Below are 43,864 nucleotides of genomic sequence, written 5' to 3'. Positions count from 1 at the left end.
CCGTGGAGCCGCACTCGCCGTGGAGCCGCACTCGCCGTGGAGCCGCACTCGCCGTGGAGCCGCACTCGCCGTGGAGCCGCACTCGCCGTGGAGCCGCACTCGCCGTGGAGCCGCTCGCACCTGCCACGAAGCGGCTTGCGCCGCGGAACCGCCCGCATGTCCCGCGCGTCTGTCGGGTCAGGCGCGCCGGGGCATCACCCGAACGGGTTCGCGGCGGCGCCCCGAATACTCCCTGGAAGTGAGCCGATCGGCCGTCCCGTAACCCGGACGGCGCCGGCCGCGTTGTCCGCCGGAGTGGTTAATCTGCTCATAGACACGACGAGCTGGGAGTACTGACATGGGTGCGCTCGCCTGGTTGATCATTCCGGTAGTCGCCGTCCTGGCCGCGGCCCTCTGGGCGGGCTGGGCCCAGCGGGCCCCGAGAGCCACGGGGGACCCTGCCTCGCTCGCCGAGCACCGGCGCTTCATGGCCGCCATGGAGCGCACCACAGCGGGGGCCGCGGCCCCCGGTGAGCGTTCCGGCCGGTAGCCCGCCGGGCGTCGCGTCACCCGCGTCCCGTACTGTCGAGGCATGCCACGCCGCTCCGCGACGATGCTCGCTGCCACCCTGCTGCTCATAGCACTGCTCTGCGTCTCGGTGCTGATGAAGGTGCCGTACACGGAGATGAGCCCGGGGCCGACGTACAACACGCTCGGCAACCAGGGCGGCAAGCCGGTGATCAGCGTCGCCGGCCACGACTCCTACCCGACCACCGGGCACCTCAACATGACGACCGTCCAGGTCACCGGGGCCAAGTACGAGCCCAGCCTGGTCAACGCGGTGGTCGGCTGGCTGCGCGACGACGTGCTGGTGGTGCCGCACGACAACGTCTACCCGAAGGGTCAGACGGACGCGGACGCGAAGCAGCAGAACGCCGAGGAGTTCGCCTCCTCCGAGGACAGTGCCCGCACCGCGGCGCTCAAGCAGCTGGGCATCCCGGTCGGCAGCGAGCTGATCGTCAAGTCGGTCACCGCCGGAGCACCGGCCGAAGGCAAGCTGCACGCGGGCGACCAGATCGTCGCCGTCGACGGGACGCCGGTCGGCTCGGTCGAGCAGGTGGTCGCCGTCGTCACCAAGCACAAGCCGGGCGAGTCGGTGGTCTTCACCGTCGTGCCGCGGGTCAAGGACGCCGCCGGCAACGGCGCCGCCCCGGGGAACCGGACGGACGTGACCGTCCCGACCGTCCGGGCCAGGGACCTCGACCCGAAGGCGCCGGCCGAGCGGGCCGAGCTCGCGGTGGTCGGCATCGGCACCGGGATCCGGCACACCTACCCGTTCCAGATCGACATCGGCCTGCAGGACGTCGGCGGCCCGAGCGCCGGCCTGATGTTCTCGCTCGGCATCATCGACAAGCTGACCCCGGGCGGCGACCTCACCGGCGGCCGGTTCGTCGCGGGCACCGGCACCATCGACGACGACGGCAAGGTCGGCCCGATCGGCGGGATATCGATGAAGCTGATCGCCGCCCGGGACGCCGGGGCCCAGTACTTCTTCACCCCGTCCTCGAACTGCGCCGAGGCGACCAAGAACGTCCCGTCCGGGCTGACCCTGATCAAGACGGACACGCTGGACGGCGCGCTGAAGTCGCTGGAGCAGGTCCGCTCCGGGCAGACCTCCGCGCTGCCGTCCTGCGCCAAGTAGCGCTCGGGGGAAGGCCCCCGGCGACCGTCCTACGAGAAGGTCGCCAGCAGCGCGTCGGTCAGGCCGGGCACCAGGTCCGGGCCGGTCAGCACCTCGCGGGCGACGTCCTTGGAACGCAGCCGCAGGGCGATCTCCTTCTTGCCGTCGCGCAGGACGGCGGCGGTGATCCGCACCTCCTCGCGCTTGGGGTGGTTGGCCACCCAGTCGGCGAGCTGGGCGTCGCTGGCACCCCGCGGGCGGGACTGCTCGGCGCCCGGGGGCAGCATCAGGCGCTCGACGACCAGGGCACAGCCGGCCACGGCGTCGGGCCAGGCGATGGTGCCGAGGAACTTGTCGAGCTCCATGCCGGCCGGCAGCTCGTCCTGCTCGACCGGGGTCAGGCCGGGCTCGTCGCTGTCGGCGAGGCCGAGCTGCTTGGCGATCCGGGGGTCGGCCTTGCGCAGGGCGGCGCTGTCCACCAGGGCGAACAGCCGGGCCGGGAGGTCCCAGCCGAGGGTGGAGGCGTACTCGTCGATCTCCAGCGCGGCCCGGGTGAGCGGGGAGGCGGCCGGGAGCTTGGAGACGTCGTCGGGGGAGTTGTTGAGATCAGACGCGTCGGACATGCCTCAATCCTCACACGCCGGGCGGGACGCGCTCGCCCGGGCGGTCCGGCGGGGGCCGGGTGGTGCGGACCGGCCCCGGGACACGGCGGGCGGAGACGGCCGGGGGCGGGGCGCCGTCGTAACCGTCTGCTAACGGTGGGAACTCGGCCAAAGCCTGGTTAAGTTGCTCTGACGACCGATCGATATCCAGACGACACAGCTGAGGTGCCACCGTGGTATTCCAGATGCCGGAACGCTCAGGGCCGGGTTTCCGGCGAAGGGTGGGCCCGCCCTCCCGGCGGGCGCGGGTCGCCCTGCTGACCCTGGGCGTACTCGCGGTGCTGTTCCTGCTGTTCGTCATGTTCGCGGGGTTCTGGACGGACTGGCTGTGGTTCAGGTCGGTCCACTACTCCTCGGTCTTCACCACCCAGCTGTGGACGAAGATCGGGCTGTTCGCGGTGTTCGGCCTGCTGATGGCGGCGATCGTCGGCTTCAACATCTGGCTGGCGCACCGGCTTCGGCCGCCGCTGTCGGCGATGTCGGTGGAGCAGCAGAGCCTGGACCGCTACCGGACGGGCCTGGCGCCGTTCAAGCGCTGGGCGCTGATCGGCATCTCGCTGGTGATCGGCCTGGTGGCGGGTGCCGCGGCGTCCGGCCAGTGGCGGACCTGGCTGATGTGGACCAACGCGACGTCCTTCGGGGAGAAGGACGCCCAGTTCGGCATGGACGTCTCCTTCTACGCCTTCGACCTGCCCTTCTACGAGTTCGTGCTGGGCTTCGCGTTCAGCGCGGTGATCGTCTCGCTGCTGACCTCGGCGCTGGTGCACTACCTGTACGGCGGGCTGCGGCTGCAGGGCCCGGGCCGGCGGGCGAGCGCGGGCGCGCAGGGGCACCTGGCGGTGCTGCTGGGCGTGTTCGTGCTGCTGAAGGCCGTCGCCTACTGGCTGGACCGGTACGCGCTGGCGGTCAAGACCGGCGCGTACAAGGGCGTCTCGGGCTGGACGGGCCTGCGCTACGTGGACGCCAACGCGTTCCTGCCGGCCAAGACCATCCTGTTCTTCGTCGCGATCATCTGCGCGGTGCTGTTCTTCCTGACCCCGATCCGCCGCACCTGGGCGCCGGCCCTGATCGGGCTGGGGCTGATGGTCCTGTCGGCGGTGCTGATCGGCGGCCTGTACCCGGCGATCGTGCAGCAGTTCCAGGTCAAGCCGAACGAGCAGGCCAAGGAGACGCCGTACATCCAGAAGAACATCGACGCGACGCGGCAGGCGTACGGGATCGCGGCCGCGCAGACCACGCCGTACAGCCCGCAGGGGTCGACCAACGGTGACGCGCTCAAGCCGGATGCGCAGACCATCGCGGACGTGCGGCTGCTGGACCCGAACATCGTGTCGCAGACGTTCCAGTCGCTGGAGCAGCAGCGCAACTACTACGCCTTCCCGAGCACGCTGGACGTGGACCGGTACGGCAGCGGCGCGGACAAGCAGGACACCGTGATCGGCCTGCGCGAGCTGGACCTCAACGGCGTGCAGCGCAACTGGATCAACGACCACTTCAAGTACACCCACGGCTACGGCGCGGCGGTCGCCAAGGGCAACCAGGTCGACGACAAGGGCGGGCCGGTGTTCACCGAGTCCGGTCTGCCGGCCACCGGCGCGCTCGGCGACTACCAGCAGCGGATCTACTACGGCGAGAAGACGACGACGTACTCGATCGTCGGCGGCGCGAACAAGGAGATCGACTACACCGACACCAAGACCGGCCAGAACGTGGAGTACACGTACGGCGGCGACAGCGGTGTCTCGCTGGACAACCCGGTCACCCGGGCCGCGTACGCGGTGCGCTTCGCCGAGCCGCAGATCCTGTACGCGGGGGCGATCACCGACGGCGCCAAGGTGATCTACAACCGCACGCCGAAGGAGCGGGTGGAGAAGGTCGCGCCGTGGCTGTCGATCGACGCCGACCCGTACCCGGTGGTGCAGAACGGCCACGTGGTGTGGGTGGTGGACGGCTACACCACCTCGGACGGCTTCCCGTTCTCCTCGAAGACGACGCTGGGCGCCGCGACCAAGGACTCGCTGACCAACCAGCGCGGTGAGCTGCTGACCGTCGCCAACCAGGTCAACTACATCCGCAACTCGGTCAAGGCCACGGTGGACGCCTACACCGGCGAGGTGAAGCTCTACCAGTGGGACGAGAAGGACCCGGTCCTGAAGACCTGGATGAAGGCCTTCCCCGGCACCGTCGAGCCCAAGGCGGACATCCCGCAGTCGCTGCTGCCGCACCTGCGCTACCCGCAGGACATGTTCAAGGTGCAGCGCGACCTGCTCGGCCAGTACCACGTGACCGACTCCAACTCCTTCTTCAACGGCAGCGACATCTGGCAGGTCCCGGTGGACCCGACCAGTGACACCAAGCAGGTCCAGCCGCCGTACTACGTGACGGTGCGCACGCCGGACGCCGCCAACGCGAGCTTCTCGCTGACCAGTACCTTCGTGCCCAACGGCCGTCCCAACCTGGCGGCGTTCATGGCCGTCAACGCCGACCCGGGCGACGACTACGGGAAGATCCGCGTCCTGAAGATGACCGGCGAGTCCGGCGCCCCCGGCCCGGGACTGGTGCAGTCGAAGTTCAACTCCCGTCAGGAGGTGGCCTCGCAGATCTACGCCCTGAAGACCGGCGGTGACACCGAGCTCGAGTACGGCAACCTGCTGACCCTGCCGGTCGGCGGCGGCCTGCTCAACGTCGAGCCGGTGTACGTGCGCGGACGCGGCGCCAAGTACCCGACGCTGCAGAAGGTCCTGGCGGTGTACGGGGACGACAACGTGGCGTTCGAGAACACCCTGGAGGCCGCGCTGACGAAGCTGTTCGCCGGGCAGGCCCCGCCGGCCACGCCGGTCGCGCCGTCCAGCCCGGGCGGCGGGACGACCCCGACATCGCCGACGACGCCGACCTCCCCGACGTCCCCGGCGACGCCCACGCCCACCGCGCCGGCCACGCCGGCCCCGGGCGGGACGATCTCGCCGGAGCTGCAGAAGGCGCTGTCCGACGCGGCGAAGGCGTACAACGACAGTCAGACCGCGTTCAAGAACGGCGACTGGGTGGCCTACGGCAACGCCCAGAAGGCGCTCGGCGACGCCCTGAAGGCGGCCGAGGCGGCCCGCGGCGGCCCGGCGCCCACCCCGACCGGTACCCCCGCCCCGGGAGCCACCGGCGGGGGATCACCGAGTCCCCAGCCGTAAGGCCGCGGCAGAGCCCTCAGCGGTGGCCCGCTGAGCTGCGGTAACCGTTTTCCGTTCCACCCCGCGCCCGTGCTATGGTTCAACTACCGACGCGGGGTGGAGCAGCTCGGTAGCTCGCTGGGCTCATAACCCAGAGGTCGCAGGTTCAAATCCTGTCCCCGCTACAAAGGCCAGAGGCCCGGAGGATCCTTCCTCCGGGCCTCTGGTGTTTCCCGGGGTGTTTTCGCGCAGAAGCGGTGGGAACCGCTCCGGTACTATCGACCGTCGCCAAGGAAGACGGCAGTGGGGTTTGTGAGGTCGAAGTGTCGGGAAATCGACAAAGCGTCGAAGCAATTCCGTCGGCTTCGGGTCGGCCCCACCGGAATTCGGGCGGGGCAGGTGTACGCGGGTAGCGGGTGATGCGACGATGGGACACATGGGGGACGGTGCACGGCTGCTGATCGGCCGTCGGGTCCGGCGCCTCCCCTGGGAGTCCCCCCGGCCGCACGCCGGGGCACGATGCCGCGACACTCTGGGGGAGCGGGAGTCGGCATGAGGCTGATCGGCAAGTCAGGCGCCAAGTCAGCGGCGGCAGCCGAGGCGGACACCGATGCCTGGGCGGAGAGCGCAGAGGCCCCCGACAGCCGTCCCGGAGCCCTGCCGGCCCAGCGCACCAGCGGACTGTCCGAACGCCCCACCCCCGGCTACGGCCCCGACAGCCTGGTCCACGTGCCCACCCGTCACTTCGCCGCCGCCGTCGGCGCGTACGGGGAACGGACCGACGAGGAGCCGGCCGCCGGCGCCGCCCTCGACCCGGCGGGCCTGGACCCCACCAGCTTCGAAACCGCGCTCGCCGCCCGCGAGTCCGCCGCGCTGGAAGCCCGGCACCGGCAGGCCGCCGACGGCGGGGACCCGGAGGCCGCCGGCCGGCTGGGCACCCTGCTGCTGCGCCGCGGCGACCTGGAGGACGCCGAACCGTACCTGCGCGCCGCCGCGGCGGCCGGGGTGCGCGCCGCCGCCAACAACCTCGGCGTGCTGCTGCACCAGCAGGGCCACCGGGCCGAGGCCGGCCAGTGGTGGCGCCAGGCCGCCGTCGCGGGCAGCGCCCCGGCCGCGCACGCGCTCGGCCTGCAACTGCGCGACCAGGGCGAGGAGGAGGCCGCCGAGTACTGGCTGCACTTCGCCGCCGACCACGGCCACCCGCTCGGTGCCTACGCCCTGGGCGACCTGATGGAACACCGGCGGGACGTCCGGGCCGAGCGCTGGTTCAAGGTCTCCGCCGACGCCGGGCACCGGGAGGGCGCCTACCGGCTGGGCCGGATGCGCGAGGCCGCCGGGGACAAGGAGACCGCCGAGGCCTGGTACCGCACCGCCGCCGCCCGCAGCCACGCCCGCGCCGCGCTGCGCCTGGGCGTGCTGCTGGAGGAGCGCGCCCGTGCCGACCGGTCCCCGGCGGAGGAGGCGGCCCGCTGGTACCGGCAGGCCGCGCAGAACGGGGAGCCGCGCGCGGCCTGCGCGCTGGGCTTCCTGCTGCGCGACTCCGGGGACATCGAGGCCGCCGCCGAGTGGTGGCGGGAGGCCGCCGAGGCCGGGGACGGCAACGCGGCCAACGCGCTGGGAGCGCTGTACGCGAGCCGCGGCGAGGCCAAGGAGGCCGAGCGCTGGTACCGGGTCTCGCTGGACGCGGGCGACCAGAACGGCGCCTTCAACCTCGGCCTGCTCTGCGCCGGCACCGGTCGCGAGCAGCAGGCCGAGCAGTGGTACCGCCGGGCCGCGTACGCCGGGCACCGGGAGGCCTGCAACGCGCTGGCCGTGCTGCTGCTGCAGCGCGGCGACGAGTCCGGGGCCCAGCCGTGGTTCTCCAAGGCCGCCGAGGCCGGCAGCGTCGACGGCGCCTTCAACCTCGGTGTGCTGCACGCCGGGCGCGGCGAGCAGCGGCAGGCCCAGGAGTGGTACGCGCGGGCCGCCGCCGAGGGGCACGGCGAGGCGGCGCTGCAGCTCGCCGTCGTCCAGGAGCAGCGCGGCAACCTGGCCGGGGCGCTGGACCGCTACCGGCAGGCGGCGGCGGGCGGCTCGGCCGAGGGCGCGTTCCGGCTGGCCTCGCTGCTGGACCGGCGCGGGGACGCGGACGCCGAGGCCGAGCACTGGTACGCGCTGGCGGCCGACGCCGGGCACCGGCGGGCGCAGGTGCGGATGGGCGTGCGGGCGGCCGAGCGCGGGGCGCTGGAGATCGCCGAGAGCTGGTACCGGCGGGCCGCCGAGGCCGGCAGCCGCAGCGCCGCGTTCAACCTGGGGCTGCTGCTGGCCCGCCAGGACAGAGAGGCCGAGGCGATGCTCTGGTACACCCGGGCCGCCGACGCCGGGCACGGGCGGGCGGCGCTGCGCCTCGCGCTGCTGGCGCTGCGCCGGGGCGAGCCGGTGCAGGCGGAGAACTGGTGCCGGCGGGCGATCGACTACGGCCCGGCCGAGGTGGCGGAGCGGGCCGGGCGCCTGCTGGGCGCGCTGCACGCCGAGCTGAGCGCGTAGCGGGCCGCCCGTTCGGGGACTGCCCGACCAGGGGCTGGGCGTTCGGGGGCCGGACGTTCGGGCTGGGCGCGTAAGGGCGCGCCCAACTGTCGCTCTACGGGCGGCAGTCGGGGCACAGGCCGCGGTAGGTGACTTCGGCGGCGGTGACGGTGAAGCCGAAGCGCTCGGCGGCGGGCAGCGCGGCGAGCGGGTCGCCGTGCGGGTGGACGTCGCGGATCGCGCCGCAGCCGGAACAGACCAGGTGCTGGTGGGCGCGGTGCGCGTTGGGGTCGTAGCGCCGGGCGCGGCCGTCGGTGGCGACTTCCAGGACCTCGCCGAGGGCGACCAGTTCACCGAGCGTGTTGTAGACGGTGGCGCGGCTGATCTCGGGCAGTCGGGCCGTCGCGCGGGCGTGCACCTCGTCGGCGGTGAGGTGGACGTGCTCGCCGTCGAGGACCTCGGCCACGACCCGGCGCTGCGAGGTCAGCCGCCAGCCGCGTTCGCGCAGTCTCTCCAGCAGGTCGTTCATGGCCACCAGAGTAAGTCAGAGTCCGGGATTGATTCCAGTATTGACTTGGACAAAGTCCAAGTTAGGATCGTGTCATCACGACCGACCCCGTGGAGGCACCCGTTATGACCACGCAGGACGAGCTGCGCCCGACCCTCACCACGGAGGCGGGTGCCCCCGTCGCCGACAACCAGAACACCGAGACCGCGGGCATCGGCGGCCCGGCCCTGATCCAGGACCAGCTGCTGTTCGAGAAGCTCGCGCACTTCAACCGTGAGCGGATCCCGGAGCGCGTCGTGCACGCCCGCGGCGCCGGGGCCTACGGCACCTTCACGGTCACCGCCGACGTGACGCCCTGGACCCGGGCGGCCTTCCTCTCCGGGATCGGCAAGCAGACCGAGGTCTTCCTGCGCTTCTCCACCGTGGCCGGCAACCTCGGCGCGGCCGACGCGGTGCGCGACCCGCGCGGCTTCGCGCTGAAGTTCTACACCGAGGAGGGCAACTACGACCTCGTCGGCAACAACACCCCGGTGTTCTTCATCAAGGACGCCATCAAGTTCCCCGACTTCATCCACACCCAGAAGCGCGACCCGTACAGCGGCTCGCAGGAGGCCGACAACGTCTGGGACTTCTGGGGCCTGTCGCCCGAGGCCACCCACCAGGTCACCTGGCTGTTCGGCGACCGCGGCATCCCGGCCTCCTACCGGCACCTGAACGGCTACGGCTCGCACACCTTCCAGTGGCAGAACGAGGCCGGCGAGCACTTCTGGGTCAAGTACCACTTCAAGACCGACCAGGGCATCCGCAACCTCACCCAGGCCGAGGCCAACGCACTCGCCGGCGAGGACCCCGACAGCCACCAGCGCGACCTGCGCGAGTCCATCGAGCGCGGCGACTTCCCCAGCTGGACGGTGCAGGTCCAGATCATGCCGGCGGCCGACGCGGCGGCCTACCGCTTCAACCCCTTCGACCTGACCAAGGTCTGGCCGCACGCCGACTACCCGCCGATCGAGATCGGCCGGCTGGAGCTCAACCGCAACCCCGACAACGTCTTCGCCGAGGTCGAGCAGTCGGTCTTCTCCCCGGCGCACTTCGTGCCCGGCATCGGCCCGTCCCCGGACAAGATGCTCCAGGGCCGCCTGTTCGCGTACGCCGACGCCCACCGCTACCGGGTCGGCATCAACGCCGACCACCTGCCGGTGAACCGTCCGCACGCCACCGAGGCCCGCACCAACAGCCGCGACGGCCACCTGTACGACGGACGCCACGGGCGGCAGAAGAACTACGAGCCGAACAGCTTCGGCGGCCCGGTCCAGACCGGCCGCCCGCTGTGGGCCGCCACCGCCGTCGACGGCCTCACCGGCACCCACGTGGCGCCCTCGCACGCCGAGGACGACGACTTCGTGCAGGCGGGCAACCTGTACCGGCTGTACTCGGAGGACGAGAAGCAGCGGCTGATCGCCAACCTGGCCGGCTTCATCGCCAAGGTCTCGGCCGACCGCGAGGACATCGTGGAGCGGGCGATCGACAACTTCCGCCAGGCCGACGCCGACTACGGGCAGCGGCTGGAGACGGCGGTCCGGGAGCTGCGCAAGCAGTAGCAGCAGCCGGGCCGAGAAAGCGGCAGGCCCTGTGACCAGCTCCCACTGGTCACAGGGCCTGCAACCATGTCAGGGCGGTTCAGGCGTTCGGACGTTCAGACGCTCAGGCGGCGCAGCGCTTCCTCGTGCAGCACGCCGTTGGAGGCGACGGCGTCGGCGCCGCCGGGGCCGGGGATGCCGTCCAGGCCGGTGAAGCGGCCGCCGGCCTCCTCCACGATGACGCAGTTGGCCGCCATGTCCCACAGCGACAGCTCGGGCTCGGCGGCGATGTCCACGGCGCCCTCGGCGACCATCATGTAGGACCAGAAGTCGCCGTAGGCGCGGGTGCGCCAGCAGGCGCGGGTGAGATCCAGGAACGGGTCGAGGCGGCCGCGCTCCTCCCAGCCGGTGAGCGAGGAGTAGGAGAAGGACGCGTCCTCGATCCGGGAGACGCCGGAGACGTGGATCCGGGAGGCCTTGGTCAGGCTGCGGCCGGCGAAGGCGCCGAGGTCCTTGGCCGCCCACCAGCGGCGCTGCAGCGCGGGGGCGGAGACGATGCCGACCACCGGGCGCTCGACGCCGTCCGGGCCGTCCTCCAGCAGGGCGATCAGGGTGGCCCAGACCGGGACGCCGCGGATGTAGTTCTTGGTGCCGTCGATCGGGTCGATCACCCAGCGGCGCGGGCCGGAACCCTGCAGGCCGAACTCCTCGCCCAGGATCGCGTCACGCGGGCGGGCGCGCTGCAGCACGCTACGCACGAGCTCCTCGGCGGCCTTGTCGGCGTCGCTCACCGGGGTGAGGTCGGGCTTGGTCTCGACCTTCAGGTCGAGGGCGCGGAAGCGCTCCAGGGTGACCGAGTCGGCCGAGTCGGCGAGGACGTGGGCGAGTCGGAGATCGTCGTGGTAGTCGGCCATGTCCGAAACCCTAGCGAGCCCGCCCCGATCGGCACAGCGGGGCTCGCGGAGCGGGACGGGGCCGTCCGGGGGCGCGCTGTGTCGGCGAGTGGGCGAGCAACCGCCCCGAGCCGAAGGGGCGCGCCGGTGCCGAAAGGGAGAAGCGACAAGCGAGGCACGAGCGACGGAGCGCCGACCGTCGGCACCGGGTCCGAGCGCCCCCGGAGGCGAGTGGGCGTGTATCAAGGCGAGTATTCAGTGCACGGTGCCGCTGAGCTGGAGGCCGATGACACCGGTGATCACCAGGGAGATCGAGACCAGTTTGAGCACCGAGGTGGCCTCGTTCAGGAAGACCATGCCGTAGATGGCGGTGCCGGCCGCGCCGATGCCCGTCCACACCGCGTAGGCGGGGCCGATCGGCAGGCTCTTCAGGGAGAGGGTGAGCAGGCCGAAGCTGCCGAGGGCGAACACGCAGAAGCTGACGGTGGGCCAGAGCTTGGTGAAGCCCTCGCTGAGCTTGAGGTTGATCGCGAAGCCGGTCTCGAGCAGGCCGGCCAGGACCACCAGGGCCCATGCCATCGCGTGCCCTCCCAGTCGATCGACGGGTCGGACCGTGCCCGGCCCGACTTTCCTATGATCGCCAGGCGGGCGCGGTCCGACACCTCGAACGGGCCACGGATCCCGGGAGTGAGCGAAGGCTCAGTCGTCCTCGCGGGTCTCCTTGCTGGCCAGCAGACGGCGCAGCGAGTAGAGCCGGGCGGCCTCGGCGTGGCCGTCGGCGACCCAGGCGTCCAGCGCGCAGTCCGGCTCGTCGTGGCTGCACGCGCGCGGGCACTCGGCCGTGCCGGGCTCCAGGTCGGGGAAGGCGAGGATGACCCGGGACGGGTCGATGTGCGAGAGGCCGAAGGAGCGGAAGCCCGGGGTGTCGATCACCCAGCCCGGGTTCAGCGCCTTCTTGGAACCCGGCTTGGCACCGGGCGGCGGCGGCAGCCGCAGCGCGAGAGCGGAGACGGTGGTGTGCCGGCCGCGGCCGGTGACCGCGTTGACGTGGCCGGTCTGCCGCTGGCGGTCCGGGACGAGGGCGTTGACCAGGGTGGTCTTGCCGACGCCGGAGTGGCCGATGAACACCGTGGAACGCCCGCGCAGGTACGCGCGGACCGCCTCGGCGCCGGTGGTCTCCAGCTCGTCGCGGCGGGTGACCACGTACTGGATGCCGAGCGATGCGTAGGAGTCCAGCAGTGTCGAGGCCGGGGCCAGGTCGGACTTGGTGAGCACCAGCAGCGGCTCCATGCCCGCGTCGTAGGCGGCCACCAGGCAGCGGTCGATCAGCCGGGGGCGCGGCTCAGGGTCGGCCAGCGCGGTGACGATCGCCAGCTGCTGGGCGTTGGCGACGACGATCCGCTCGTACGGGTCGTCGTCGTCCGCGGTGCGCCGCAGCACCGAACTGCGCTCCTCGACCCGGACGATCCGGGCGAGCGTGTCGGCGTCCCCGGAGAGGTCGCCGACGATGTTGACGACGTCGCCGACGACGACGCCCTTACGGCCCAGCTCACGGGCCTTCATGGCGACGACCTCGCGCTCCTGCTTGGTGCCCGGGTCGACCAGACAGGTGACCCGGCCGCGGTCGACCGTCAGCACCATCGCCTCGGCGGCGTCGTCGTGCTTGGGCCGGATGCGGGTCCGCGGCCGGGAGCCCCGGCGGGCGGGGCGGTTGCGGATGTCGTCTTCGTCGGCGTCCTTGCCGTAGCGGCGCATGGCTCAAGTCTCCGCTCAGGCGCCCGCCGCCGCTTCGCCGAGCAACTCGGCCCACATCCCGGGGAAGTCGGGCAGCGTCTTGGCGGTGGTGGCGACGTTCTCGACCTCGACACCGGGCACGGCCAGGCCGAGCACGGCGGCGGCGGTGGCCAGCCGGTGGTCCTCGTAGGTGTGGAAGATGCCGCCGTGCAGCGGGCGCGGGCGGATCCGCAGGCCGTCCTCGGTCTCGGTGACGTCGCCGCCGAGGTCGTTGATCTCCTTGGCGAGCGCGGCGAGCCGGTCGGTCTCGTGCAGCCGCAGGTGGGCGATGCCGTACAGGTGAGACTCGGAGTCGGCGAGCGCGGCGACCGCGGCGATCACCGGGGTGAGCTCGCCGACGTCGTGCAGGTCGGCCTCGATGCCGTGGATCCGGCCGGTGCCGGTGAACTGCAGGCCCTCGTCGGTGAACTCGCAGGCGCCACCCATCCGGGTGTAGATCTCGCGCAGCTGGTCGCCGGGCTGGGAGGTGTGCTTGGGCCAGTCCCGCACGGTGACGCGGCCGCCGGTGACCAGGGCGGCGGCGAAGAACGGCGCGGCGTTGGACAGGTCCGGCTCCACCACCAGGTCGCGGCCGATCAGGGCGCCGGGGGTGACCCGCCAGACATCCTTCTCGCCGCCGTCCTCCGGGGCGTCGACCTGGGCCCCGGCCAGGCGCAGCATCTCCACGGTCATCCGGATGTGCGGCAGCGACGGCACCGGGCCGCCGACGTGCCGGACCTCGATGCCGTGGTTGTAGCGGGCGCCCGAGAGCAGCAGGGCGGAGACGAACTGGGACGAGGAGGAGGCGTCCAGCTCGACCGGGCCGCCGTCCAGGGAACCGGTGCCGTGGACGGTGAGCGGGAACGCGCCCCGGCCGCCGTCGTCGATCCGGGCACCGAGCGCGCGCAGGGCGTTGATCACGCCGTGCTGGGGGCGCTCGTAGCAGCGCGGGTCGCCGTCGAAGTGCACCGGGCCGTCGGCGAGGACGGCGAGCGGGGGCAGGAAGCGCATGACCGTGCCGGCGTTGCCGACGTCGACCGAGGCGGGGCCGAGCAGCGCGGGCGCGGGGATGACCCGCCAGGCCTCGCCGCCGCCGGTGCCGCCCGCGTCGTTGTTGACCGTCTCCTCGATGGTGACCCCGAGGGCGCGCAGGCCGTCGGCCATCAGCTGGGAGTCGCGGCTGCGCAGCGGACGGCGCACCCAGCCGGGCTTCTCGGCGAGAGCCGCCAGCACCAGGGCCCGGTTGGTGACCGACTTGGAGCCGGGGATGGTGACGGTGGCGTCGACGGGGCTGGTGGCGACGGGGGCGGGCCACAGGGTCTCGGTCATGTGGCAAGTCTAGGGGCCGCCCGAGCGCCCTCTAATGCAGCGGCTGGAGCAGCCAGCTCGCGCCGAGGGCGAGGCAGGCGAGGGCGGTGAGCAGGAAGACGGTGACCCAGGCGAGGGCCGGGACGTGGGTGAGCCGGGCGAGCTGGTCGGCGTCGGAGTCGCGGGCCCAGCCGACGCGGCGCTGGTGCTGGAGCTCCAGGACGGGACGGACGGCGCCGAAGAGCAGGAACCAGCAGCCGAGGTAGGCGAAGCCGGCCTGGACCTCGGCGCTGCCGAACCAGGAGACCAGGAAGAAGGCGCCGCCGGCGACCAGGACGGTGAAGAGGCCGAAGGCGTTGCGGATGCGCAGGAGCAGGGCGAGCAGCAGGGCGATCGCCAGCCAGAGCAGCAGGGTGATCCGGTCGGCGGCGAGCAGGGCGGCGCAGCCGAGCCCGAGCAGGGCGGGGGCGGTGTAGCCGGCGGCGGCGGTGAGGATCATCCCCGGGCCGGTGGGGCGGCCGTAGGAGAGGGTCAGGCCGGAGGTGTCGGAGTGCAGCCGGATGCCGGCGAGCTTGCGGCGGGTGGCGAGCGCGATCAGGCCGTGGCCGCCCTCGTGGGCGATGGTGACGGCGTTGCGGGTGACGTGCCAGAGCGGGCGGGCGAGGACGGCGAGCAGGGCGGCGGCGCCGGTGGCCAGGACCAGCCAGCCGGGCGGGGCGGGCTGGCTGCCGGTGACGTGGTCCCACAGGGCGCTCAGGGTCTGGTCGTCGGTGCTCATGTGATCTTCCCCGCCTCCGTTCGCTGCGTTGGGCCGTTCGGGGCAGCCTCCCATGCGGGGACGGGCGGGCGGGAGCGGGCGGTTCTGGTCCGGGGATGAAGAGGTGGTGAGAACCGGCGGCATGGCAAGCTGGCCCGCATGTGCGGTCGGTTCGCAGCCAGCAGCAAGCCCGAGGCCATCGTCGAGCTGTTCGACGTCGAGCAGTGGGACCCCGAGGAGACCCTGGACCCGAACTGGAACGTCGCGCCGACCGACAGCGCGTTCGTGGTCCTGGAGCGGACGGGCCGGGAGCGGCCGCGGGCGGTGCGGCAGCTGCGGGTGCTGCGCTGGGGGCTGGTGCCGCAGTGGTCGAGCACCGCGGAGACGGCGGTGAAGATGATCAACGCCCGGTCGGACACGGTGCACGAGAAGTCCTCCTACCGGCAGGCCTTCGCCGCGCGCCGGTGCATCCTGCCGGTGGACGGCTACTACGAGTGGCAGACGGTGCCGGGCGAGCGGGGCAAGGCGCGCAAGAAGCCGTACTTCGTCTCCCGGGCGGACGGCACCCCGCTGGCGCTCGCCGGGCTGTACGAGTTCTGGCGCGACCGGGCCGTACCGCCCGGGCACCCGGAGGCCTGGCTGGTGACGTTCACGATCGTCACCACGGACGCCGAGGAGACGCTCGCGCCGATCCACGAGCGGATGCCGCTGTTCCTCGACCCGCAGGACTGGGACGAGTGGCTGGATCCGCGGCTGACCGACCCGGACGGGCTGCGCCGGCTGCTGATACCCCCGCCGCCCGGCGCGCTGCTGGCCACCCCGGTGTCGCCGGCGGTCGGCAGCATCCGCAACAACGGCCCGGAGCTCAAGGAGCCGTGGACCGAGGTCGAGTACGAGACCACCCTGTTCTGAGCTGTTCCTGGCAGTCCTACAACCTGTCCTGCAACCTGTCCTGAACCTGTGCTGAAGCGCGTTGGGAGCAAGCGGAGATGACCACCGAACCCGTCCCCACCGAACCCGTCCCCACCGAGGCCGGGGAGGCCCGGATCACCTACCACCGGGCGGCCGCGCCGAAGGCCGTCCTGGCGCTGGGCCACGGCGCGGGCGGCGGGATCGGGGCCCGGGACCTGGTGGCGCTGGCCGGGAAGCTGCCGGAGCGCGGGATCACCGTGGCGCTGGTCGAGCAGCCCTGGCGGGTGGCGGGCAAGAAGCTGGGCCCGGCGCCGAAGACGCTGGACCTCGGCTGGCGGCCGGTCGCCGAGCGGCTGGCCGGGCAGGGGCTGCCGCTGGTGGTGGGCGGGCGCAGCGCCGGGGCGCGGGTGGCCTGCCGGACGGGGGTGGCCACCGGGGCGGTGGGGGTGGTGGCGCTGGCGTTCCCGCTGCACCCGCCGGGCAGGCCGGAGAAGAGCCGGGCGGAGGAACTGCTGGAGTCGGGGCTGCCGACGCTGGTGGTGCAGAGCGTGGCGGATCCGTTCGGCGGGCCGGAGGAGTTCCCGGAGCTGTCGGCCGGGCACGAGCTGGTGGCGGTGCCGTACGGCAGCCACGGCTTCGAGGTGCCCAAGCGGGCGCCGGTGGGGCAGGACGAGGTGCTGGACCTGATCTGCGCGGCGGTGGGGGACTGGGTGCTGGCCCTGGTGGCCCGCGGGTGAGGGCGTGGCCGCGGCGACCGCTGTGAGCAGGGAGTTTCCGGTCGCTCACCCTTGGAATGAGGTCCGCGGGTGAGGCGGGAATGCGGGCGGGGCCGGTGTGGTTGACACCGTCGTCAGCACGATCACCGGTGAGAGGCAGGGCAGATGGGTTCGATCGCGTGCCCCGAACGGCCTGAGGAGCGCGAGGCCACCACGGCGTTCGTCCCCTCCTGGTCGGAGTGGATTGACGCGGGCGAGAAGCCCGTCAGCCCGATATCCTCCATTTCTGGGCGGCCCGCTGTGGGCCGTGGCCGTCATGCCGAGGAGGTGGGTCCGGTCGTCGGGACCGAGCACGAGGCCGAGCCGGGCGGTGGCCCGGAGGAGGTCCGGCCTGCGGGCGAGGCGCTCACCGGTGAAGAGCTGGCCGAGGCGATCGGTGAGGACACCTACCGGGTGTCGGCGGAGGAGAGCGAGCAGGCCCGGCGGGAGCGCTTCGAGCGCGACGCCCTGGGCTACCTGGATCCGATGTACTCGGCGGCGCTGCGCATGACGCGCAACCCGGCCGACGCGGAGGACCTGCTCCAGGAGGCGTTCGCCAAGGCGTACGCGTCCTTCCACCAGTTCCGCGAGGGCACGAACCTCAAGGCCTGGCTGTACCGCATCCTCACCAACACGTTCATCAACTCGTACCGCAAGAAGCAGCGGGAGCCCCAGCGCACCGCGGCGGAGGAGATCGAGGACTGGCAGCTGGCCAGGGCCGAGTCGCACATGTCGACCGGTCTGCGCTCGGCGGAGACCCAGGCGCTCGACCACCTCCCCGACAGCGATGTGAAGGACGCGCTCCAGGCCATCCCGGAGGAATTCCGGATCGCCGTCTATCTCGCGGACGTAGAAGGCTTTGCGTACAAGGAGATCGCGGACATCATGGGTACTCCCATCGGTACGGTGATGTCCCGACTGCACCGCGGCCGCCGTCAGCTGCGCGGCATGCTGGAGGATTACGCCCGTGAGCGCGGGCTGGTCCCGGCCGGCAGCGGGGCAGGGCAGGAAGCGAAGGGCTCGGGCTCATGAGCTGCGGCGATCCGCACGACACCGAGTGTGGCGAGGTCCTCGACCACCTCTATGAATTCCTCGACAACGAGATGGCCGAGGGCGACTGCGCCAAGTTGCGCGTGCACTTCGAGGAGTGCTCGCCCTGCCTGAAGCAGTACGGGCTGGAACAGGCGATCAAGGCGCTGATCAAGCGCTCCTGCGGGTGCGACGACACCCCGGCCGACCTGCGCAGCAAGGTGCTCGCCAGGATCGACTCGATCCGGGCCGGGCAGCGCTCGGGCGAGCCGGTGGTGGTCGCGGCGGAGAGCGCCGTCGAGGTGCACGTCGAGTCCGCCCGGCCGGCGCCCAGGCCGACGCCGAAGGCGGCGCAGGGCGGGGCCGGCGACGAGCCGGCCGGGCGCCCCGGCGCGCCCGTCGAGGCGGGCGCCCCGGCGGAGTGACCGGCCGTCACGCCGTCCGGGCGGTCACCGGCCGAGCGCGGTAGTCAGCGAGTTCGGTCATCAGGGAGTTCAGCGGCCCCGGGAGCGTGCGCTCCCGGGGCCGCTCCCGTTCTGCTCGCATGCGCCGTCACTCGTACGGGTGAGTTGGCGGTGCGCCAACTGCGCCATTGCGCGATCATGCGTCCCCGCGCCCGGACAGCGGCCTATCCTCCTGACGGACGCTCACCGTCGGTTCGCCCGGCGCGCTGAGGCAACACGGGCCCGGACGGCGGGGAGGCCGAGATCGCTACCGACAGTGGAGGCGCGACCCTGCCGCCGGGTGCGGCGCGCTACCTGGTGGCCGTCCCGGTGGCGGCACTGTGCTGCCTGGTGCCGCTGCTGCCCGCCGGGGCCACCCCGGGGGTGCCGCGCTGGCTCGGCGAACCGGTGGACTGGCCCAAGGTCGGCCTGCTGGCCTTCCTGCACGGCTGCTGGGAGTCACTGGCCCAGGGCCTGCCGACGCCATGCCTGGTGCTGGTGCGCCGACTGCTGCGCCGCCCGGCACCGCCCGGGCGGGTGCCCGCCCGGCCGGGGGCGAACGCCTTCTTCCCGGTGCTGTTCGCCGGGGTCCTGATGCTCCCTCCGGCTGCCGCCGCCCTGGTCGCCGCCCCGGCCGCGCTGCTCGGCGGCCCGAGCGGGCCCGGCTGCCGAGGGCGGCAGCTGTTCAACGGCTCCCAGCTCGCGCTGTGCGCCTTCACCTCCTCGGTCGTGTTCCACCTGCTGTGCGGCCCGCAGCTGCTGCTGGGCTCCCGCTTCCCGGCCGCGCTGCTGCCCGGCTTCGCCGCCGTCGCCGCGTTCTGCCTGGTCAACGGCGTGGTGGTGGGCGTGATGGTGATGCTCAGCGAGGGCCGCGGGGCCGGGGTGCTGCTGCGCGGGGCCTGCTCGGTGTGCGGACTGCCGGTGCTGGTGCACGCGGCCGGCGGGCTGATGGTCGCCGTGCTGTGGCAGGGCCCGTACGGCGCGTTCGCGGCGCTGCTGGCGCTGCTGCCGCTGTCCATCTCCGCCTGGGTGTTCGCCCAGGGCCAGCGTGAGCAGGACGCCCACCAGGCCACCGTGCAGTCGCTGGTGCAGGCCGTGGAGATCAAGGACGCGTACACCCGCGGGCACAGCGAACGGGTCGGCCGGGCCTCGGTGCTGATCGCCACTCAGCTCGGCATGGAGGCCGAGCGGCTGCGCACCCTGCGCTTCTCGGGGATCCTGCACGACGTCGGCAAGCTCGGGGTGGCCACCGAGCTGCTGCGCAGAAACGGTCCCCTCAGCGAGGCGGAGCGCCGGGCCGTGGAGATCCACCCGGTGTACGGGTACGAGCTGGTGCGCGGGATCGACTTCCTCGGCGAGGCGCACGCCGGGATCCTGCACCACCACGAGCGGATGGACGGCCGCGGCTACCCGAGCGGGCTGGCCGGCGAGCAGATCCCCGAGTTCGCCCGGATCATCTCGGTCGCCGACGCCTTCGACTCGATGACCTCCACCCGCTCCTACCGGCGCGGCCGCCCGGTCGCCGAGGCGGTGGCCGAGCTGGAACGCTGCTCGGGCAGCCAGTTCGACCCGGTGATGGTGCGGGCGCTGATCGACGCGCTGGCCGTGCACGACTGGCAGCCCGTGGTGCACTCCGAGGACTGCGTGCGGGCCGTCCCGGACATCCCGCTCGGGGTGCCCGAACCCGTTCGGGCGGCTCCCTCCCGGGTGCCGTCCCAGGGCGGCGTCCCCGCGGCCGGGCAGTCGTGACGGCGCCCGGGCGCGCGGTCCTCGGCCGCAGGGCCCGCGGCCGGACGCTCCCCGGCCGGACGGCGTGCGGGCCCACCGCCCGCGCCGTGCACGTGGCCGCCGCCGCGCTGCTGGCGCTCGCGCTGGGCGCGGTCGCGGTGCGCGGGGTCGCGGAGCCCAGGGTCGCGCTGGCGTTCATCGCGCTGATCGCGCTCGGCGAATGCGTCCGCATCACCCTTCCGGGGGATCGCGAACAGGCGCCCATCGGCGCGGCCGGCGCGCTGGCCTACGCGCTGCTCGGGCCGCTGCGCGGAGTGCCGACCGCGCACGGGACGCTCCAGGTGGTCGCGGCGACCGGCGTCGGCCTGCTGCTGGCCTGGCTGCCCGGGCTCGCCCTGCCGCACCACCCCGACCGCCCGTACCGCCGCCCGCCCTGGGCCGACCCGGCCCGTCGCGACAGCGCCGCCCGTCGGCTGCTCGCCGTCGGCTTCGCGGCCGCCGTCTTCCAGCCGTTGTACAACGGCGGCCTGGTCGACCGCTTCTCGCCCGAGGGCCCGGCGTACGGGGCGTTCCTGACGGCCGTCGCCGCGCTGGCCGCGCTGTGCGACGCGACCCTGGCGGCCCTCCTGCGCCGTTCGGGGGGCGGACTGCGGTTCCCGGCGGCACTGGAGGACGAGCTGCGCTCGCTGTTCGGCATCGGCTCGGCGATCGTCGCCACCGGCATGCTGGTCAGCCTCGCGGCCGGTGAGGTCGGACTCTGGGCGCTGCCGCTGTTCTGCACCCCGCTGCTGCTCGCCCAGGTGTCCTTCCGGCGCGCCGCGGCGGTGCGGGCCACCACCGGGCAGACCATCGCCAGCCTCGCCCGGGCCACCGAGGTGGCCGGCTACACCCCGCACGGGCACGCGCGCCGGGTCGCGGACACGGCGTGCGCCCTCGGGCGCGAGCTGGGCCTGGGCACCCGCGAGCTCGCCCTGTTGGAGTACGCCGCGCTGATGCACGACGTCGGCCAGCTCTCCCTGGTCGAACCGGTGCCGGACGGTGCCACCGCGGTGCTGCCCTGCGCCGAGCAGCAGCGGATCGCCCGGCTGGGCAGCGAGGTGATCAGCCGCACCGGGGTGCCCCGGCAGGTCGCCGAGCAGGTCGCCCGGCTGGCCGACCCCTGCGCCGGGCCGGCCGGCGGCGAGGGCCCGGTGCCGCTCGCGGCCCGGATCATCCGGGTCGCCAACGCCCACGACGACCTGCTCACCGCGGCCCGCGGCCGGGGCGTCGGCGAGGCGGTCGGGCGGCTGGAGGCGCTGGAGGTGATCCGGCTGGGCCGCGGCCGGGTCTTCGACGCCCGGGTGGTGGACGCCCTGGCCCGGGTCGGCGGACAGGCCCGCGGCTGAGGTTCGGAGCTGCAGGTCAGGGCCGGGGTTCGGGGCTGCAGTTCGGGGCTTCGGCTCGGGGCCGCAGGCCGGACGTCGGGGCCCGGGCCCGTGGCCGGGGCGGGCGGGGGAGCGGGGCCGTCGGCCCGGGGTTTTCGGTCCGCCGAACGGGGTCCGCCCCGCCAGGGGTTGAGAGGGCGCGATCGGGCGGGCAGGCTGGGGAGGGGCGGCCCCAACCTCGGCGGTGGGGAGCGCGGGCGGGGGCGAGCGTGGTTGGATGCGGTCGTAGCGTGGAACACCGACCGGGGCACCGAGCCCCGTACGCCGTCCAAGACGGTACGGGCACGGGTGGCACGGGACTTGAGCGGACGACGACGGCAGGGACGAACGTGAGGATCTTCCACCGGGCACGGCACCGGCCGTCCGCCACCTGGCGGCAGACGACCGACCGGGCCTTCACGCTGATCGGCGACGGCCGCTACGAGGACGCCGGCGCGCTGCTGGTGATGGCCGCCGACCTGGAGCCCTGGCTCTCCGACTCCTGGTTCAACCTCGCCCTCCTGCACAAGTTCCGCCGCGACTGGGAGCAGGCCCGCTCGGCCGGCCTGCGTGCCGTCGCCCTGCTGGACCGCGAACACGGCGCCCCCGACTGGTGGAACCTCGGCATCACCGCCACCGCCCTGCAGGACTGGCCGCTGGCACGCCGCGCCTGGCAGGCGTACGGGCTCAAGCTGCCGGGCGGCCCCGGCGGGCAGCCCGACGGTCCGGTCAGCCTGGACCTCGGCACCACCCCGGTGCGGCTCTCCCCGGACGGCGAGTCCGAGGTGGTCTGGGGCCGGCGCCTGGACCCGGCCCGGATCGAGGTCCTCTCCATCCCGCTGCCCTCCTCCGGCCGCCGCTGGGGCGAGGTGGTGCTGCACGACGGCGCCCCGCACGGCGAGCGGGTCACCGACGGCGTCGCCTACCCCGTGTTCGACGAGATCGAGCTGTGGGCGCCCTCCCCGGTGCCGACCTACGTGGTGCTGCTGCAGGCCGCCACGGCCGGGGACCGTGACGCTCTGGAGCGGCTCGTCGCCGACGCCGGCTACGCCGCCGAGGACTGGACCTCCTCGGTACGGCTGCTCTGCCGCGCCTGCTCGGAGAGCCGGATGGCCTCCGACGACGGGGTCGCCGCCCACCACGACCCGCACGACGACGGCGACGCCGCCCACCCCGGCCACCTCAGCCACCTCAGCCAGGGCGGCGCGGCCGGGATGTCCTGGCTGGTCGAGCGCGAGTGCGGGATCGCCGCCCCCGCCCACCTGGTGCGGGTCCTGCTGGACCGCTGGGTCACCGGCTCCCCGGGAACCCGGGCTTACCGGGATCTCGAAGAAGTCTGCTGAGTACCCTGGTGAGGTACGTGTAGACCTATGGAAGCGGAAGACATGGCGGACCAGGCCGAGCAGCACGACCACTCGCACGAGCACGAGCACGACGTGGAGGGGGCGGCGCCCGAGGCTCCCGTGAAGGTGGTCGGCGAGGAGCCCGACCTCGGCAGGGGCACCGCCCGTCCGATCACCGTCGTCGGCAACCCCGTCCTGCACCGCGAGGTCAAGGACGTCACCGCTTTCGACGACGAGCTCTCCGCGCTCATCGACGACATGTTCCAGTCCATGTACGCCGCCGAGGGCGTCGGCCTCGCCGCCAACCAGATCGGCGTGGACCTCAAGGTCTTCGTCTACGACTGCCCGGACGACGAGGGCGTGCGCCACATCGGCCACGTGATCAACCCGACGCTCGAGGAGTACCCGGCCGACCGCCGGCGCCTCCTCGACGACGGCAACGAGGGCTGCCTGTCCGTCCCCACCGCCTACGCCGAGCTGCCGCGCCCGGACTACGCCGCCGTGACCGGCGTCGACAAGGACGGCAAGCCGATCCGCGTCGAGGGCACCGGCTTCTTCGCCCGCTGCCTGCAGCACGAGACCGACCACCTGTACGGCACCCTTTACATCGACAAGCTGTCCAAGCGCGACCGCAAGGACGCCCTGAAGCAGATGGCCGAGGGCACGGCGAAGTACGCGACCGTGCCGAACGCCTGACGGCGGAGCGGCTGTCGGACTTCGACGAAGGCCGGCGCGGACCCTTCCGCGCCGGCCTTCGGCGTTCCCGGCCGACGATGTCACGTTCTCCCGCCCCGTCCGGTCCATTCCTCGGAAGTGACCGAACGGAAGGGGAACCGTCGTGAAGGCCGTCATCGTGTGCGCGTCCGTGTCCCACGGAAACACGAGGAGGATCGCCGAAGCCATGGGCCGGGTGCTGTCGGCCCCGGTGGTCGAGCCCGAACAGGTCGACGCGGCCGGGCTCTCCGGCTACGACCTGGTGGGCTTCGGCTCGGGGATCTTCACGGGGCAGTTCCACCCACGGCTGCGCGACTTCGTCCGGTCGGTTCCCGAGCGGGCTCCCGAGGGGCAGCGGCAGGGGCAGGGGCAGGGTCAGCGGGCGTTCGTGTTCGCCACCAGCGGGCTGCCGGAGCTGCCGGTCCGGCCCTTCACCCGCCCCCTGGTGCGGCAGCTCGAACGGAAGGGCTTCGAGGTGGCCGGCGCCTTCTCCTGCCGGGCCTTCGACACCTGGCTCCCCTTCAAGCTCGTCGGCGGCATCAACAAGGCGCGGCCGGACGGCGACGACCTGGCGGCGGCGCGCGCGTTCGCCGAGGGGCTGCGGGCGGACGGCCCCGGCGGCAGCGCTGGGTGAGCCGGGCTCTTCGGGCGGGTTCCGTATCGGGTGGGTATCAGCGAGCGCTCGGTCTGCCGTCGACCGGTTCCACACGGCGGGCGCGTCCGGTATCTGCCGTATCGTTCCCTTGTCCGCCGCCGAGTGAACTGGAGCCCGCCGCCCGTGTCCTCGCCCGCACCGCCCCCGCGCCCGGTCCGCGTGCTGCTGGTGGAGGACGACGACCTGATGCGCCGCTCCTTCACTGTCGCGCTGGAACGCTACGGCTACGAGATGACGGCCGCGGCCGACGGCCTCACGGGGCTGGAGCTGTTCCGGGCCGAGCAGTTCGACCTGCTCGTCCTCGACGTGATGCTGCCCGGACTCGACGGGATCGGCCTGTGCCGCCGGATCCGGGAGACCAGCCTGGTGCCGGTGCTGATGATGTCCGCGCGCGGCGACGGGCTCGACGTCGTCGCCGGACTGGAGGCCGGGGCGGACGACTACGTGGTCAAGCCCGTGGACACCTACGTGCTGGTGGCGCGCATCCGCTCGCTGCTGCGGCGGGCGACGTACACACCCGTCCCCTCGCCCGAGGCCGCTGCCGCTGCCGAGGGCGGGGGCAAGGTCCTGGTGTTCGGGGACCTGACCGTCGACACCGCCGGCATGGAGGTGTCCGTCGGCGGACTCCCGGTCGCGCTGACCCCGACCGAACTCAAGCTGCTGCTGGAGTTCGCCGCCCACCCCGGCGTGGTGCTGGAGCGGCACACGCTGCTGCGCAACGTCTGGGAGTACGGCTGGGACGGCGACAGCCGGGTGGTGGACCTGTGCGTGCAGCGGCTGCGCCGCAAGCTCGGCCGGGAGCGGATCGAGACGGTCCGCGGCTTCGGCTACAAGCTCAAGCGCTGAACGCGATGCGTACGCTCCGTCGGCGTCGGACCTCGCTGCGCTGGAAGATCGCCGCCCTCGCCGCCGCCACCGCCTGCCTGGTCGCGGCGGCGGTCGGCGTGCTGGTGCACCTGTGGACCGCCCAGGACATCCGCAGCCGGGCCGAGGCGCGGGCCTTCAACGCCGTGTACTCGGCCATGGACGTCTACCGGCGCACCGGAGCACTGGCCGACGGCGCCGAACTCGACCCGGCCGACCTGCCCGCCGGCTTGCGGCACCCGGCCGACGGGAACCGGCACACCGCGTACGACGGACGCGTCGAGGGCAACGCGGGCCCGAGCGCCTGGGCCGCCCAGCGCACCGGCGGCCCGGGCAGCCCGGTGCTGGCCGTACGGATCAACATGGGCCCGGAGCTGTCCGATCTGCCCCGGCTGGACGTGGCGATGGCGGTGGCCTCGCTGCTCGCCCTCGCCGTGGCCACGCCGGCCGCGGTGTACGGGGCCGGGCTGCTCGCCCGCAGACTCCGGCGGGTCGCCGAGACCGCGGACCGTATCTCCGCCGGGGACCTCGACGCCCGCACCGGGCCCACCAAGGGCGACGACGAAGTGGCGGACATCGCGGCGACGGTGGACGCGATGGCCGACAGCCTCGGCCGACTGCTCCGGACGGAACGGCAGTTCACGGCCGACGTGGCACACGAGCTGCGCACCCCGATCGGCGGGCTGCTCGCCGCCGCCGACCTGCTGCCGCCCGGCGAGACGGAGGACCTCATCCGGGCGCGGGTGCGCGACCTGCGCGGACTGGTCGAGGACCTGCTGGAGATCTCGCGGCTGGACGCCGGGGCGGAACAGCCCGTACGGGCCCGGGTGCCGCTGGGCGCCGTCGTCCGGGAGGCCGTGGCGCGCACCGGGTTCGAGGCCGAGGTCTGCGTGGCAGCGGTTTCCGAGGCTGACACGGCGTCGGCGGCATCCTCGCTGTCGGCGTCGGTGGAGACCGACCCCCGGCGGCTGGAACGGATCGTCGGCAACCTCGTCGTCAACGCGCACCGGCACGGGGCCGCCCCGGTGCTGGTCACGGTCGAGGGACGTACCGTCGTCGTGCGTGACCACGGCTCCGGCTTCCCCGCCGACCTGCTGCGGCACGGCCCACGCCGGTTCCGGACCGGCGCCGCCGAGCGCGGCACGGGCCACGGGCTCGGCCTGACCATCGCGGCAGGACAGGCCCGACTGCTCGGCGCGGAGCTGAGCTTCGCCAACGCCGCGGACGGCGGCGCGGTCGCCACCCTGCGACTGCCGGACTGACGCGCTGCCGCACGACCGCTTGTTACCCAACGCTTGCTGCACAACCGCGTGCTGGACAGCCGCTTGCTACCGAACTGCTGCCGACTGGCGCGGGCGCTGATACACGGCGGCCCAGGGGCCTGATACGTGCACCGGACACCCTTCGAAGTGCACCGATCCGCACCTCGAAGACGGAGTCCCTCGTGACCGCCAACTCCCTCACCCTGCACACCACACCCGGGATCGCGGCCGCCACCGCCGACCTGACGAAGGTCTACGGCAACGGCGACACCCGGGTCACGGCGCTGGACCGGGTGAGCATCGCCTTCCGGGAGGGCGAGTTCACCGCGATCATGGGCCCGTCCGGCTGCGGCAAGTCCACCCTGATGCACTGCGCCGCCGGTCTCGACACCCCCACGTCGGGCTCCGTCCGGATCGGTACGACGGAACTGGGCGGCCTGGGCGACCGGCAGCTCACCCAGCTGCGGCGGGACCGGGTCGGCTTCATCTTCCAGGCGTTCAACCTGCTGCCCACCCTGACCGCGCTGGAGAACATCACGCTCCCGCTGTCGCTCGCCGGGCGGCGGGTGGACCGGCAGTGGCTGGACCGCGTGGTGTCGATGGTCGGGCTGTCCCAGCGCCTCGGCCACCGCCCGGCCGAACTGTCCGGCGGGCAGCAGCAGCGCGTCGCGGTCGCCCGGGCGCTGGTCGCGCGGCCCGCGATCGTGTTCGGCGACGAGCCGACCGGCAACCTCGACTCCCGGGCCGGGGCCGAGGTCCTCGGCTTCCTGCGGGACTCCGTACGGGAGTTGGGCCAGACGGTGGTCATGGTGACGCACGACCCGGTGGCCGCCGGGTACGCGGACCGGGTGGTGTTCCTGGCCGACGGGCGGCTGGTCGACGAGATGGCGCACCCGACGCCGGACCGGGTGCTCGACGTCATGAAGTCCTTCGCCGGCTGAGCCGGCGCCGAGTCCGCGCCCCTTCTCCTCCCGACACCTCCGAAAGCTGCTCATGCTGACCACAGCCCTGCGCAACGTACTGGCGCACAAGGCCCGTCTGCTGATGACCGTCCTCGCGGTCTGCCTCGGCGTCGCCTTCGTCTCCGGCACCCTCGTCTTCGCGGACTCCACCGCCGCCGCCCACCGGGCCGCCGCCACCAGGAACTTCGCCGACATCGCGGTCACCGTCACCGCGAAGGAGTCCCCCGCCGCGCCCGACCAGCCGAGCGTGCTGACGGACGCGCTCGCGCGCCGCCTCGCCGACGTGCCCGGGGTCGCGGCGGTCCGGCCGTCCGCCGACGGGAGCGCCGTCCTGAACGCGGCCGACGGCACACCGCTGCGGGTCAGGCCGGGGACGAACCTCGCGGCCGCGTACGACCAGGGGCGGTACCCCCTGGTCGAGGGGCACGCCCCCGCCGCCGCCGAGGAGATCGCCGTGGACCGGGGCACCGCCGCCGCGGGCCGCCTCCACCTGGGGGACACGGTCACGCTCGCGACGGACGGCCCCGCCCTCACGGCGCGGCTGGTCGGCATCGTCACGACCCGGGACACCCGGGTCACCGCGGGCGGCACGCTCACCCTCTTCGACCGGGCCACCGCACAGCGGCTGTTCGCGACCCCCGGCCACTACACCGGCATCGACGTCTCGGCGGCCCCGGGTACCGGGCCGTACGAGCTGGCGCAGCGGATCGCCGGGATGCTCCCGGCGGACCGCGCCGAGACCACCACCGGACAGGCGCAGGCCGACCAACAGGCCCTCTACGTCGGGGTGTTGACCCGGGGCTACCAGAAGATGCCGATGGTCTTCGCGGGCGTGTCCCTGTTCATCGGCTCGTTCCTCGTGGTCAACACCTTCACCATGCTCGTCGCCCGGCGCACCCGGGAGCTCGCGCTGCTGCGGGCGGTCGGCGCCACCCGCCGCCAGGTGGTCCGCTCCCTGCTGGCCGAGGCCGTGCTGGTCGGGCTCGCCGCGTCGATGATCGGATTCATCGGCGGACTCGGCATCGCGTCCGTGCTGCCCCGGCTGCTGAGCGGCGACGGGAACCGGCTGCCGGAGGGCCCACTGGTGATCGGGCCCCGACCGGTGGCGGCGGCGCTGTTCGTAGGCGTCGGGGTGACGGTGCTGGCCGCCTGGCTGCCGTCGCGCCGGGCGGCGCGGATCGCACCGATCGAGGCGCTACGCTCCGCCGCGCAGCCCGGTGGGCGCTCGTGGCTGCGTCCGATCGCCGGGGCGGTCCTGCTGCTGCTCGGCGTCGGTCTGCTGGTCTCGCTCGCGGGCTCGGCGAAGGACGCCTCGGAGGAGAACCTGCGCCGTGCGATGCTCGGCTGCGGCGTCCTCGTCGTCGCCCTGATCGTGCTGGCGCCGGCCCTCGCCGCCCCCGTGATCCGGGTGACCGGGCGTGTGATCCGCCGGTGGGGCACCCCCGGCCTCCTGGCCCAGCAGAACGCGCTGCGCGACCCGAGGCGCACGGCGGCGACCGCCGCCACACTGCTCATCAGCACCGCGCTGGTCAGCGGGCTCGCCACCATCGGCAACTCGACCGGGCAGGCCCTGGACCGGCAGGTCGCGGACGGGCTCGGCGCCGACTACGTGATCAGCACCGGCAACACCATGACCGGCATCGACCCGGCCGCCGTGCAGCGGGTGGCCGGCGTCCCGGGAGTGCGGAGCGTCAGCGCGGTCGCGGACTCCACGGCGGTCGTGGGCGGTCGCGTCCGGGAGATCTCCGGCGTCGACCCGGCGGCCCTCGACCAGGTGATGAACCTCGACTTCGTGAGCGGCTCGACGAAGGACCTCGGGCCCGGCCGGATCGCCGTCTCCAGCAGCGTCGCCCGGGAGACCGGGGTGAGCACGGGCGGGCAGGTCGACGCGCGCATCGGGCGGAGCGAGGAGTTCGCGCACTACACCGTGGTGGGCGTCTACCGGGACAACCCCACCGCCCACGATGTGCTGGGCACCCGCGACGAGGTGCAGCGCGACAGCTACAGGCCCGGCACCGTCCAGCGGGTCCTGGTGCGCGGCGAAGGCGCGACGGAGAACGGGCTGCGGACGGCGGTGGGCAACAACCCGCTGCTCAAGGTGCAGGACCGGGCCGCGCTGGTGCGCGAGGCGGCGGGGACGATGAGCGACCTGCTGACGCTGATGTACGGGCTGCTCGCGATCGGCGTCGTGATCGCCGCGCTCGGGATCGTCAACACGCTGGCGATGTCCGTCACCGAACGGACGCGGGAGATCGGTGTCCTGCGGGCCATCGGCATGGATCGGGCCGGCGTCCGTCGGATGATCCGTCTGGAGGCCGTGACGGTCGCCGCGTTCGGCACCCTGCTCGGCCTGGCCGGCGGGCTGTTCGGCGCCTGGGCGGTCGGGGCGCTGGCGGGCGGTGCGATGGAGCAGTACGCGCTGGCGCTGCCCTGGGGGACGCTGGCCCTCGTCTGCCTGGGATCGCTCGCGCTCGGCGCGGTCGCGGCGGCCGTCCCGGCCCGGCGGGCGGCGGCCCTGAGCCCGCTGGAGGCCGTCGCGGAGGCGTGACCTGTCCGCTTGCCCTGCCCCCGCCCGCCCGGCGTTCCGTGCCGGGCGGGCGGGGGCACGGGTCCGGTCAGTTGGCGACGAAGAGCCACTCCGGACCGTAGACGAGGTGGGGGTCCGAGGGGAGCTTGATGGCGTTGATCGTCCGTGCGGCGTCGCCCAGATCGCCCATGTGCCCGATCGCGTCGAAGAGCGAGTTCGGGTTGCCGCTCCAGGCGGAGCAGAGGGCGCGGAGCATGTCGCTGTAGGTCGTGTTGAAGTCGTGCAGCGCGGTGGCGGTGGCCTGGTCGGGCGTGTTGGCGGGGTCGTTGGCCCAGCCGCCCTCGGGGACACGGGCGACGGGGGCGGTGTCCGGGAGCGGGACGTCGGGGCCGGTGAACTCGAACCTCCCCGTGGTGGGGTTCTTGACCAGCTTCTTGCCGACGGCGATCTCCTTGAACGCGTAGTAGTGGGCGAGTTCGCCCGGGGCGCCCGGGAAGGGGTTGTCCGGGGATGCCGTGGTGCCCTCGCCCTGGGTCTGGATGATGTGGATCGCCTTCAGGACGTCGTCGATGGTGTTCATCGGGACGATGTCGTTGCCGGCGCCGTGGCTCGAGAGCGGGAAGGTCACCTGGTTCTGACCGGTGAGCAGGTGGGCGAAGTTGGGGAAGACGTCGGCGATCCGCTGGTAGAAGGCGCCGATGGTGTTGCCGTCGGCGGCGAAGGCGAGGGGGTTCTCGGGCTTCTCGATGTCGGAGAAGAGGCCCGCCGACTCCCGCGTCAGCCCGCTGAGGGAGACGACCAGCCCCGGGTTGACCCCGCCGGGCAGCTCGCCCGGGTACTTCGGGACGGTGGCGGGGTCGGTGAGGACGACGGTGCCGCCGATGCTGGTGAGCATGTTGCAGACCAGGCCGAAGTGCGACATCTCATCGAAGATGATCTCCCGGATGGTGTTGCGGACGGGTTGGGTGCTGTCCTGGCTGGTGATCGACCAGAGCGCGGTGGCGTAGGGCGGGATGGTGGACAGCTCCAGCATGATCGCCCGCTGCAACGCGTCCTTGAGCTCCTGCTCCGTCCAGTCCTTCTCCGCGATGTTCATCAGCTGGACGATCGCGTCGCTCTCGTAGTCCAGGATTCCGGTCGTCGTCACCGTGGGCCCCTCTCGTCTCGTCGTACGGCTGTGCGCCGGACCGTAACCGGAGGTGGGCGGTACGTGTGCGTGCGGTGCCGGTGTGGCCACGGGAGTTCAGCCGGACGGGTGGAGCAACGCCGATAGCACTGCCGTGGTGCGTCGACCGGTGCGCGCATCTTCGTTGTGGAGTAGGAAGTCGGACCGGCCGACTTCCTGCTCCACCAAGGCCCGGCCGGCATGGGTGCTCGTCGAGCGACGGCTACCGGCCCAGACCCTGAGGCGCTTCCCGATGGCGGGAAGCCCACTCCTTCAGCAGTGTCGTACCGGTTCGTGACTCCAAGGACCTGACGGGCCGGCTCTGCTCTTCCCGGCCGACGCGTGGTCCTCCTTCCTCGCCGGGGTCAAGTCCGGCGAGTTTTCTACCGACTGATACGACAGAGGTGCCCCGCACGGGCTGTGGCCGTGCGGGGCACCTCTGTCGTATCCGGCTCTTCTAGAAGTCGTCGTCGAAGGAGACCGATCCTTCAACGGCCACCTGGTACGCCGACACCCGGCGCTCGAAGAAGTTGGTCAGCTCCTGGACGTTCTGGAGCTCCATGAAGCCGAACGGGTTGGTCGACCCGTACCGGATCGGCATGCCGAGGCGGGCGAGGCGCTGGTCGGCGACGGCCTGGAGGTACTCGCGCATCGAGGCGGTGTTCATGCCGGGCAGGCCGTCACCGCACAGGTCCTGGGCGAACTGGAGCTCGGCCTCGACGGCCTCCTCCAGCATCTCGGTGACCTGCTTGGCCATCTCGTCGTCGAAGAGGTCGGGCTCCTCCTCGCGGACGGTGTCCACCACGGAGAACGCGAAGTCCATGTGCATGGACTCGTCGCGGAACACCCAGTTGGTGCCGGTGGCCAGGCCGTGCAGCAGACCGCGCGACCGGAACCAGTACACGTAGGCGAACGCGCCGTAGAAGAACAGGCCCTCGACGCACGCCGCGAAGCAGATCAGGTTCAGGAGGAACGCGCGGCGGTCCTCCTTGGTCTGCAGCGAGTCGATGTGGTCGACCGCGTTCATGTACTTGAAGCAGAACTGGGCCTTCTGGTGGATGGAGGGGATGTTCTCCACCGCGGCGAAGGCCGCGTTGCGGTCCTCCGGGTCCGGAAGGTAGGTGTCCAGCAGCGTCAGGTAGAACTGGACGTGCACGGCCTCCTCGAACAGCTGACGGCTCAGGTAGAGCCGCGCCTCCGGGGAGTTGATGTGCTTGTAGAGGCTCAGCACGACGTTGTTCGCGACGATCGAGTCACCGGTCGCGAAGAAGGCGACCAGCCGGCCGATCATGTGCCGCTCACCCTCGCTGAGCTTGGCGAGGTCGGCGACGTCGGAGTGCAGGTCCACCTCCTCGACCGTCCAGGTGTTCTTGATCGCGTCCCGGTACCGGTCGTAGAACGACGGGTAGCGCATCGGGCGCAGGGTCAGCTCGAAGCCGGGGTCGAGCAGCATCTTCTCGCGGTCGTCGGACATTACTGGCAGGCCTCGCAGGACTCGGGGTTCTCCAGGGAGCAGGCCAGCGCGGCCTCTTCCTCCGGCGTGAGGGTCGGAGTGTTCACGGGCACCGGCGCGGCGGCGCGGGCGGTACCCGACGCGGCCTGGGCGATGCGGGTGGCCGGGCGCGAACGCAGGTAGTAGGTGGTCTTGAGACCGACCTTCCACGCGTAGGCGTACATCGAGCTGAGCTTGCCGATGGTCGGCGCCGCCATGAACAGGTTCAGCGACTGGCTCTGGTCCAGGTACGGCATGCGGGCCGCGGCCAGGTCGATCAGCGCGCGCTGCGGCAGCTCCCACGCGGTGCGGTACAGCGACCGCACCTCGGCGGGCAGCCAGTTCAGCTCCTGCACGGAGCCGTTGGCGTCGCGCAGCGCGTCGCGGGTCTGCTGGTCCCAGACGCCGAGCTCCTTGAGCTCGCGCACCAGGTACGGGTTGACCTGGAGGAACTCGCCGCTGAGCGTCTCGCGCTTGAACAGGTTGGACACCTGCGGCTCGATGCACTCGTACACGCCGGCGATGGATGCGATGGTCGCGGTCGGCGCGATGGCCAGCAGCAGCGAGTTGCGCAGGCCGGTCTCGGCGATGCGGGCGCGCAGTGCGGTCCAGCGGTCGGCCCACTGCGGGGCGGCCGTCGGGAAGTGGTCGATGTGCAGTTCGCCGCGGGCGGCGCGGGTCTCGCCGTACGCCTCGTGGCGGCCGAGCTGCTCGGCCAGGTCGGCGGAGCGCTCGTAGGCGGTGAGCATGATGCGCTCGGCGATGAGCGTGGACAGCCGGGCGGCCTCGGCGGAGTCGAAGTCGAGCCGCAGCTTGAAGAAGACGTCCTGGAGGCCCATCACGCCGAGGCCCACGGGCCGCCAGCGGGAGTTGGAGGTGCCGGCCTCGGTGGTCGGGTAGAAGTTGATGTCCACGACGCGGTCGAGGAAGGTGACGGCGGTGCGCACGGTGGCGTCGAGCCGCTCCCAGTCCATGGCGCCCAGCAGGTCGTCGGCGGACGCCCCGGCGGCCACGTGGGCGCCGAGGTTGACCGAGCCGAGGTTGCAGACGGCGGTCTCGGAGTCGTCCGTGACCTCCAGGATCTCGGTGCACAGGTTGGAGGAGTGCACCGTGCGGCCCGGCAGCGCGGTCTGGTTGGCGGCGCGGTTGGAGGCGTCCTTGAAGGTCATCCAGCCGTTGCCGGTCTGCGCGAGGGTGCGCATCATGCGGGCGTACAGGGTCTGCGCGGGGATGGTGCGCACGGCCTTGCCGGCCAGCTCGGCCTTGCGGTACGCCTCGTCGAAGTCGGCGCCCCACAGGTCGACCAGCTCGGGCACGTCGGCCGGGGAGAACAGCGACCAGTCCGCGTTGGCGTTGACCCGGCGCATGAACTCGTCCGGGATCCAGTGCGCCAGGTTGAGGTTGTGGGTGCGGCGGGCCTCTTCGCCGGTGTTGTCGCGCAGCTCGAGGAACTCCTCGATGTCGGCGTGCCAGGTCTCCAGGTAGACGCAGGCGGCGCCCTTGCGACGGCCGCCCTGGTTGACGGCGGCGACGGAGGAGTCGAGGGTGCGCAGGAACGGCACGATGCCGTTGGACTTGCCGTTGGTGCCGCGGATCAGGCTGCCGCGCGAGCGGATGCGCGAGTAGGACAGGCCGATGCCGCCGGCGTGCTTGGACAGGCGGGCGATCTGCGCGTAGCGGTTGTAGATCGAGTCCAGGTTGTCCAGCGGGGAGTCGAGCAGGTAGCAGCTCGACATCTGCGGGTGGCGGGTGCCGGAGTTGAAGAGCGTCGGCGAGGAGGTCAGGTACTCCAGGCGGCTCATCAGGCCGTACAGCTCGGCGACTTCGCGCACGGACTGCTCGTTGTCGCCGACCGCCAGGCCACAGGCGACGCGGAGCAGGAAGTGCTGCGGGGTCTCGATCACCTTGCGGGTGATCGGGTGGCGCAGCAGGTAGCGGGACTGCACGGTGCGCAGGCCGAAGTACTCGAAGCGGTCGTCGCCCTTGGTGTCGATCAGCGCGTCCAGGGCGGCGGCGTGCTTGGCGACGAACTCCGCGGTGGTGTCGCCGATCAGGCCCTCGGCGTGGCCGACGGTGATCGAGGCGGAGAAGGACGTGGAGCCCTGGCTGTTCGCCTCGTCGACGATCTCCAGGGCGAGCAGGCGGGCGGCGAGCTTCGAGTACTGGGGGTCCTCGGCGATCATCGACGCGGCGGCGTCCACGGCCAGCCCGCGCAGCTCGGCGAAGTCCGAGCCGGCGTGGCGGCCGCGCAGCGCGGCGGCGGCGACATGGCCGGGGTCGACCTCGGTGAGGTCGACGCTGCGGTCGGTGAGCAGCCGCAGCAGGGCGCCGCCGGGGTCGGAGACCTTCGGGTCGGTGAAGGCGGTACCGGAGCCCTGGGCGGGCAGGGTGGCTGAGGCAGCGGTGGTCAAGGCGCTCTCTCCTGGCGGCGATCGTCGGCGGTGATCGGAGTACCGGGCGATCGGGGCAGGGGAGCACGCGCGCGGGCGCAAGCGGCGTCCGCGCGACGGTGGCATCCCCGGCCCGCCCGCGAGGCCCGGAAGGTACTGCTGGTGCTGGCGCGGCCTCTGCGGGAGGGCCGTGGCGCACGCTGTCGGCAGGTCATCGGACTCGCGGGCAGAGCTCTTGGAGCCGCTCGCTCACCGCTGCGGGGCAGTCCCGGATTCCCACCGGGTTCCCCTGCATCGACAGCAGGGATGAGCATACATCTAGTGGCGCGAGTCCGATGCAGCCCCACATGTAGTGTCGCGGGGCACGACTGTTCGACTCCTCGTGCGATAATCTGCTCAGGCTGGAGGGTGCCATCCCTGGCCCGTACGGGCATCGCACGGGCGCATCCGCACCTGGGTGGTCCCGCCCGCGGAGGCGCTCGCAGAGGCGCCCGCGGAGGCGCTCGCAGTCCCGCTCGAGGAGGCACTCGGACCGGCACTGCCGGCAGCGCTCGGACCCGCACTCCCGGCAGCACCCGGATTCTCGACGCAGCGCCCCGTGTCCTGGTTGGCGAGCTGTCCCGTGGGGGTCACCCGCCAGCGCTGGTCGGGCCGCGAGGTGCAGCCGGTGAGGACGGGGAAACCGAGGCCCGGGTCCTCGACGCAGCGCCCGTTCTGCCCGATCGAGCCGTTGTCCCCCATCGTCCAGGTCTGGGCCGGCGAGCCGTCGCAGGTGGCGGCGCCGACCGCGGCCGGATCGCCCGCCACCCGGCTGTCCAGACAGAGACCGGGCAGGGCCGAGGTGATCGCGCCGCTCGGCTGTCCGGCGGCGGCCTGGAACGAGAACGAGTCGCTGCCGAGGCCGGCGCCGCCGTCCCAGATCTCGAACCCGGCCTGGACGGCGCACAGGTACGAGCCGGCCGGGACGTAGCCGCGCTGGATGGCGTCGCGGGTGAAGGCCCGCAGGTCCAGGTCGGTGACGGAGGTCGTGCCGGTGGCCATCTCGTAGGTGATCAGGGTGTGGCTGCTCTTCTTCGGGGCCTCGTACACGCGGTAGGAGGTGCCGCCGACCTGCAGGTCGCCGGTCCGCTGGCCGAACGGGGTCTTGCCGTTGCCGCGCAGCCAGATCATCAGCTCGGCGCTCTCGGTGAAGGAGCAGCTGGTCCGGCTGTTGCTGTACCAGACGTCGTACGAGACGTTGTAGACGCCGCCGTCGACCTGGGTGGTCTGCCAACTGCTGGTCGCGTACCGCAGGTTGTCCACCGGGATGGGCAGCGGGCCGGTGCCGGGCTGGAGCTGGGTGCTGATGTGCGGGTAGGCGCCGGGGCCGCGGTCCGGGTCCGTGAGGCTGGCGGGGCTGATCCCGCTGCGGGTCACCCGGAAGTCGGTGCCGGCGCCGCTGCTGCTGATGCAGAGGCCGCCGGTGGCGTTCCACTCGTTCGGGTTGATCAGGTAGCGGCCGGAGTCGACGGCCTGGGACGGGTAGCGGTTCTGCCCGGTGGAGCAGATCTCGCCGGCGGTCGCGGCCGGCAGCGGGGTGACGGCCGTGGTCGCCCGGACGGGCGCCTGCGGGTCCCGCGAGTCGTGCGGGATCAGCACCGCGCACAGGGCCAGGACGATCGCGATGGTCGGCGCGAGCCACCACCACGGGCGCAGGCCGCGGCGCCCGGTTCCGGGCACGACGGGGTGGGTCATGGGGCTCTCGCCTCCCTGCTGCGGTGTCTGCGGCCGGTGCGCGGGCCGGGGCGGTGGTGTCGTAGGCCGGTACGCGGGCCGGGGCGGGGTCGTGCTCACCCGGCGGGCGTGGAACTCGACCGGGGCTTGGTCGCGGGCGAGGTCGGCTTCTTGACCGGAGGCTTCTGGGTGGTGGCCGACGGGCTGGGGGAGGTCGGCGCGTCGGGGGAAGGGGCGGGTGTCGGGGCCGGCGCCGTGACGGTCAGGGCCGGCTCGGAGTGGACGGTCCAGGGCGTGTTGTAGCGCGGCGCGGAGACCCCGGCGGCGAACGCCTGGGCGGCGGCGGGGGACGCGGCCACCCGCCAGTCGACCTCCTTCCTCGCCTCGTACCAGATCACGCCGATGATGTCGGGGTGCTGTGCGAGCTGCGAGAACATCTCGGTGATCCACTGTGCCTTCAGCCCCGAGGTGTCGGTGGCCCCGGTCTCGGTGATCACCACGGGCTTGTGGCTGAACGCTCGGATCTGCTCGATGGTCGGCTGGAAGATCTGGTCGAACGACTTGTACTTCTCGACGCCGGTGGTGCCGTAGTAGCCGGACAGGCCGACCCAGTCGACGTAGTCGTCGCCGGGGTAGAGCGTGTTCAGGCTGGTGGCGTTCTCGTAGTCGACGTTGGGGCTCCACACCCAGGTGACCCGGGTGGCGCCGGCCTGCTTGAAGATGTCGTGGACGTGCCGCCAGGCCTGGACGTACTGGCCCTTCTTGTTGCCGTTGGACTGCTCGGCCCAGGGGTACCAGTAGCCGTTCATCTCGTGGGCGAAGCGCAGGGCGACGGGGTAGCCGAGGCCCTTGATGCCGTCGGCCCAGGTCTTGATGTAGTCGTCGAACCTGCCGTCGATGATGTTGGAGAGGGAGTACTCCGGCTGCTCGCCGCGGAGCTTGTCCTCCTTGGCTTCCTTGCGGTAGTCCCAGGGCTCCCAGGCGACCATGGGCATGATGCCGCGTTCGGCGACGGTGTCGAAGACCCGGCGGTCGAACTTCCGGTCCCACCAGCCGACCGAGAACTCCAGCACGTTCGGCTGGTGCTTGACGGCCGCGGTGAACTCGTCGAGCGGGCCGAGGTCGTAGGGGCCGGGCTTGGTCATGATGCCGGTGAACGCGCCGCCGGCCGGCGGGAACTGCGGCGGCGGGGGCGGTGTGGTGGGCGTCGCGGCCGCCGTCGGGCTCTGGCCGGCCGTCGCGGGGGTGGCGGTCGGTGACGCGGCCAGGGCGGTGGTCAGCCAGCTCGGCATCGCCGTCGGGGCGGCGCCGGCGAAGGTGTACGGGTCCAGGTCGTGCGCACGGGAGAGCCGGGGCGCCAGGACGAAGGTGTACCCGACCATCAGGGCCAGGGCGACCAGGGCGGCGATCCGGGGGACGGTGATCCGCAGCATCAGCGGCTCCTCCGCTCGGTCCGGGAGCCGGCCCGGGCAGGCTCCAGCAGCTCCTCGAACTCGTCCTCGGCGAGGGCTCCTTCGACGGGTTCCTCGACGGCTTCTCCGAAGGCGTCCTCGACGTTTTCTCCGACGGCTGCCCCGGTGCGTGGCGGTTCGGTCCGCTGGGAGGGCAGGTGACCGGGCAGCCGGTCGGCGGCGGGCGCCTCGGCGGCCCTGGCCGCGGCGGCCCGCTGGGCCCGGGCCTCGCGGCGTCCGCTGACGAAGGAGATCACCAGCGGCGCGAGACCGGTGAACAGGCTGACGCCGGCCCAGAACCGCAGGATCCAGATGTCGTGGTGGAGCGTGAAGCTCGCGCCGAGCAGCCCGCCCGCGACCGCCGCCCACAGCAGGTGCAGCCGGAAGGTCGACAGCGACTCGGCGCTGCGCAGGTCGCCCTTGGCGGTGACGGCGTAGGCGAGCGGGCGGCGCAGCAGCGCCGCGATCGCGGCGGCGACGTAGACCGGGCCGGCGAACATGGCCAGCCCCATGCCGGCCACGCCGATCTCGCGCCGCTCGTGCGCGGCCAGGTTGAAGCGGCGCAGCCACAGCCACAGCACGAACCAGCTGCCCATGCTGGCACCCCACAGGGCCATCCAGTGGGTGCTGTTGAGGTGGATGGAGGTGACGCCGAGGGCCAGGTAGACGGAGGTGGCGAGGCTGCCGAGGACGGTGTTGATCGCCACGCTCGGGTAGTAGAACTGGACCAGGCCGTAGAGCACCCGCTGGCGCAGGCGCAGCTTGATGCCGGAGCGCAGCCGGCTCTTGAGCAGGATCTCCCAGATGCCGTACGCCCAGCGCTTCTGCTGGTTGAAGTAGTCGGTCCAGGAGGTCGGGCCCTCGCCGACGGCGAGCACGTCGGGGGTGTAGACGCCCTTCCAGTGCCGGTCGGTCTCCGGGTTGACGGAGGCCTGGACCCGCATGCTGGTGAGGTGGTCCTCGATGATCGAGTCCTGGTAGCCGCCGATCTGTTGCCAGGCGACCGGCCGGTACAGGTGGTTGGTGCCGATCAGCAGCGGCGCGTCCATGCCGTTGCCGCCGCGCTCGACCAGGCCGGAGAACAGGTACTGCTGCACGGAGGCGCCGTGGGCGACCCAGTTGTCGTACATGTTGCCGTACACCTGGGGGGCGACCACGAAGGCGACGTCGGGGTCGCGGAAGTATCCGAGGGTGCGCTCCAGGAAGCAGGGCAGCGGGACGTGGTCCGGGTCCATCTGGGCCACCACGTCGTAGCCGTGCTCGTGCTCGGCGCGCCAGGAGTTGTGGTTGCCGGACTTGGTCTTGGCCCGGAACTCGCCCTCGGCCTGGTTGTACTCGGGACGTCCCTTGCGGCTGAAGTGGTGGACGCCGAGCCGGGCGGCCATCTCCTTGACCCGGTCGTCGTTGCCCTCGTCGAGGATCCAGACGTCGACCCGGCCGTCGTACTCGATCCGCAGCATGGCGGCGAGGGTCCGCTCGACGATCTCGATCGGCTCCTTGGAGGGCACGATCGTGGTCAGCACCGCGACCCGCAGCCCGGGCGGCGGAGTGACCGGCACCGGGTCCTTGGCGCGGAACGCGAAGACCCAGACGGCGAGGTTCTGAACCAGCCGGATCACTTCCACCGTAATAACGGAACAGAAGCAGATACGCGCCAGGTTGATCCGCCAGTCCGGGGACCAGCCGACGTGGGAGCCGGGGATGTGCTCGGGAAGGAGCAGCCAGCCGACGAAGACGAGGCCGGCCAGAGCGTTGACCGCCACCAGGACGGTCATGACGAACTTGACGCCGCGCGAGGAGACCGAGCGGTAACGGACGGCGGCGCCGTCCTCGCCGGGGGTCAGCGGGCCGGCGGTCTCGGCGCACGCCACGTAGGCGCGCTGGGCGGCGCTGTTGCGCAGCTCCCTGCGGACGATGCGGCGTTCGTTCCGGGCCCGGGGCAGGACGCGCCCGTGGCGTCCGCGCGCCCGGTTGCCCTGCGTCGCCGTGTGTTCGTTGGTGGAGTCCACCGGTCAACCCCCGTACAGCCGCCCGGTCGTACCGGAGCCGCTGGTTCCCTGCTCGGTCACCGCCCGTCGACGTCCGACACCGGGCCGTCGGGTCGACGGTCGTACGGCGTGGCGGCGTCACTCATGGGCTTGGCTGATTGTCGTTCAAGCGGTCAGCATACGGGCCGTGGCCGAGCGCGCTCTGCCGGGGCCGGGAATGCCAAGGCTCCCGTAGGCCCTGCGGAAGGGCGGGGCCTACGGGAGGGACGAGCGTCAGGGCGTGATCTTGACGGAGTTCGCGATCTGGTCCATCAGCGCCAGCGGCGGAGCCTCCGCCGCCTGGTCCAGGCAGATCTGGAGCACCGGGACGGTGGTCGCCCCGGCCGCCGGCGTGACCTCGAGGACGCCGCAGTAGCTGTCCGGCGTGGACGAGGCACTGGACATCGGGACGTGCCACAGCGCGAGGTAGCCGTCCATGCCCTGGATCTTGACGGCCGACTGCTTCACCGGGTCCGGCGGCGTCGGCGCGTCCGAGCCGTAACGGGTGTTGTAGAGCAGCTGGCCCATGCCGAGCACCAGGGACTTCGGGTCGGACCAGCCGCCGTTGAACACCCGGAGGTTCTGGACGACCACGCCGCGGGTGCAGGCCCCGTTGCCGTGGCCCACGCAGGCGTACGGGTTGACCGCGTAGCGGACCTCGTTCGGGGCCTTGGCGTCGACCTGGACCTGCCAGTCCTGCGGCAGCATGAAGTTCATCTTCGAGTCCTGGCCGGTGATCTGCCGCCCGCCGGGGAGCTGCTGGCCGCCGGTCAGGGCGGTGCCCATGAAGCCGTTCGGGCTCTTGGGGTCACCGGTGGGGGTCGCGGCCGCGGTCGAATCGGCCTTCGCCGAGCCGGGCTTCGCGGTCTTGTGGCCCAGGAGGTAGCCGCCGCCCGCCATCACGACCGACAGCACCACGGCGCCGACGGCCACGAGCACCCGGCGCTTGGTGTTCTTCGGCTCGACGGTCTCGAACACCACCGAGGTGGGGATCGGCTTGGGCGTCGGCAGGCCGGGGGTCGGCAGGCCGGGCTGCTGCGGCGCCGGCCCGGGGGCCTGGGCCGGTCCCGGGGTCTGGCCCGGTCCGGACGTCTGGCCCGGTCCCGAGGTCTGGGTCGGCAGGGTGGCCAGCGTCGGAGCGGCCGGCGCCGTGGGCGCCGGCGGAACCTGCACCGCCGGGCTGACGGCCGTCGGCGCGGCAGCGTTCTGGACGGCATGGCCGGGGAACGGGCTCGCGGGCATGCCGCCGCCTCCCGGCTTGGCCTGAACCTTGTCGGTCCAGGTCGAACCATCCCACCAGCGCAGCGTATTGGGCTGCCCGGAAGGGTCCTCGTACCAGCCGCTAGGCGGACTCCCCGTCGTCATGCGGCGGATACTAGCAGCGAGCCGATCGGATGGTCATTTCAAGTCATGGGCTGGGCGTACCAGTCGACGCCGCCTCAGAACGCCAAGGTGTAGACCATCAGGTCCATCCCCGGGTACGGCGCCCAGTCCCGCTCGGGGGTGCGCCGGAAGCCGACCCGCTCGTAGACGCGGTGGGCGGCGGTCATCTCCGGGCGGGTGGAGAACGCCATGCCGGCCAGGCCGAGTTCGCGGCTGCGGGCGAGGGAGGCGCGCACCAGGGCCTCGCCGACGCCGCGGCCGCGGGCGGCGGTGTCGGTGGCGAGCATCCTGATCTCGCCCTCGCGCGGGGTGGCGATGTCCGCCCACTCGGTGCCGCCGACCGCGAAGGTCACGCAGCCGAGGACCCGCCCTGCGGCCGGGTCGACCGCGACCAGGAGCTCGGCCTCCCGGGCCCTGCGGTCGGCGTCGCGCAGCAGCTCGACGTAGCCGCTCCCGGGCGAGGTGAAGCCGCCGCCGACGAAGGCCTCGACGGTGATGCGGCCGGCGTCTTCGAGGTCCTCCGGGAGGGCCGGGCGGATGAGGTAGTCCATGCGGCCAGTGTGCCGGAGCCGTGCGGGGTGGAAAGCTCCGGGGTCGAACGGACCGGGAGGGTGGCCGGATCGGCGGAGGGGCGCAGGGAGGCGGCGGGCATGGTGCCGTACAGCCGCTCGGGGCGGGCGGGGTCGGCCGGGTAGCCGCCCGGGCGGTGGTAGTTGTCGCGGCGGGCCGCCGGGCCGCGGGAGACTTCTCGGCCGATCAGGACGCCGAGCAGGCCGAAGCCGCCGACGATTCCGGCCAGAGCGAGTGCGCCGGCAAGGGTGTCGCTGTCCATGGCCTCCACTCTGGTCGGGCGGGACGGCGCCCACGAGTGGCAGGAATGACCGATTGCCTCGAAATCCTGCCAGTCGGCGTCTTCCGCCGTGACGGACGGACCGGGCATCCTGGACGGCATGCTGAAGAACGACGGCGCGCCGAGGAGCGACGGAACGCTGAAGAACGTGGTCGCGGTGGTGCTGGAGGAGATCCACCCCTTCGAACTCGGGGTGGCCTGCGAGGTCTTCGGCCTCGACCGCACCGACGACGGGCTGCCCGGCTACGACTTCGCGCTCGCCGGCGCCCGCCCCGGGCCGCACGCCACCCATGCCGGCTTCGCCGTGGACGTCCCGTACGGCCCCGAGCGGCTGGCCGGGGCCGACCTCGCGGTGGTCACCGCGGCGAGGATCCGCCCCACCTACCCAGAGCCGCTGCTGGAGGCGCTGCGCGGGGTGGTGGCGGACGGTGGCCGGGTGCTCTCCATCTGCAGCGGCGCCTTCGTGCTGGGCGCCGCCGGGCTGCTGGACGGCCGCCGCTGCGCCACCCACTGGCGGCACAGCGAGGACCTGGCGGCGCGCTTCCCGCTGACCGCCGTCGAGCCGGACGTGCTGTACGTGGACGACGACCCGGTGATCACCTCCGCCGGGACGGCGGCCGGTATCGACGCCTGCCTGCACCTGGTACGCAAGGTGCAGGGTGCCGAGGTGGCCCGGGAGATCGCCCGCCGGATGGTGGTGGCGCCGCACCGGGAGGGCGGGCAGGCCCAGTTCGTGAACCGCCCGCTGCCGGAATGCGACGGCGACTCGCTGGCCCCGCTGCTCGACTGGATGCGCCACCACCTCGACTCGGAGGCCACCGTCGAACAGCTGGCCGTCCGGGCGCACATGTCGCCGCGCACCTTCGCCCGCCGCTTCCAGCAGGAGACCGGAACCACCCCGCACCGCTGGCTGGTCGGGCAACGGGTGCTGTTCGCCCAGCGGCTGCTGGAGTCCACCACCGAGCCGGTGGACGCGATCGCCGCCCGCTGCGGCTTCGGCAACGCGGCCACCCTGCGGCACCACTTCGGCCGCCGGCTGGGCACCACGCCGCTGGCCTACCGCCGCTGCTTCGCCGACCCGGCCATGAAGTGACCGTGCGTCAGCCGGCTTCCACCGTCAGGTGGTCGACGGTGTTCCAGCGGTCCGGCCGCAGCCGCCCGTCCTGGGCCCGCCAGAGGCTGGTGGAGCAGTTGTGCACCGGCCCGAGCGCGGTGAGCTGCTCCTCGGTGAGCCGGTCCAGCGCGTAGCGGAGCATCAGCACCGTGCAGTCGTGCGCGACCAGCAGGACGGGCCGGCCGGCCTCCTCCTCGCAGACGTCCCGCAGCAGGCTGCGCACCCGCAGCGCGACGTCGGCCCAGGACTCGCCGCCGGGCGGGCGGTAGTACAGCTCGCCCATCTTGCGCCGCCGGGCCGCCTCCTCAGGGTGCTTGGCCTCGATGGCGGCCTTCGGCAGCATCTCGAGGATGCCGAGTTCGCGGTCGCGCAGTCGCTCGTCGTAGCGGACGGCCAGCGTGACCGGGACGGCGCCGAGTCCGGCGGCCTGGGCGAGCGCGATTCTCGCGGTCTCGGCGGTGCGCACGTACGGCGAGCACCAGACGCTGCGGGGGCGGTCGGCGCTGGGCAGGGCGGCCCACCAGTGGCCGAGCGCCTGGGCCTGCTGCCGCCCGTGCAGGGACAGCGGGATGTCGGCGTCGCGGCAGCTGATCGGAACGCTGAGCGCACCGGTGGCCTCGGCCAGCTGGAACTCGACGTTGGCGGTGGACTCGCCGTGCCGGGTGGCGATCAGCACGGACGGCAGCCGGGTGGCCGTCGCCGGGCGGTGGGCGGTGACGTGGTGGCTCTGGGCGCCGGCGTGCTGGTGCTGGTTCTGGGGCTGGTGCTGGGCGGACGGGTTCTGGGTGGACTGGTGCTGGCCGTTGAGGGTGGTACCGAGTTCTGCCATGGCCGCGAGCTCCCCGTGGTCGATCAGGTTCCGGCCGGTTGCCGGT

The 43,864-nt window shown here is 72.7% G+C and carries 36 protein-coding genes, 1 tRNA gene, 1 pseudogene and 1 riboswitch; of the genes and pseudogenes, 21 read left to right on the top strand and 17 right to left on the bottom strand.

Annotation, left to right across the window (positions count from 1 at the left end; genetic code table 11):
* Positions 1–337: 337 nt before the first annotated feature.
* Positions 338–529, top strand: a complete 192-nt coding sequence (locus tag ACIBEC_RS06210; protein WP_360505619.1) for a hypothetical protein — start codon at positions 338–340, stop codon at positions 527–529.
* A 42-nt stretch (positions 530–571) separates the two neighbouring features.
* Positions 572–1,681 carry a PDZ domain-containing protein gene (locus ACIBEC_RS06205; protein ID WP_360505622.1) on the top strand — a complete coding sequence of 370 codons (1,110 nt, stop codon included), beginning with the start codon at positions 572–574 and terminating at the stop codon, positions 1,679–1,681.
* 29 nt (positions 1,682–1,710) lie between these two features.
* On the opposite strand, the gene ACIBEC_RS06200 is transcribed toward ACIBEC_RS06205, so the two are convergent.
* On the bottom strand, positions 1,711–2,283 hold the full coding sequence (locus ACIBEC_RS06200) for a PPA1309 family protein (protein WP_360505625.1): 573 nt from the start codon (positions 2,281–2,283) through the stop codon (positions 1,711–1,713).
* A gap of 224 nt (positions 2,284–2,507) precedes the next feature.
* Between ACIBEC_RS06200 and ACIBEC_RS06195 the strand changes: the two genes are divergently transcribed.
* The 3 genes from ACIBEC_RS06195 (at position 2,508) to ACIBEC_RS06185 (ending at position 8,009) form a co-directional block, all read left to right on the top strand.
* Complete coding sequence (locus ACIBEC_RS06195; protein WP_360505628.1) at positions 2,508–5,504, top strand: UPF0182 family protein; 2,997 nt, start codon at positions 2,508–2,510, stop codon at positions 5,502–5,504.
* Positions 5,505–5,594: 90 nt separating this feature from the next.
* Positions 5,595–5,668: transfer RNA gene (locus tag ACIBEC_RS06190), tRNA-Met, on the top strand.
* A 367-nt stretch (positions 5,669–6,035) separates the two neighbouring features.
* Positions 6,036–8,009 (top strand): tetratricopeptide repeat protein, encoded by a 1,974-nt coding sequence (locus ACIBEC_RS06185; RefSeq protein ID WP_360505631.1) that lies wholly within the window; start codon positions 6,036–6,038, stop codon positions 8,007–8,009.
* A 94-nt stretch (positions 8,010–8,103) separates the two neighbouring features.
* On the opposite strand, the gene ACIBEC_RS06180 is transcribed toward ACIBEC_RS06185, so the two are convergent.
* The gene (locus ACIBEC_RS06180) at positions 8,104–8,517 is read right to left on the bottom strand and encodes a Fur family transcriptional regulator (RefSeq protein ID WP_360505634.1); all 414 of its coding nucleotides are present in this window, start codon (positions 8,515–8,517) and stop codon (positions 8,104–8,106) included.
* A gap of 104 nt (positions 8,518–8,621) precedes the next feature.
* Here ACIBEC_RS06180 and ACIBEC_RS06175 point away from each other — a divergent pair, with 104 nt between their 5' ends.
* Positions 8,622–10,097: a catalase gene (locus tag ACIBEC_RS06175; protein WP_360505636.1), complete on the top strand. Its 1,476-nt coding sequence runs from the start codon at positions 8,622–8,624 to the stop codon at positions 10,095–10,097.
* Positions 10,098–10,192: 95 nt separating this feature from the next.
* Here the strand turns inward: ACIBEC_RS06175 and hisN are convergent, their stop codons facing one another.
* The 5 genes from hisN to ACIBEC_RS06150 form a co-directional block, all read right to left on the bottom strand.
* Positions 10,193–10,990, bottom strand: coding sequence for a histidinol-phosphatase (gene hisN, locus ACIBEC_RS06170; RefSeq protein ID WP_360505639.1), 798 nt, complete (start codon positions 10,988–10,990; stop codon positions 10,193–10,195).
* Positions 10,991–11,224: 234 nt separating this feature from the next.
* Positions 11,225–11,548, bottom strand: coding sequence for a multidrug efflux SMR transporter (locus ACIBEC_RS06165; RefSeq protein WP_360505641.1), 324 nt, complete (start codon positions 11,546–11,548; stop codon positions 11,225–11,227).
* 120 nt (positions 11,549–11,668) lie between these two features.
* A complete protein-coding gene (rsgA, locus tag ACIBEC_RS06160; protein ID WP_360505644.1) occupies positions 11,669–12,724 on the bottom strand; it encodes a ribosome small subunit-dependent GTPase A in 1,056 nt (351 codons plus the stop codon).
* 15 nt (positions 12,725–12,739) lie between these two features.
* Entirely contained in the window at positions 12,740–14,071 is a 1,332-nt protein-coding gene (gene aroA / locus ACIBEC_RS06155) for a 3-phosphoshikimate 1-carboxyvinyltransferase (RefSeq protein ID WP_360505647.1), read from the bottom strand.
* Positions 14,072–14,102: 31 nt separating this feature from the next.
* Entirely contained in the window at positions 14,103–14,828 is a 726-nt protein-coding gene (locus ACIBEC_RS06150; RefSeq protein ID WP_360505649.1) for a M50 family metallopeptidase, read from the bottom strand.
* Positions 14,829–14,966: 138 nt separating this feature from the next.
* Here ACIBEC_RS06150 and ACIBEC_RS06145 point away from each other — a divergent pair, with 138 nt between their 5' ends.
* From ACIBEC_RS06145 to ACIBEC_RS06085, 13 genes are all read left to right on the top strand, one after another.
* Positions 14,967–15,719 carry an SOS response-associated peptidase gene (locus ACIBEC_RS06145; protein WP_360505652.1) on the top strand — a complete coding sequence of 251 codons (753 nt, stop codon included), beginning with the start codon at positions 14,967–14,969 and terminating at the stop codon, positions 15,717–15,719.
* Between the two features lie 77 nt (positions 15,720–15,796).
* Positions 15,797–16,456, top strand: a complete 660-nt coding sequence (locus ACIBEC_RS06140; protein WP_360505655.1) for an alpha/beta family hydrolase — start codon at positions 15,797–15,799, stop codon at positions 16,454–16,456.
* 306 nt (positions 16,457–16,762) lie between these two features.
* On the top strand, positions 16,763–17,506 hold the full coding sequence (locus ACIBEC_RS06135) for a sigma-70 family RNA polymerase sigma factor (protein WP_396287756.1): 744 nt from the start codon (positions 16,763–16,765) through the stop codon (positions 17,504–17,506).
* On the top strand, positions 17,503–17,928 hold the full coding sequence (gene rsrA / locus ACIBEC_RS06130) for a mycothiol system anti-sigma-R factor (RefSeq protein WP_360505658.1): 426 nt from the start codon (positions 17,503–17,505) through the stop codon (positions 17,926–17,928). The genes ACIBEC_RS06135 and rsrA overlap by 4 nt, the downstream gene beginning before the upstream one ends.
* A gap of 336 nt (positions 17,929–18,264) precedes the next feature.
* Complete coding sequence (locus ACIBEC_RS06125; protein ID WP_360505661.1) at positions 18,265–19,695, top strand: HD-GYP domain-containing protein; 1,431 nt, start codon at positions 18,265–18,267, stop codon at positions 19,693–19,695.
* Between the two features lie 86 nt (positions 19,696–19,781).
* Positions 19,782–21,059, top strand: a complete 1,278-nt coding sequence (locus tag ACIBEC_RS06120; protein WP_360505664.1) for an HD domain-containing protein — start codon at positions 19,782–19,784, stop codon at positions 21,057–21,059.
* A 368-nt stretch (positions 21,060–21,427) separates the two neighbouring features.
* A complete protein-coding gene (locus ACIBEC_RS06115) occupies positions 21,428–22,420 on the top strand; it encodes a hypothetical protein (protein ID WP_360505667.1) in 993 nt (330 codons plus the stop codon).
* Between the two features lie 42 nt (positions 22,421–22,462).
* Positions 22,463–23,116 (top strand): peptide deformylase, encoded by a 654-nt coding sequence (gene def, locus ACIBEC_RS06110; protein ID WP_396287753.1) that lies wholly within the window; start codon positions 22,463–22,465, stop codon positions 23,114–23,116.
* 169 nt (positions 23,117–23,285) lie between these two features.
* Positions 23,286–23,768, top strand: a complete 483-nt coding sequence (locus tag ACIBEC_RS06105; protein WP_360505670.1) for a flavodoxin family protein — start codon at positions 23,286–23,288, stop codon at positions 23,766–23,768.
* 144 nt (positions 23,769–23,912) lie between these two features.
* Positions 23,913–24,635: a two-component system response regulator CseB gene (gene cseB / locus ACIBEC_RS06100; RefSeq protein ID WP_360505673.1), complete on the top strand. Its 723-nt coding sequence runs from the start codon at positions 23,913–23,915 to the stop codon at positions 24,633–24,635.
* 5 nt (positions 24,636–24,640) lie between these two features.
* Positions 24,641–25,915 (top strand): HAMP domain-containing sensor histidine kinase, encoded by a 1,275-nt coding sequence (locus ACIBEC_RS06095; RefSeq protein WP_360505676.1) that lies wholly within the window; start codon positions 24,641–24,643, stop codon positions 25,913–25,915.
* A 203-nt stretch (positions 25,916–26,118) separates the two neighbouring features.
* Positions 26,119–26,856 (top strand): ABC transporter ATP-binding protein, encoded by a 738-nt coding sequence (locus tag ACIBEC_RS06090; RefSeq protein ID WP_360505769.1) that lies wholly within the window; start codon positions 26,119–26,121, stop codon positions 26,854–26,856.
* 52 nt (positions 26,857–26,908) lie between these two features.
* The gene (locus tag ACIBEC_RS06085; RefSeq protein ID WP_360505679.1) at positions 26,909–29,425 is read left to right on the top strand and encodes an FtsX-like permease family protein; all 2,517 of its coding nucleotides are present in this window, start codon (positions 26,909–26,911) and stop codon (positions 29,423–29,425) included.
* A 67-nt stretch (positions 29,426–29,492) separates the two neighbouring features.
* On the opposite strand, the gene ACIBEC_RS06080 is transcribed toward ACIBEC_RS06085, so the two are convergent.
* The gene (locus tag ACIBEC_RS06080; protein WP_360505682.1) at positions 29,493–30,551 is read right to left on the bottom strand and encodes a ferritin-like protein; all 1,059 of its coding nucleotides are present in this window, start codon (positions 30,549–30,551) and stop codon (positions 29,493–29,495) included.
* 340 nt (positions 30,552–30,891) lie between these two features.
* Here ACIBEC_RS06080 and ACIBEC_RS06075 point away from each other — a divergent pair, with 340 nt between their 5' ends.
* On the top strand, positions 30,892–30,963 hold the full coding sequence (locus tag ACIBEC_RS06075; RefSeq protein ID WP_396287772.1) for a hypothetical protein: 72 nt from the start codon (positions 30,892–30,894) through the stop codon (positions 30,961–30,963).
* Positions 30,964–31,026: 63 nt separating this feature from the next.
* Here ACIBEC_RS06075 and ACIBEC_RS06070 read toward each other — a convergent pair whose 3' ends face one another.
* The 8 genes and pseudogenes from ACIBEC_RS06070 to ACIBEC_RS06035 form a co-directional block, all read right to left on the bottom strand.
* Positions 31,027–32,043: a ribonucleotide-diphosphate reductase subunit beta gene (locus tag ACIBEC_RS06070; protein WP_360505685.1), complete on the bottom strand. Its 1,017-nt coding sequence runs from the start codon at positions 32,041–32,043 to the stop codon at positions 31,027–31,029.
* Positions 32,043–34,448 carry a ribonucleoside-diphosphate reductase subunit alpha gene (locus ACIBEC_RS06065; RefSeq protein ID WP_360505771.1) on the bottom strand — a complete coding sequence of 802 codons (2,406 nt, stop codon included), beginning with the start codon at positions 34,446–34,448 and terminating at the stop codon, positions 32,043–32,045. The genes ACIBEC_RS06070 and ACIBEC_RS06065 overlap by 1 nt, the downstream gene beginning before the upstream one ends.
* 190 nt (positions 34,449–34,638) lie before the next feature.
* Positions 34,639–34,782: riboswitch (cobalamin riboswitch) on the bottom strand.
* Between the two features lie 65 nt (positions 34,783–34,847).
* A complete protein-coding gene (locus tag ACIBEC_RS06060; protein WP_360505688.1) occupies positions 34,848–36,185 on the bottom strand; it encodes a ricin-type beta-trefoil lectin domain protein in 1,338 nt (445 codons plus the stop codon).
* Positions 36,186–36,280: 95 nt separating this feature from the next.
* Entirely contained in the window at positions 36,281–37,597 is a 1,317-nt protein-coding gene (locus ACIBEC_RS06055) for a glycosyl hydrolase (protein ID WP_360505691.1), read from the bottom strand.
* On the bottom strand, positions 37,597–39,624 hold the full coding sequence (locus tag ACIBEC_RS06050) for a glycosyltransferase family 2 protein (protein WP_360505693.1): 2,028 nt from the start codon (positions 39,622–39,624) through the stop codon (positions 37,597–37,599). Before ACIBEC_RS06050 ends, ACIBEC_RS06055 begins: the two co-directional genes overlap by 1 nt.
* A 252-nt stretch (positions 39,625–39,876) precedes the next feature.
* The gene (locus ACIBEC_RS06045; RefSeq protein ID WP_360505777.1) at positions 39,877–40,884 is read right to left on the bottom strand and encodes a hypothetical protein; all 1,008 of its coding nucleotides are present in this window, start codon (positions 40,882–40,884) and stop codon (positions 39,877–39,879) included.
* Positions 40,885–40,908: 24 nt separating this feature from the next.
* Positions 40,909–41,007 (bottom strand): annotated as a pseudogene (locus tag ACIBEC_RS06040) (DUF2510 domain-containing protein); the annotation flags it as partial.
* Between the two features lie 74 nt (positions 41,008–41,081).
* Positions 41,082–41,576 (bottom strand): N-acetyltransferase, encoded by a 495-nt coding sequence (locus ACIBEC_RS06035; protein WP_360505696.1) that lies wholly within the window; start codon positions 41,574–41,576, stop codon positions 41,082–41,084.
* A gap of 399 nt (positions 41,577–41,975) precedes the next feature.
* Here ACIBEC_RS06035 and ACIBEC_RS06030 point away from each other — a divergent pair, with 399 nt between their 5' ends.
* Entirely contained in the window at positions 41,976–42,968 is a 993-nt protein-coding gene (locus ACIBEC_RS06030; protein ID WP_360505699.1) for a helix-turn-helix domain-containing protein, read from the top strand.
* A gap of 7 nt (positions 42,969–42,975) precedes the next feature.
* Here ACIBEC_RS06030 and ACIBEC_RS06025 read toward each other — a convergent pair whose 3' ends face one another.
* Complete coding sequence (locus ACIBEC_RS06025; RefSeq protein ID WP_360505702.1) at positions 42,976–43,818, bottom strand: histidine phosphatase family protein; 843 nt, start codon at positions 43,816–43,818, stop codon at positions 42,976–42,978.
* Between the last annotated feature and the right edge of the window lie 46 nt (positions 43,819–43,864).

Source organism: Kitasatospora sp. NPDC051164, from assembly GCF_044455625.1.
GTDB lineage: Bacteria > Actinomycetota > Actinomycetes > Streptomycetales > Streptomycetaceae > Kitasatospora.
This window is presented reverse-complemented; position numbering and strand designations above follow the sequence as displayed.

Bases quoted from the DNA above. Each gene is read 5' to 3' on its own strand.
- ACIBEC_RS06095 (WP_360505676.1), top strand. From the start codon at position 24,641: ATGCGTACGCTCCGTCGGCGTCGGACCTCGCTGCGCTGGAAGATCGCC.
- hisN (WP_360505639.1), bottom strand. From the start codon at position 10,990: ATGGCCGACTACCACGACGATCTCCGACTCGCCCACGTCCTCGCCGAC.
- ACIBEC_RS06165 (WP_360505641.1), bottom strand. From the start codon at position 11,548: ATGGCATGGGCCCTGGTGGTCCTGGCCGGCCTGCTCGAGACCGGCTTC.
- ACIBEC_RS06025 (WP_360505702.1), bottom strand. From the start codon at position 43,818: ATGGCAGAACTCGGTACCACCCTCAACGGCCAGCACCAGTCCACCCAG.
- ACIBEC_RS06150 (WP_360505649.1), bottom strand. From the start codon at position 14,828: ATGAGCACCGACGACCAGACCCTGAGCGCCCTGTGGGACCACGTCACC.
- ACIBEC_RS06205 (WP_360505622.1), top strand. From the start codon at position 572: ATGCCACGCCGCTCCGCGACGATGCTCGCTGCCACCCTGCTGCTCATA.
- ACIBEC_RS06055 (WP_360505691.1), bottom strand. From the start codon at position 37,597: ATGCTGCGGATCACCGTCCCCCGGATCGCCGCCCTGGTCGCCCTGGCC.
- ACIBEC_RS06175 (WP_360505636.1), top strand. From the start codon at position 8,622: ATGACCACGCAGGACGAGCTGCGCCCGACCCTCACCACGGAGGCGGGT.
- ACIBEC_RS06085 (WP_360505679.1), top strand. From the start codon at position 26,909: ATGCTGACCACAGCCCTGCGCAACGTACTGGCGCACAAGGCCCGTCTG.
- ACIBEC_RS06210 (WP_360505619.1), top strand. From the start codon at position 338: ATGGGTGCGCTCGCCTGGTTGATCATTCCGGTAGTCGCCGTCCTGGCC.
- rsrA (WP_360505658.1), top strand. From the start codon at position 17,503: ATGAGCTGCGGCGATCCGCACGACACCGAGTGTGGCGAGGTCCTCGAC.
- def (WP_396287753.1), top strand. From the start codon at position 22,463: ATGGCGGACCAGGCCGAGCAGCACGACCACTCGCACGAGCACGAGCAC.
- ACIBEC_RS06070 (WP_360505685.1), bottom strand. From the start codon at position 32,043: ATGTCCGACGACCGCGAGAAGATGCTGCTCGACCCCGGCTTCGAGCTG.
- ACIBEC_RS06140 (WP_360505655.1), top strand. From the start codon at position 15,797: ATGACCACCGAACCCGTCCCCACCGAACCCGTCCCCACCGAGGCCGGG.
- ACIBEC_RS06195 (WP_360505628.1), top strand. From the start codon at position 2,508: ATGCCGGAACGCTCAGGGCCGGGTTTCCGGCGAAGGGTGGGCCCGCCC.
- ACIBEC_RS06060 (WP_360505688.1), bottom strand. From the start codon at position 36,185: ATGACCCACCCCGTCGTGCCCGGAACCGGGCGCCGCGGCCTGCGCCCG.
- ACIBEC_RS06180 (WP_360505634.1), bottom strand. From the start codon at position 8,517: ATGAACGACCTGCTGGAGAGACTGCGCGAACGCGGCTGGCGGCTGACC.
- ACIBEC_RS06035 (WP_360505696.1), bottom strand. From the start codon at position 41,576: ATGGACTACCTCATCCGCCCGGCCCTCCCGGAGGACCTCGAAGACGCC.
- ACIBEC_RS06045 (WP_360505777.1), bottom strand. From the start codon at position 40,884: ATGCCCGCGAGCCCGTTCCCCGGCCATGCCGTCCAGAACGCTGCCGCG.
- ACIBEC_RS06200 (WP_360505625.1), bottom strand. From the start codon at position 2,283: ATGTCCGACGCGTCTGATCTCAACAACTCCCCCGACGACGTCTCCAAG.
- ACIBEC_RS06185 (WP_360505631.1), top strand. From the start codon at position 6,036: ATGAGGCTGATCGGCAAGTCAGGCGCCAAGTCAGCGGCGGCAGCCGAG.
- rsgA (WP_360505644.1), bottom strand. From the start codon at position 12,724: ATGCGCCGCTACGGCAAGGACGCCGACGAAGACGACATCCGCAACCGC.
- ACIBEC_RS06030 (WP_360505699.1), top strand. From the start codon at position 41,976: ATGCTGAAGAACGACGGCGCGCCGAGGAGCGACGGAACGCTGAAGAAC.
- ACIBEC_RS06145 (WP_360505652.1), top strand. From the start codon at position 14,967: ATGTGCGGTCGGTTCGCAGCCAGCAGCAAGCCCGAGGCCATCGTCGAG.
- aroA (WP_360505647.1), bottom strand. From the start codon at position 14,071: ATGACCGAGACCCTGTGGCCCGCCCCCGTCGCCACCAGCCCCGTCGAC.